56 protein-coding genes (1 of these 56 running past the window's edge) are annotated in these 57,671 nt (G+C 37.2%); 49 read left to right on the forward strand and 7 right to left on the reverse strand.

Annotation, left to right across the window (positions count from 1 at the left end; genetic code table 11):
* The first annotated feature begins 483 nt into the window (after positions 1-483).
* Positions 484-1,242 (forward strand): restriction endonuclease, encoded by a 759-nt coding sequence (locus tag OZZ83_RS00005; protein ID WP_278023337.1) that lies wholly within the window; start codon positions 484-486, stop codon positions 1,240-1,242.
* Positions 1,243-1,274: 32 nt separating this feature from the next.
* Here OZZ83_RS00005 and OZZ83_RS00010 read toward each other — a convergent pair whose 3' ends face one another.
* Entirely contained in the window at positions 1,275-1,904 is a 630-nt protein-coding gene (locus tag OZZ83_RS00010; RefSeq protein WP_325065989.1) for an ImmA/IrrE family metallo-endopeptidase, read from the reverse strand.
* Positions 1,905-2,099: 195 nt separating this feature from the next.
* Complete coding sequence (locus tag OZZ83_RS00015) at positions 2,100-2,459, reverse strand: helix-turn-helix domain-containing protein (RefSeq protein ID WP_278023336.1); 360 nt, start codon at positions 2,457-2,459, stop codon at positions 2,100-2,102.
* 1,006 nt (positions 2,460-3,465) lie between these two features.
* Here OZZ83_RS00015 and OZZ83_RS00020 point away from each other — a divergent pair.
* Together OZZ83_RS00020 and OZZ83_RS00025 are read left to right on the forward strand one after the other, a co-directional pair.
* On the forward strand, positions 3,466-3,786 hold the full coding sequence (locus tag OZZ83_RS00020; RefSeq protein WP_278023335.1) for a hypothetical protein: 321 nt from the start codon (positions 3,466-3,468) through the stop codon (positions 3,784-3,786).
* A gap of 119 nt (positions 3,787-3,905) precedes the next feature.
* Entirely contained in the window at positions 3,906-4,130 is a 225-nt protein-coding gene (locus OZZ83_RS00025) for a hypothetical protein (RefSeq protein ID WP_278023334.1), read from the forward strand.
* 171 nt (positions 4,131-4,301) lie between these two features.
* On the opposite strand, the gene OZZ83_RS00030 is transcribed toward OZZ83_RS00025, so the two are convergent.
* Positions 4,302-4,853 carry a hypothetical protein gene (locus OZZ83_RS00030; RefSeq protein WP_016624689.1) on the reverse strand — a complete coding sequence of 184 codons (552 nt, stop codon included), beginning with the start codon at positions 4,851-4,853 and terminating at the stop codon, positions 4,302-4,304.
* A gap of 72 nt (positions 4,854-4,925) precedes the next feature.
* On the opposite strand from OZZ83_RS00030, the gene OZZ83_RS00035 reads away from it, so the two are divergent.
* The 24 genes from OZZ83_RS00035 (at position 4,926) to OZZ83_RS00150 (ending at position 26,123) form a co-directional block, all read left to right on the forward strand.
* Positions 4,926-5,252 carry a hypothetical protein gene (locus tag OZZ83_RS00035; RefSeq protein ID WP_065773016.1) on the forward strand — a complete coding sequence of 109 codons (327 nt, stop codon included), beginning with the start codon at positions 4,926-4,928 and terminating at the stop codon, positions 5,250-5,252.
* A 1-nt stretch (position 5,253) separates the two neighbouring features.
* Complete coding sequence (locus tag OZZ83_RS00040; RefSeq protein WP_065773017.1) at positions 5,254-5,649, forward strand: DUF961 family protein; 396 nt, start codon at positions 5,254-5,256, stop codon at positions 5,647-5,649.
* A gap of 18 nt (positions 5,650-5,667) precedes the next feature.
* Positions 5,668-5,820 (forward strand): DUF6906 family protein, encoded by a 153-nt coding sequence (locus OZZ83_RS00045; protein WP_278023333.1) that lies wholly within the window; start codon positions 5,668-5,670, stop codon positions 5,818-5,820.
* 259 nt (positions 5,821-6,079) lie between these two features.
* Positions 6,080-6,415, forward strand: a complete 336-nt coding sequence (locus tag OZZ83_RS00050) for a nucleotidyltransferase family protein (RefSeq protein WP_278023332.1) — start codon at positions 6,080-6,082, stop codon at positions 6,413-6,415.
* A complete protein-coding gene (locus OZZ83_RS00055; RefSeq protein ID WP_278023331.1) occupies positions 6,396-6,767 on the forward strand; it encodes a HepT-like ribonuclease domain-containing protein in 372 nt (123 codons plus the stop codon). Before OZZ83_RS00050 ends, OZZ83_RS00055 begins: the two co-directional genes overlap by 20 nt.
* 26 nt (positions 6,768-6,793) lie before the next feature.
* Positions 6,794-8,305: an FtsK/SpoIIIE domain-containing protein gene (locus OZZ83_RS00060; protein ID WP_278023330.1), complete on the forward strand. Its 1,512-nt coding sequence runs from the start codon at positions 6,794-6,796 to the stop codon at positions 8,303-8,305.
* Between the two features lie 19 nt (positions 8,306-8,324).
* Positions 8,325-8,747 carry a hypothetical protein gene (locus OZZ83_RS00065; protein WP_252706684.1) on the forward strand — a complete coding sequence of 141 codons (423 nt, stop codon included), beginning with the start codon at positions 8,325-8,327 and terminating at the stop codon, positions 8,745-8,747.
* Positions 8,740-8,964: a hypothetical protein gene (locus OZZ83_RS00070; protein WP_252706683.1), complete on the forward strand. Its 225-nt coding sequence runs from the start codon at positions 8,740-8,742 to the stop codon at positions 8,962-8,964. Before OZZ83_RS00065 ends, OZZ83_RS00070 begins: the two co-directional genes overlap by 8 nt.
* Positions 8,965-9,331: 367 nt before the next feature.
* A complete protein-coding gene (locus tag OZZ83_RS00075; RefSeq protein ID WP_174127359.1) occupies positions 9,332-10,615 on the forward strand; it encodes an XRE family transcriptional regulator in 1,284 nt (427 codons plus the stop codon).
* A gap of 17 nt (positions 10,616-10,632) precedes the next feature.
* Entirely contained in the window at positions 10,633-11,238 is a 606-nt protein-coding gene (locus OZZ83_RS00080; protein WP_278023329.1) for a Phi-29-like late activator, read from the forward strand.
* Positions 11,239-11,343: 105 nt separating this feature from the next.
* The gene (locus OZZ83_RS00085; RefSeq protein ID WP_325065990.1) at positions 11,344-11,907 is read left to right on the forward strand and encodes a hypothetical protein; all 564 of its coding nucleotides are present in this window, start codon (positions 11,344-11,346) and stop codon (positions 11,905-11,907) included.
* Between the two features lie 127 nt (positions 11,908-12,034).
* Positions 12,035-12,400, forward strand: a complete 366-nt coding sequence (locus OZZ83_RS00090; RefSeq protein ID WP_278023327.1) for a hypothetical protein — start codon at positions 12,035-12,037, stop codon at positions 12,398-12,400.
* A 5-nt stretch (positions 12,401-12,405) separates the two neighbouring features.
* Complete coding sequence (locus tag OZZ83_RS00095; protein WP_002345183.1) at positions 12,406-12,963, forward strand: hypothetical protein; 558 nt, start codon at positions 12,406-12,408, stop codon at positions 12,961-12,963.
* Between the two features lie 8 nt (positions 12,964-12,971).
* Positions 12,972-13,358, forward strand: coding sequence for a hypothetical protein (locus tag OZZ83_RS00100; protein ID WP_278023326.1), 387 nt, complete (start codon positions 12,972-12,974; stop codon positions 13,356-13,358).
* Between the two features lie 196 nt (positions 13,359-13,554).
* A complete protein-coding gene (locus tag OZZ83_RS00105; protein WP_278023325.1) occupies positions 13,555-14,829 on the forward strand; it encodes a hypothetical protein in 1,275 nt (424 codons plus the stop codon).
* A gap of 123 nt (positions 14,830-14,952) precedes the next feature.
* Complete coding sequence (locus OZZ83_RS00110) at positions 14,953-18,024, forward strand: SpaA isopeptide-forming pilin-related protein (protein WP_325065991.1); 3,072 nt, start codon at positions 14,953-14,955, stop codon at positions 18,022-18,024.
* 119 nt (positions 18,025-18,143) lie between these two features.
* On the forward strand, positions 18,144-19,127 hold the full coding sequence (locus OZZ83_RS00115; protein WP_278023323.1) for a conjugal transfer protein: 984 nt from the start codon (positions 18,144-18,146) through the stop codon (positions 19,125-19,127).
* Between the two features lie 3 nt (positions 19,128-19,130).
* Positions 19,131-19,355, forward strand: a complete 225-nt coding sequence (locus tag OZZ83_RS00120; RefSeq protein ID WP_002308970.1) for a hypothetical protein — start codon at positions 19,131-19,133, stop codon at positions 19,353-19,355.
* Between the two features lie 9 nt (positions 19,356-19,364).
* Entirely contained in the window at positions 19,365-19,754 is a 390-nt protein-coding gene (locus tag OZZ83_RS00125; protein ID WP_086310784.1) for a TcpE family conjugal transfer membrane protein, read from the forward strand.
* Positions 19,755-19,773: 19 nt separating this feature from the next.
* Entirely contained in the window at positions 19,774-22,278 is a 2,505-nt protein-coding gene (locus OZZ83_RS00130) for an ATP-binding protein (protein WP_278023322.1), read from the forward strand.
* Positions 22,279-22,292: 14 nt separating this feature from the next.
* Positions 22,293-24,254 carry a hypothetical protein gene (locus OZZ83_RS00135; RefSeq protein ID WP_278023321.1) on the forward strand — a complete coding sequence of 654 codons (1,962 nt, stop codon included), beginning with the start codon at positions 22,293-22,295 and terminating at the stop codon, positions 24,252-24,254.
* Positions 24,255-24,311: 57 nt separating this feature from the next.
* Positions 24,312-25,346 carry a phage tail tip lysozyme gene (locus OZZ83_RS00140; RefSeq protein ID WP_278023320.1) on the forward strand — a complete coding sequence of 345 codons (1,035 nt, stop codon included), beginning with the start codon at positions 24,312-24,314 and terminating at the stop codon, positions 25,344-25,346.
* A 13-nt stretch (positions 25,347-25,359) separates the two neighbouring features.
* Complete coding sequence (locus tag OZZ83_RS00145; RefSeq protein WP_002308975.1) at positions 25,360-25,587, forward strand: hypothetical protein; 228 nt, start codon at positions 25,360-25,362, stop codon at positions 25,585-25,587.
* A complete protein-coding gene (locus tag OZZ83_RS00150) occupies positions 25,584-26,123 on the forward strand; it encodes an EF0163 family protein (protein WP_278023319.1) in 540 nt (179 codons plus the stop codon). Before OZZ83_RS00145 ends, OZZ83_RS00150 begins: the two co-directional genes overlap by 4 nt.
* 179 nt (positions 26,124-26,302) lie before the next feature.
* Here OZZ83_RS00150 and OZZ83_RS00155 read toward each other — a convergent pair whose 3' ends face one another.
* The gene (locus OZZ83_RS00155; RefSeq protein ID WP_256094363.1) at positions 26,303-26,434 is read right to left on the reverse strand and encodes a hypothetical protein; all 132 of its coding nucleotides are present in this window, start codon (positions 26,432-26,434) and stop codon (positions 26,303-26,305) included.
* A gap of 258 nt (positions 26,435-26,692) precedes the next feature.
* On the opposite strand from OZZ83_RS00155, the gene OZZ83_RS00160 reads away from it, so the two are divergent.
* The 9 genes from OZZ83_RS00160 to OZZ83_RS00200 all read left to right on the forward strand — a co-directional run bounded on the left by OZZ83_RS00160 (position 26,693) and on the right by OZZ83_RS00200 (position 36,622).
* A complete protein-coding gene (locus tag OZZ83_RS00160) occupies positions 26,693-28,075 on the forward strand; it encodes a tyrosine-type recombinase/integrase (RefSeq protein ID WP_278023318.1) in 1,383 nt (460 codons plus the stop codon).
* Positions 28,076-28,161: 86 nt separating this feature from the next.
* Positions 28,162-28,389, forward strand: coding sequence for a hypothetical protein (locus tag OZZ83_RS00165; protein ID WP_325065992.1), 228 nt, complete (start codon positions 28,162-28,164; stop codon positions 28,387-28,389).
* Between the two features lie 15 nt (positions 28,390-28,404).
* The gene (gene hemW, locus OZZ83_RS00170; protein WP_002292137.1) at positions 28,405-29,571 is read left to right on the forward strand and encodes a radical SAM family heme chaperone HemW; all 1,167 of its coding nucleotides are present in this window, start codon (positions 28,405-28,407) and stop codon (positions 29,569-29,571) included.
* A 233-nt stretch (positions 29,572-29,804) separates the two neighbouring features.
* The gene (hrcA, locus tag OZZ83_RS00175; RefSeq protein ID WP_002292136.1) at positions 29,805-30,848 is read left to right on the forward strand and encodes a heat-inducible transcriptional repressor HrcA; all 1,044 of its coding nucleotides are present in this window, start codon (positions 29,805-29,807) and stop codon (positions 30,846-30,848) included.
* Positions 30,849-30,941: 93 nt separating this feature from the next.
* Positions 30,942-31,505: a nucleotide exchange factor GrpE gene (gene grpE, locus OZZ83_RS00180; RefSeq protein WP_002292135.1), complete on the forward strand. Its 564-nt coding sequence runs from the start codon at positions 30,942-30,944 to the stop codon at positions 31,503-31,505.
* 50 nt (positions 31,506-31,555) lie between these two features.
* Positions 31,556-33,385: a molecular chaperone DnaK gene (gene dnaK, locus OZZ83_RS00185; protein WP_002292134.1), complete on the forward strand. Its 1,830-nt coding sequence runs from the start codon at positions 31,556-31,558 to the stop codon at positions 33,383-33,385.
* Positions 33,386-33,535: 150 nt separating this feature from the next.
* Positions 33,536-34,702, forward strand: a complete 1,167-nt coding sequence (gene dnaJ, locus OZZ83_RS00190; RefSeq protein ID WP_002292130.1) for a molecular chaperone DnaJ — start codon at positions 33,536-33,538, stop codon at positions 34,700-34,702.
* A 352-nt stretch (positions 34,703-35,054) separates the two neighbouring features.
* Positions 35,055-35,681, forward strand: a complete 627-nt coding sequence (locus OZZ83_RS00195) for an ATP-binding cassette domain-containing protein (protein ID WP_002320123.1) — start codon at positions 35,055-35,057, stop codon at positions 35,679-35,681.
* A 2-nt stretch (positions 35,682-35,683) separates the two neighbouring features.
* Positions 35,684-36,622 carry a hypothetical protein gene (locus OZZ83_RS00200; protein WP_213365748.1) on the forward strand — a complete coding sequence of 313 codons (939 nt, stop codon included), beginning with the start codon at positions 35,684-35,686 and terminating at the stop codon, positions 36,620-36,622.
* Between the two features lie 48 nt (positions 36,623-36,670).
* Here the strand turns inward: OZZ83_RS00200 and OZZ83_RS00205 are convergent, their stop codons facing one another.
* Positions 36,671-37,771: a CdaR family transcriptional regulator gene (locus OZZ83_RS00205; protein ID WP_002313672.1), complete on the reverse strand. Its 1,101-nt coding sequence runs from the start codon at positions 37,769-37,771 to the stop codon at positions 36,671-36,673.
* 358 nt (positions 37,772-38,129) lie between these two features.
* Between OZZ83_RS00205 and OZZ83_RS00210 the strand changes: the two genes are divergently transcribed.
* From OZZ83_RS00210 to OZZ83_RS00235, 6 genes are all read left to right on the forward strand, one after another.
* Positions 38,130-39,038 (forward strand): dihydrodipicolinate synthase family protein, encoded by a 909-nt coding sequence (locus tag OZZ83_RS00210; RefSeq protein ID WP_002292121.1) that lies wholly within the window; start codon positions 38,130-38,132, stop codon positions 39,036-39,038.
* Positions 39,039-39,041: 3 nt separating this feature from the next.
* Complete coding sequence (garR, locus tag OZZ83_RS00215) at positions 39,042-39,938, forward strand: 2-hydroxy-3-oxopropionate reductase (RefSeq protein WP_002308995.1); 897 nt, start codon at positions 39,042-39,044, stop codon at positions 39,936-39,938.
* A gap of 27 nt (positions 39,939-39,965) precedes the next feature.
* A complete protein-coding gene (locus tag OZZ83_RS00220) occupies positions 39,966-41,321 on the forward strand; it encodes an enolase C-terminal domain-like protein (protein WP_002313674.1) in 1,356 nt (451 codons plus the stop codon).
* 96 nt (positions 41,322-41,417) lie between these two features.
* Complete coding sequence (locus tag OZZ83_RS00225; RefSeq protein ID WP_002313675.1) at positions 41,418-42,722, forward strand: SLC13 family permease; 1,305 nt, start codon at positions 41,418-41,420, stop codon at positions 42,720-42,722.
* Between the two features lie 42 nt (positions 42,723-42,764).
* Positions 42,765-44,093 carry an enolase C-terminal domain-like protein gene (locus tag OZZ83_RS00230; RefSeq protein ID WP_002292115.1) on the forward strand — a complete coding sequence of 443 codons (1,329 nt, stop codon included), beginning with the start codon at positions 42,765-42,767 and terminating at the stop codon, positions 44,091-44,093.
* A gap of 44 nt (positions 44,094-44,137) precedes the next feature.
* Positions 44,138-45,286, forward strand: coding sequence for a glycerate kinase (locus tag OZZ83_RS00235; RefSeq protein WP_002292114.1), 1,149 nt, complete (start codon positions 44,138-44,140; stop codon positions 45,284-45,286).
* 44 nt (positions 45,287-45,330) lie between these two features.
* On the opposite strand, the gene OZZ83_RS00240 is transcribed toward OZZ83_RS00235, so the two are convergent.
* The gene (locus tag OZZ83_RS00240; RefSeq protein ID WP_002345968.1) at positions 45,331-46,068 is read right to left on the reverse strand and encodes an amino acid ABC transporter ATP-binding protein; all 738 of its coding nucleotides are present in this window, start codon (positions 46,066-46,068) and stop codon (positions 45,331-45,333) included.
* Between the two features lies 1 nt (position 46,069).
* Complete coding sequence (locus OZZ83_RS00245; protein WP_002292110.1) at positions 46,070-47,572, reverse strand: amino acid ABC transporter substrate-binding protein/permease; 1,503 nt, start codon at positions 47,570-47,572, stop codon at positions 46,070-46,072.
* Between the two features lie 258 nt (positions 47,573-47,830).
* Between OZZ83_RS00245 and uvrB the strand changes: the two genes are divergently transcribed.
* From uvrB to whiA, 7 genes are all read left to right on the forward strand, one after another.
* Positions 47,831-49,825, forward strand: a complete 1,995-nt coding sequence (uvrB, locus tag OZZ83_RS00250; protein WP_002292109.1) for an excinuclease ABC subunit UvrB — start codon at positions 47,831-47,833, stop codon at positions 49,823-49,825.
* 9 nt (positions 49,826-49,834) lie between these two features.
* Positions 49,835-52,651 carry an excinuclease ABC subunit UvrA gene (gene uvrA, locus OZZ83_RS00255; RefSeq protein ID WP_002308999.1) on the forward strand — a complete coding sequence of 939 codons (2,817 nt, stop codon included), beginning with the start codon at positions 49,835-49,837 and terminating at the stop codon, positions 52,649-52,651.
* 262 nt (positions 52,652-52,913) lie between these two features.
* Positions 52,914-54,179 (forward strand): D-aspartate ligase, encoded by a 1,266-nt coding sequence (locus OZZ83_RS00260; RefSeq protein WP_002320122.1) that lies wholly within the window; start codon positions 52,914-52,916, stop codon positions 54,177-54,179.
* Positions 54,180-54,182: 3 nt separating this feature from the next.
* A complete protein-coding gene (locus tag OZZ83_RS00265) occupies positions 54,183-54,914 on the forward strand; it encodes an aspartate racemase (protein ID WP_002345169.1) in 732 nt (243 codons plus the stop codon).
* Between the two features lie 136 nt (positions 54,915-55,050).
* Positions 55,051-55,935 (forward strand): RNase adapter RapZ, encoded by an 885-nt coding sequence (gene rapZ, locus OZZ83_RS00270; RefSeq protein ID WP_002292102.1) that lies wholly within the window; start codon positions 55,051-55,053, stop codon positions 55,933-55,935.
* Positions 55,932-56,930, forward strand: a complete 999-nt coding sequence (locus OZZ83_RS00275; protein WP_002316327.1) for a gluconeogenesis factor YvcK family protein — start codon at positions 55,932-55,934, stop codon at positions 56,928-56,930. Before rapZ ends, OZZ83_RS00275 begins: the two co-directional genes overlap by 4 nt.
* 33 nt (positions 56,931-56,963) lie before the next feature.
* Positions 56,964-57,671 carry the 5' portion of a DNA-binding protein WhiA gene (gene whiA, locus OZZ83_RS00280; protein ID WP_002292098.1) on the forward strand. It continues 228 nt past the right edge of the window, so 708 of the gene's 936 nt are visible here — the first part of the coding sequence; it begins with the start codon at positions 56,964-56,966; its stop codon lies beyond the right edge, outside the window.

A 57,671-nucleotide genomic window follows, 5' to 3' on the forward strand; every position in this document is an offset into this window, starting at 1 on the left:
TTTAACTGTTAGCTCCTGCCGAAGATCGTCACATCCGAGGAGGCTCATTGTCAAGGACAATCGGAATAGCATACGGAAAGAAGTTCTGCACCTTATAAAATTTGTCAAAAAAACTGTTGCCATTCCAAAGTAAAGATAAAATAAATATCTTGTATTTGAAAAAGGATACGGGACTCTTTACAAAAAAATATGAAGAGATATACAAAATATATAAAAACAAGTTAGAATAATATTTTATGAATCACGAAATTTATTATTAGACAAAAGCAAAAACACTTATCCTATGGTGTCTAAATTTTAGATGGTACTTAATAACTCGCAATAAAAATACTGGAAAATTCGCTTGAATATCTTTTTTATATTGTTCGAAAGTTCAATCTTCCTTTCATAAAAAATCATTTTTTTATGGTCAAACAAATTAATACTCTTGTTATTAATTTACAATAAAAAGTGATATATAACTTTGTGAAGGGAGACAATAAATTGGTTCTAAAATTTTTACAGAAGTTAAATAGAAAATCGGGGCAGTCAGAAAATGAAACAGAGGTTCAAGAAATTATTTCTGAAGTAAAAATGGGCTTGGAAAAAGCGTCACTGGCGCTAAACAGTGATGAAAAAATTGTCGTAGATTTCGTAAGCGATATGGACAGGGATTTTGGAAGTAGTATTCGAGATCGAGTGAGACAAGGGGATCATTTTGAGAGATTTTTAGCCGCGGTGTTTCGGTTGGCTGGGTATGAAGTTGAAATAACCAAGAAAAGATATATGAAGGATAAGCGTGTCTATACTGGCGATGGTGGCGTGGATTTGATTTTAACTAAGGAAAATGAGCGTATAGCGGTTCAAGCAAAATCAAAGCGTTTAAATAGCACAAGTAATGAACGATTGATCACTGATAATGATGTAAAAAATTTTGCAGGAATATCTGATAAAAACTGGACTAAAAAGATGTTTATCACTTCGTCTTTTTTTAATACTCATGCATATAAACAAATAGCAGAAAATGAAAAAGCACATAAAATCGAGTGGTATGGCAGGTATGAACTTTTAAAACTGTTAAATCAGTTGATTCCAGAGACAATGCTGAAATGTCAATTATTGAACTCTTTACCTAAAGATATAAAACCATGTCCTAAATGTAATGAAGGAATTATGATTCCGCGCAAGAACGGGGAAACTGGACAGTATTTTAATGCTTGTTCACGCTATTTTGGTCACACAGAAAGTATCAAGAAGTATTAAAATGAAACCACTTTAACTTAAAGTACCAAGTTCTACTCTAAATATCGAAGTATTTCTAGTTCATTCCTGTAGTAATATTTTTTAAATAACCTATACGCTTCATCAGATGTATATCCTCCAGTAAATTCCAAGTACTGGAGGATTCTTTTTCGTAGTGCTGCTTTACTCATGAAAAAGTAATTTGCTACTTCGTCAAAATTTCTGAACTTTTTTAATGCGTAAGGAAGAGCTTGATCATTCGACATGAGAATGCTGGCACCAACATCTGCTCTATATACTCGTGGGAGATCCTTAGTTTTATATTCACCTTCTATAATAGAATCAAAAAATGCATGAGACTCACTAAGATAGGGAACGTCCCTATAGAAGTGAATAACCTCATGCATTTTTGTAAAGTTTTTACGTTCGAGCATTAAATTTTTGTTAGTAGTAATAATAATTTCATCCTGGATTTTATTAATTGAGCCTAACATTAACTTACTTAAGTTATTTTTGAATTCATAATCTATGAAATCAACATTTTCGACTTCTTGAACATAACGCTCAATGTCATAACATTTTACGTGTTCGATCTTTTTCGAAAAGTAGTTGCTAACTTCATAAGAGAGTTCGTTTGCAAGTTCGGATGCTTCGAAATAAAGTTCTTCATAAGTGAAAGTCAATGTAATAATCTCCAAAATGTTTTTTGCATTTATTTATTAGTCTATCTTTTATGATAAGTAGTATAAATTTAACTTAGAAACGAATGTTGAAATTTACTTCTGATAGGTGAGATAAAGCTTATAAGATCAACATTTTAAAGCTTTTTCAATCAAAGTATTTTAAGAATTAAAAAGATTATTTAATTAAAATTAAATTTACTTCTTCTCTTTTTTGGCTTTGGCTCTTTGAATCAAAAAATCCATATACTCATTTATTTCTTCCTCTATCTCTTCAATAGATTCACTGTCCATGTCAGCAGTATTCAATCTAAAGTGAGAGAGAATGCTATCGCCAGTATGATTATCAATTGGCTGAATAGTACGATCCTCTGTTCTGCCTAACAAATAATCTGTAGATACTTCGAAGTAATCAGCAACTTTCTGTAATCGTTCGCTAGAAGGGGATTGTTTTACCCATCTGGATATACTTCCTTGACTAAAATCTAATTTTCTTTCTAATTCAGCTATAGTTATATTTTTTTCTCTGGCAAGCTCTTTAACTTTGTCTAATAACATGATACCAACCTTTCGGCTATCAAATAAAAAAATAATTGATTAAAACGCAAAAAAAGTTTGACTTATGAATTATAATCAATTGTAGTGTATTTGTAAGCAAGTTATTTACGGCATACAAAAAGACTAAGCAACACGTAAAAGGTCTGGCAAGACTGATGTAGTTAGTTTTTGTGTGTTGTGTATGTGTGTTTACATTATGAATTATAATCAATTTTGTGTCAATATCTTTGATTATAGTGATTGAGAATAATTCATTAAATACTTTGTAATTTAATAAACAAAAAAGCGTTCACGAGAAGAAAATAAATTTCTGTTCCGCAAACACTTAAGATAAAACCTAGACAATTTTATTTTAAGCGATTTGACGGAATAATACAAGAAGGATATTTTCCTTTACGGTTATAAGTCTTGTTGAGGTGGTGTGTGCCAGCCGCTGAATGGCGCACAAGGTGGCAATGGAATCTTTAAGTAGAGCCATGCTAACGATCAATTGAAGTAGAAGGTTTCTAACTTTTATCAAGGACTAGGTTTTCCGTTTTGACTACATGTTGTGGTAGGGCATTGAAAACATTGGAGTGATTTCCGCTTGGTGATTGAAGGGTGTCTATTTTTGAACGATCAGATCACTTCCTATAACAATGTCGCGAGGACAGGTTGGAAGTGGTTGCTGAAGTATATCAAATGAGAAGGTATACGGAAGCTTAGCAAAAGGAGGAGTGTTGTACACCGTATGTGGTAGATCTATCTAACGTGCCGTGATACGAGTTGATCGTTAGCCGTTGAAGATGATTCTATGAAACGAATGGATGAGTGGCTATTTCATAGCATAAGCGAACTTTTAGCCAATCATTAGCAGAAGCTGCACATTCTACTACCATGAAAAAAAGAATCGTATAATTATTGTAATTTGCGTACGGATAAAAAAGAATGTAACCAACATTTTAAACTATGAGCACAGCTAGAAAATTCTGGTTGTGCTTTTTTTATTTAAACAGGAGGACAAAAAATGTCGAAATTATTTACGTCCATTCAAGAAATGGAAGATTTTTGGATTCAGCTAGAACAAGAATTCTTTAACCGAGTGGATCAAGCCATTTATAAAGCTGGTATCAATAAAGAAAAACAATCAGATGAAATTCACCTGGTAAAACTTCAAGTAGGGCAATTAATGGAAAAAAGATTGAGCAGACTCAATGATAAATTCTCGGAAAAAGAAATGGATCATCAAGCAGTTCGAAGAGAGTTTGATCGAGCGGAGATGTCATTTAGAAGGCCAGTCAATGAATTTATCACGAAATGGATGAACAATGGGGATTTGTGGCGTTGACAGAGAATCTAAGAAATGAGGGATAAATCGATATGGCAGTTCTACTATCAGATTTTGAATGTGGCAGAATATTTTTTTCTTCAGATACGAAAAGAACATTGAAGAAGGTAATAAGAAAGATGAGAAATGAACAGATTGAGATTGAAGGATGGACGTTGGACGAACGACCTCTTGACACTATTTTTTGTTTTTATCATCTAGAAAGTAAACAAGCTTTTGATATTTTAGTAACTGATCAAAGTAAAATAACTCCGTATTTTTCAGGAGAAGAAGACGAAAACGGGATTAATTCGTTTCCCGCAAAGACGATTAAAGAAGCGATTGAAAAATATATTATTGAATAAATCCCTACTTAAATAATAAAGAGGAGTTGATAATTTTTGAGTGACTATTATATTATGATTGCTGCATTAATTGTTTCTTTTTGTGGAGTAATTTATGGAATCAAAGAAAATGAGCGAGATGTTTATTTTTTTTGCTTTGTATTATTTTCGCTTGAATTGACGATGATGTACCTACTTCTTAAATAAAGAATAAAATATAAGGAATAATTGTATAACCAAATATGCTATAACAAAAATATATTCCGCATATGCAACTAAGAAATTCTGAATTTTAAATCGATATAATTTGTGATGGACTCTAAAGTTTGGAGTTCGAGGTTTAAGCCCTACAGTTTTTCTTGTTCGGTTTAACTCAATATAATAATTTTTAGAAAAGTCCTGATATATTTTATTGATTTCTTTTGAAGTTAAAGGTTTTCTGTTTTGCTGTGTTAGCTTTTCTAAAGGTATCAGCAAGGAATCAGAAATATAGAACAATAAATTTTCATTATTTAATGTATTGTACAACTCAGATAAGTTTCGAATAATTTCTTTTCTATTATCTGATGTGACATTTACAAATAGATTACACTCAATATTTTTGTAAAAGGGAATAAAAATTTTTTCTATTAGGTTAGAAGAGAAGCTTTGAACAATTGAGAGTGAGTGCATCTTCTTAGAATTGTAGATTCCCCAAAATACATTGAATGTTCCAAAAATGAAACTTAAGACATTAATATCCATAATATGGCACCTCTATGCTAGTTTGAATTTTAATTAATTATAACAAAAAGAAAAGGAAAGAAGGTAAGACATTTGGCAAACCGTATTCAAGAAATCGCATTAACTGAGAAACAATTAGGGAAGAAAATCAAGGCAGTGTTTTCTGCAGAGCGTGATATGTACGTGGATGGTAATCAAGTTCGTGGGCGTATTTTCATTGCTTCAAGTGCAGAACAGCGTGATTTTGAAATCTTTGTTCCAAATTTGAGAAATTCACAGTCGTTTATAGGAAGACAAGAAGTAAGTATAACTGAACCAGTTGCCCGTGTAATTGCTAAACGGAATAACATTGGAAATAGTCGCTCACTGGATCTTGTAGTTTATGCAAAGCGGTTAGAAGTAGTGAAGGAAGGTAAATAATATGGGACTAACATTTGAAAATAACACGATTCAAAATTTTGATATCAAAGGAACTTTTGGCACGATGAATTTTCTTGAAGTGAATCAAATCTTTGAAAGAGATACGGAGAATCGAGTAACTGATATTGTGCGTGAACAACGTGTAACTGTTTATTCCGAAAAGTTGAATGACCAAATAGAAATCGCTATTGCTCCAGACTACGAAATCAAGGGGATAGAATATGATGATGAGATTGAACTGACGGGAGAAGTTACTGCATTAGCTTGGCTCAGTACGTATGAAGGCTACAACAATTCTGTCCAGTCTGAGCAAGCTTTCAAGATTAGAGCTGCAGGTATCAGGAAAGCAGGTGCTGCTAAAACTGTTTCTCCAGCGCAACCTGTAAAGGATAAATAAAGAAAGGATAATTGATGGATGAAACAAGGTAAACGACCAACGAAGAAGGAAAAGGAATTATTGAAAAGTCGTCGATTAAATCCTAGGAATTGGTTAGTCGAAAGACGCTCTCATATAGGTGTCATTTTTCTTCATCGAGAAAATGGGAAATTGAGAGAGATTTCCTATTGAAGGAGCTTCACTTAGTTGAATGTGTTTGATTGAAAAAATAAGATCTATAGAACATAAGTATAGGAGGTTTTACAAAAAGAAGCTTCATGTATACAAAATGTGGCAAAGTTTTGATTACTTCAATCGTCTTTACCTTACTTTGTATTTTGTAAAAAGTGTATATTTCGAGGAATATTCCATAAAAGTAATGGAGTAAAATTGCTTGTCCTTTTTGATTAGCATATAATGTCTTTAGAATATACTAGGAAGGGGTGGCAAAATGGTTTTAACGGTAGATGAAATCAAAGAACGAGTAAAACCAGTCGCTGAAAAATATGAAATTCCTGTAGTATATATTTTTGGTTCGTATGCGAGAGATGAAGCTACTAACGAAAGTGATATTGATTTTCTGGTTGGTACAACAGGATTGCCAGAAAAATATCGTTGGTCAGTATATAGCGATTTTTTTGATGAATTAAAAGAAGCTGTAGATCATGAGATTGATTTAGTAGAAATGGAAGCTTTTGATGAACCGCTCCAATTTGATCACAATAAGGAATTTTTTGAAAAAATGATGAAGGAGAGAGTAAAAGTATTTGAGAGACAGAAAAAATAAAGATTTGCGTACCTTGAAAAGTACGCTTGTCTATTGTGAAGATGTACAATCAGCACTCAATCGTTTTGGTAAAGACTATGAAGTTTTTGCTCACGATCGGGTGTTTTTTCATGCTATCAGCATGTCGGTAATGCAGGTAGGAGAACTAGCTAATAATCTGTCTGAAGAATTCAAGGAAAAGAATAGTACTCAGGTGGATTGGCGTAGGCTCAGATATATTCGTAATCTGTTTGCTCATGCCTATAGTAATATCAATATCAGGACCGTTTGGGATTTTGCTACGATGCTTATTCCTATTTATACTGAATTTTGCCGACAAGAGATCCAAATGTTGCAAAAAGAAAATTTTTAAAATTTAGTAATCGTAGGTAGGTGGAAATGTTCAAGAAAATCATTCGATACCGTGGACGGCGGATTCGTTATTACACAAGAAATTTATTGGCGCTGTATAGAGCGTTATTTTTTTTACCTTTTTTTGCTGGATTAAGCTACTTTATTGGCTATAAGTGGGTGTATCCGTTTGTTGAAGATAAGAATACTGATTGGCAGAAATATATTGTTCCTAGTGTGATTTTCTTAGTGTTGTCTATTTTGGCAATTATGTTCATTATCTTTTGTATCCATTTGTCCATTATGAATGGTGGCTACTTTTCAAGAGTAGAGCAGCGACAAGTTCTGACAAGAATGGTGATTGATAATGGCTATTACACGAAAAAACAGGTCAAGACTTCTAATGGTAGGACAAAGGAAAAAATCAAGCTACCAAAAATTTATTATAAAGCTAAGAAACACAGTTTCTTTATCACTTTTGAGACAGGTGGAAATAAATTCCAGGAGAAGTTTGAAACAATCGGCGGCTTTTTAGAGACAACCTTTCATGCTGATAATATTGGCAAGGTAGATGAAAAAGGCTTTGTGACTTATGAACTAGCATCCGATGTCTATGCCAAACGGATTTCTATTACGGAAATGCAAGCAGATGAAGGAAAAGTCCAATTGATGAAAGGTCTATATTGGCACTTTGATAAAGATCCACATATGTTACTCGGCGGAGGTACTGGAGGAGGAAAAACATTTACCATCCTTTCCTTGATTTATGCCCTTTGCCGAGTGGGAGAGATTGAAATCTGCGATCCTAAAAATAGTGACCTGATGGCATTAGGGAAAATACCGTTATTCGCTGGTAAGGTTCATACAGGAAAAGTCGATATTACTAATTGCTTGAAAAACACGGTAGATTTAATGGAGTCTCGTTTCTCCATGATGAATGCTCATGAAAAGTACAAAATGGGTAAAAATTATGCCTATTATGGTTTGCGTCCAAAATTTGTCATTATTGATGAATTTGCTGCATTCAAAGCAGAAATCGGTTCTGATTATAAAACGGAAGGTGAAGTCGATGATTACTTGACTCAGTTAATCCTTAAAGCACGCCAATGTGGAATTTACTTTATTGTAGCTATGCAGCGACCAGATGGTGAATTTATAAAAACGGCTTTACGTGATCAGTTCATGTTCCGTCTGTCAGTAGGAAGAATCTCAGAAGTTGGTACGTTGATGATTTTTGGTGAAGAGAACAAAAACAAAAAATTCAAGTATGTTGAAAAGATTCTCGGACAAAAAGTTTATGGACGTGGGTACCTGGCAAGAGGCGGTGAAATCGCTCGGGAATTCTATAGTCCACAAGTACCTATGTCTTTTGATTTTATCAACGAATTTATCAAAATAAATAATGAATTAGGTTTTGAGAATGTCTCTTCAGCAATCAAACAAGAAGTTTCAACTAAATTAGAAAAACACGTAGACAAAGAAGCACTAGCTGAAATTGATGAAGAATTAGATTCTAAGAAAAATCTACTAAATAAGCTGAGTGATAAATATGCTGCTTAACTTGGTTGGGAGGTGAGGAATGTATTATTCATTTGAGGATATTCATTCGAAATTGAATGCTGCCATTTCAATAAAAACATTGAAAAATTGGGCAAACAAAATTGAAAAGGTAACTGATCGAAAGTTTAAACGAGATTCTGCCAAAAATACTGCTGGAAATGTGTATAGCTACAAAGTATTTACAGAAACTGATCTAGAAGATTTTCAGCAGCTCATTTTATTGAGAGAAAAAAACATCCCTTTAGAAGAAGCTATGAAAAAAGTATTTATGTCTGAAAGTGAGAAGAAGAAACGGGAAGAGATTTTACTTTCAAAATTGGAATACGAAGAGAATAAAAGAGATATGAAAGAACTAATCATGTTGACCAAAAATCTTTTACAAGAAAATACAGAGTTTCAAGAAAGGTTGCTGAAATTGGAGGATAAAATCTTAAATGATTGAAGAAATAATAAGATTAGTGCCGATCATTGCGTTCTTTATATGGGTTGTTTTGCATGTCTTTTTTATAAAAAAATTATTTCAAATACAAAAAACGATTTTGGATAGAATTACACCAAAATCGTTTGAAGATGAAAATAAAATCTTCTATGTGGGAAGTATCAGCTGGATCGTTTTTACAATTGTTTGGTTGCTTGGGGCTATTTTATTTGGTTATTAATTGAACGATAAATAGGTGGATGGATATGAATAGGACATTAACAAATGTCAAAAAGTTTAGTTAAACGAGCAGTCGCCAGGGATTGTTGCGTCCTTCGGTCAAAGAATAGAGGGCAGCGCCTGAGCGCTCGCCCTCTATTCTTTGTAGCCGTAAGTAGTAACAAATATCCCAAGTACTGCAAGGTTTGTGTGTGGCGGGCTTGTCCCGCCACACACATTCACCCCCCTTTTATAACATGGGGGTAGAATTTCAATTACCACTATAAAGAGTCACGTTCAAGCCTTGTCCCACAAGGGATTGCGCGTTTTGATTTTTGTCACATTTTTTAAGGAATCTTGTCACATTTTTGGAAGTAGGGTTTAAAACAGTGAGAGGTGTTGATTTAAAGAGATTTAGAAAAGAATTAGGTTTAAAACAAAAAGAATTAGCAGTTAAACTAGAAATCGAACGTAGTTTGATCTCTAAAATCGAATCTGGCAAACGTCTCATTTCCAAAGAGTTAGAGGCAAAAATCATTGATGTTCTCCATTTAGATGGTGGAAAAGCTACAGTAGAAGCCAAGATCGATTTTTTAAGAATTCGATTCAAAACATTAGATGTTCAAACGATTATCGAAAAGCTGCTGCATATGGATCAAGCTTGGTTCACACATGAGTCTCGTGGATTTTATCATTATACAGAAACCTTTTCTTATGGAGCTATTCGATTATTTCGAAATCCAGAAGATATAAATATGGGAATCATGTTGGATCTGTCTGGTGAAGGTTGTCGTCAGTTGGAAGAAATTTTTGAAGAGGATAATGACCGAAGCTGGACGGAGTTTTTCCGTTCGCTCTATGAGGATGATATCTTTGGTAAAAATCTTATCGTGGATACAAAAATCACTCGGATCGATATTGCTTTGGATGAATTGATTGTTGAAGGAAAAGAAAATTTTGATCTTTACAGTCTGAAAGAAAAAATGGAGCAAGGATTGGTCCATACCAGATTCAAAAATTTTGATTTTAGTGGTGGCTTTTCGTATGAAAAAGGACAAATGGTCAATAAAGGCTTGTCTCTATATTTTGGCAGTCGACAATCTCCGCTATACTTCAACTTCTATCAAAAAGATTTTGAACTAGCACGAAAAGAAAGTCTTTCCGTAGAAGAAGCACGGAGAAAATATGAAATCAAAAATCGATATGAAATTCGGCTTTCTGATGAGAAAGCTTTTTTATTTGTCGAATATTTTTTATCCAGTGGTGAAACATTGGATTGGTTGGTCAAGGAAATAGTCAATCAATCATTAACAGTCTTTGAAATAGAAGATGGGATGCAAGTTTACTGTAAATCCTGGTATGACGTAATAGACAAAATGGAAGGTCTGAAATTGTCCGTCCAGGGAGAAAAACCATCCGTCGATAAAACGTTGCGCTGGGTCTCCAATTATCTTGCGCCTTCGCTAAAAATGCTCAAACTGATTGATCTTCGTTTAGGAACCAATGAATTGATGGAACGGATCGATTTTGCTGAATTGAAAGAAAAACACGAAGAAATGATTGAACAGGTATGTGTGAGTGCAAAAGACTTATTATTTACCAATGAAACACAAAGCAAAGTTCGTAACTACATGAAACAAGAATTTGACTTGGAAGAAGAATATCAGCTCTAAAAAAGGAGGTAAGATAGGTGGTAGAACACAAATTTATTGAAAGAATCACATGGGAAAGTTTTAGGACGAAAGAAACATTGGAAAAGGTCATTACTCGTTTATTAAACACAATGAACAAAGTGAAGGCGTTAGATGAATCGCAAGAATTGACCCTGCCATACTTGAAAAAAATAATTGAGAAAAGAGCTTCTGAAATAGATGCATGCAACAATGAAATAAAACGAATCAACTCTTTAACTTTTCTAGGGAAACAAGAAGATAATTGGCGGGATACAATTGTCTGGTCTGACTATATGAAACTAAGAAAGAAATTTCATCTGGTCGTTGAAGATTTTAAAAATTTTGTAGAGCAGTATAAATATTATACACCGCCAAACAGTGAAGGGTTGAAACAGAAAGTAATCACTATTTTGAATAAAATGGGCTATATCGTGGATGGTTACTTTGAAGGAGATTATGTCACTTGGATTGGGGTATACGCTCGTCCAGAAGATAAACCGACATATCTAGATCCGACAAATGAGAAAGAAGCATATTTACAGAATAAGCATAGAGTAGATGGATTCAAACAAGATTTTGCAGAATGGTTTGAATGGGAAATAAAAGACAATGAAATAGTCTGAAAAATAACGAATCATATATTTATAATTAAATAAAAACATAGTGAAAAATGATTAATATTCTCTGATAAAATGACAGTAATAATAAATTTTATTGGAGATGATGGGATGAGTAGTGAGGTTTGGTCTTGGTTGATTTTTTGCTTTTGTATCAGTTTAATTAATTTAGTAGCAGTAATCATGAAAGTTAAGATAAAGTTAAAGCCGGATGATGTTTGGATCTGGAGATTTTTATCCCCAGTGACTTCAATTGCTTTTTTAGTATTACTGGGAAATACAGTTTTGATTATTTTAAATTTCCATTTTCCTCAGCAAAGTGATTTAAATTTTGAACATGCAAAAATATATCAAATAATTGGTAGTATGACTATGTTATTAGGTGCCATGTTGATCATGTTAAATTTATTCTCTTTAACTTTTTTTCATGGTTGTTATTATATTTGGCAGATATGGAAAAATAAGGTTACTGATCAGGAAATTGAGTTTAGATTTTCAAATTTTAAAGTTACTGTCTATAGTCTAGGATTTTCTTGTTTAATCATATTTTTAGCCTTACCCTATTATTTATTAGATATTTTTCAAACAGTTTTGGGTATCTCTTTTTTAGTAGTTTTTATTGAAAGAACTAATTCTCTTTTTAATTCAAAAAACAAAAGAGAGAACGAACAATGAGAATAATCTTTATCAGAGTGAGAATGTTAGTTCTTGCTTTTTTCGGTGTTTATTTGAATAGCTATTAATAAGTTAAAAAAGTTTTTTCAGGATAAATGAAAATATAAAATAGAACAGGAGTGAGAAAATGCGAGACGTACGAGAAAGAATTAGTTTGATGGCTGATGAGATTTTTGAGTTGGAAATGTCTGAACACGAAGACAAGTTTTGGAATGACTTAAGTAAAAAAGGACTTACTAGTAAGCATATCGATCTTCCAACGGTTTACGAAAAGCATTATTGCTTATTTTATTCACAATTAAAAGACTTTTGGGAAGCGAAGAAAATTAGTTTCCATGAAGATGATGCAGCAATAATACATGGTTTAATGACTTTACGAGATAGCCGTCAGATTATGGTGAAAAGATTTCATCAAATTAGAGAACTTCGATATGAAGAGCTTTTGCGAGAAGTGTGGGAAGAGTATGGATGGTGTTTAACTATTGATGAGTAACGATAATGATGAACTTTGAACAACTTGGAGAACCAATCAAATTTGGCGAATATATGGATCGTTACGAAGAAATGATTCGTCATGTGTTAAGTGAATTATCTTTTGTAGATTTTGATGCAGAAAAAATAAAAGCATTATTAAGAGCAGAAATGCGTAAAGCAGAAACTTCTTTTTATATCTTTTATGATCAAAATCGTAGAGAGCCTGATTATGCTTTTCTGCAGAGGAAAATTACCGAATTTGGAGTACATCGGTTAGAATTATTTCAGCCAGAAGAAATTCTTTCCGTTGATAATTTCATTCATAAATATATTGAATTACTGAAAATTGAAAAGCTGCTGACAGGTCTTGTTTTTGAAGAACAGGATCTTTTTTTTGTCGAAAAATATGAACGTAATCGGGCAGAGAAATACTTTGAGATGCAAGATGAATATCTTCCTGGTTACGAACAGGATCGTATTTCAGTCAACAAACACATTCAGCAGCTAGCGTACAAAAAGTTGAAAAAAGAATTTTTAGAAGACTCATTGATCCAATCATTAAGAAAAACAGAAAAGAGGTGAGAGAAGCAATGCCGTTTTCGGAACCATTATCGGTAATTTTAAAACGCGATTATGGCTTTGTGATGTTGACGGCCAGTCCGATTCAAAAAGATTATGAAGTGTATGAGAAAGTTCGGGAACGTCTGAAGCGACCTGATCTGCCTTTTCGCCCCGTATTAGACGTTTGCTATGAAAGAAGAATATCGAAATATACGTATTTAATTATTGAAGGACTTTGTGTAAGAAATAATCATGGCGTTGTCCTTCGACAGGAGTATTGCTTTTATAAAGCAACTTATTTTTATGGAGATCGGGCACAAAAAATAAACATGTATTGCGAGCAATCCAATAGAAAACATGTCCTACGAGCGCTCCAACGTTTTAACTTTTTAAAAAATGAATGTATTTTAAAATAACTGTAAAGAAATAATAAGCTTGAACATGCTACTATATAGAAAACGATTTCTAAAAGAAAGTTGTCTGATGCTGTTTTTAAGAACGAGAGGAGTTCCATGTGAGTAAAAAGAATTTGAAGTTTTAGAGCTATGTTAATTTGAATGATACCAAATCTCACTGAAAATGAGGTAAATATATACTGAAAAAGGAGAAGAGATGAAGAAAAAAGTACATTGGGGTGTTGTTGGTGCCACACTTATTGTGGCTGGAGGAATGGCTGTTTTTACGATCAATGAGCAAAATTATAGTAGACAAGTAGAAGCTGTGACTAGTGAATTGAGTACACACAAAAAACAATTGCTAAGAATCGAGACGGAAATGGCTGGTCTATATGCCGATGAGCATAAACAGTTTCTATCCAGTGATGTAACTCAAGCGAAGATTGATTCATTGAAGAAGACGATTGAAAAATACAAATCAGAAGCTGAATCCCATGCTAAGAAAGTAGAGACGTTAAGAAAACAAGACCAAGAAACTTGTCAAAAAGAACTAGCAGATATTACGAAGCTAGACGAGAAAATCAACGAAGTTCAAATGATTTTTGATCAAACGCAAGTAGTAAACAGTTTATTTTCAACACCTTATATCGAAAATGCTGAGATCAATGAAGAAGCAATCATTATCGATGATTTAAATAGTGAAATGATTGAAGAACAGAAAGAAAAAATTGAACTTGAAAATCTAGAAGAAAATGAGTTTACTTCAATTGTTACCCAAGCGATGGAAGCTGCTGGAAATCAACTATCCCAAATTGAAAGAGCTCGAAAAGTAGTCGAAGAACTTTATAAGGATGACAAGCCAACAGATAAAGTAACCAGGGAAACATTGGAATCTGCGAAAAAAGAAGTGGAATTAATTAAAAACGAAAAAGCAAAAAAATCGTTTAATGAACCATTAAAAGCTATTGAAGAAAAAATAACAACAGACGAAAAAGCCGAGGCTGAGCGAGTGGCTGCAGAAGAAGCCAAACGTCAAGAAGAACAAGCAGTTGCGAATCAAGCAATGCAACAAACAGAAGTACCTGAAACCCAATCTGAAGCAACTGATTCTGTAGCTTCTCCTACAACACCGAATACACCAGTTCAAAATGTAACTGAAAATATTACAGTACAACCCACAACGCCCGTGGCACCGCCAGCGAATCCAGGAAGTGGTTCAAATACAGGAGGAGCCACAAGCACTCCTGGAGGTAACACGAGTGGTGGATCTACAGGTGGAAACTCCAGTGGATCGACGCCAGCACCCACACCAGAACCGCCGTATGCTTTGAATCCTTATAGAGGAAGTGGCACTTTTTATGCTAGTCATGGGGCAGCCACAGCAGCTGGTAGGGCAGAAGCTGCAAACCCTAGTTCTACTTTTAATGGTTATAAAATTTATACTGAAGTATGGTCTGATGGTACAGAAAAATATTATTTAGAATTTTATTAATGGGAAGACGAGCATTCGTCTTCTTTTTTTGTGAGGTGAACTATTAAATTGAGTAACTATTGTCGAAGTCCTTCTTGTTGAAGGGCTTTTTCTCGTGCAATCAACTAAAAACTGGAGGAATATATGAAAAAATATCAAATCAAGCTGAGAATCTGGCTCATGCTCGGCATTCTATTTGGCTCATTTTTGAGTCAACCCATGACAACTTTAGCTATTACTAATGATCAAAGACAATCGGAAAAAACTGAAAGTGTCCAAAATGAACAAGAAAACGAACCAGACATAGTAGAACAGTTTCTTCAAAAAAACAATTTGATTCGAGGAGAGGACGGAAAGTTGTATACCACGACTCCTTCAACCTATGTCAATGAATCGATTCATGATATTCTGTCTGGCAACCGATTGACGAAAGCAGCGAATCAAGTAGTATACGTAGATCCATCTACGAATGTGGCAAATATTGATATCCATTTATCGAATGGTAGTAGAGAATATGGGTGGTATGGAAAACGTGTGAACGGTCAAATTGCCCTTTGTATCGAACAAGGAGTGGCGGTTAATGTAGGATCGAATGGCGGGTATACAGCTGTTTTACAAAATACAGCTTTAATGGAACGTATCTCATTAATTAAGTATTATGGAATAATTTTACCTGGACACACACTTCAAAGAGAGATCATGACACAGATATTGACCTATGAGCAACAAGGAATCTATCCAACTAGTATTTCTGGAGTATTTTCAATGGCTGATTACCAAGCCTTCAAATCAAACGTGATGGCTAATGTAAATAAGTTTTATACTAAGCCGTCATTTAGTGGACAAACAGTTACGCTAAAGGTTGGAGAAAGTATCACGCTAACGGATTCAACTGGAGCTTTTAATAATTATGAAAGTACGCCGATAGTCAATACTGCTAATGTTGATGTAGTAAAAAATGGATCTAGCATTACTATAACTGCCCATAGAAATTCAAACGTAAATGGTAGTGTTAGGTATATATATGATATTTTACCAAGTTACAAAGGAGCACCACTTGTTTATGAACATCCATACACACAAAATGTATTGTTAGGATATATCAATGATCCTACATGGATAAATCTAAATATCAACGTCTTAAAAAACGGCAATGCCCGCATTCGTAAGGTCGACGAAACGACTAAACAACCGTTGGCAGGAGCCGTTTTTCGTTTTACTACGTCTGATAACCAGACGAGAGAAATTACCACTGGATCAGATGGTTATGCGACCTGGAATGACTTGCTAGTTGACACACGTGTCACCATTCAAGAAATCAAAGCGCCAAATGGCTATATCTTGAATTCAACGCCACAAACTATCACGATTCGTGCCAATGAAACAACGACGGTCACCTTGGATAATAAAGAACAACTGGCGAATCTAACGGTAATCAAAGAAGATGAAGAAACAGGGAATACACCGCAAGGCGCTGCTTCATTATTTGGTGCAGTCTATGAATTGATCGATTCCAGTGGAAAGTCAATCGGAAAATTGACGATGGAAGATGTAAATGGCGTAGCGCAAGCAGAATTGAAAGGCTTAAAATTAGGTACCTATTATCTACAAGAAATTGAACCGCCAAAAGGATATAATTTAGATCCAACCAAATATACCGTTCATTTAACGTATGCTGGACAGAATGAGACTGTGGCAATCCATCGTAAAACGGTGACTGATCGCGTGATTAAAGGACATGTCGAAGGTTATAAATTCGGTTCTCGTCCATTGATACCACAAACGATCACCGAAATCTTGAACCAAATTGGCAATAAAAATCAAGATATCAAACCACCATTAGAAGGCGTAGAGTTAACTGCCACCTCTCATACCACAGGACAAGAATATGTACAAGTGACTGGCAAAAATGGGTACTTCAAATTTGAAAATCTGCCCTATGACACGTATACCATCGAAGAAACAAAAGGCGTCGATGGTTACTTGTTGATTGAACCTTTTGAAGTCACGATTACCGAAGAAGGGTACACGCATTTCTTCTTGTTGGAAGACAAGATCATTGAATCTCGTTTGCACATTGTCAAAGTGGATGAGGAGACAGGAGAAAATATTCCGTATGCCGGCGCTCAATTCAAAATCTTCGATACTTGGGCCAATGACGGTAAAGGCGATTTTGTCTCCATGCAACGTCCGAATGACACCGAAAGCACCGATATTTTTGAAACCAACGAAAAAGGCGAAATCGTCACAACTGAAAGTCTGGATTGGGGAATCGACCGGTATGAACTCCATGAGATCAAAGCACCAGAAGGGTATGTGCCATTAGAAGAACCGCTTGTCTTCAGTGTGACGGAAGAAGATGCTGGTGCATTGATCCGACTGGAAGTACCAAATCGCTTAGCCCGACAAAATATCCAATTGATCAAAAGAGATCGTTTGAATGAACAACCATTAGCCAACGTGCCGTTTCATTTATATCAGATTGAAAAAGACGGTGTGGAAACTCTTATTGATGAATTGATGACTGATGAAGAAGGGAAAGTCGAAATCGAAGGATTGCCTTATGGAGAATATAAGTTTGTGGAAGGCGAACCGTTGGAAGGTTACTTACCATTAGAAGAATCAATCGATTTTTCAGTTACGGTTGAAAACGATGGGGAATTGATTGTGTTAGAGGCATACAATGAACGAGAACAATTGGAATTAACATCTTTATTTACGGATATGGATGGGAAGAAAGAACTTGATCCAACGGTTGATCATCGTTTGAAGGACACGGTATGGGTCAAAGGAGCAGCCATCGAGGTCGGGCATACCTACACAGTCTTCACGCAATATAAGAACACCAAAACAGGAGAAGTGGTCAGTGAAGCCACCTCGACGTATACGGCAAAAAGCAAAGAAGATGAATTCGACGTCTTTTTAGATCTCAAAGCCAATACGGTAAAAGACGGAGATCAACTGACTGCTACACACGTTTTATATTATGAAGAAGATCAACTCAATGAAGTTGCTCGAGAAGATGATCTCACCAACAAAGAACAAACCGTTAGCTTCAAAACACCTGAACAGCCAAAAGAAAACAAGTCAGAGACGCCCAAAAAACAAACGACCTTGCCGAAAACGGGAAGCGTCCACGCGATTCTTGGTGTAGTACTAGGGGGCTTGCTGGTTACATTAGTTGTATTCGTGTGGCTAAGCAGAGCCAAAAAGTAGTCTTAGCTAAATTAACGGCTATTTTTTGTCATTTATAGCATATAGATCTAGTTATTTCCTTGAAAAATCAAGTTTAACTAGGTCTATTTTTTTGCCTAAAAAAAGAAATAGGAGGACCCATGAAACTAAAAACCATCAAAAAGAAAGAGAAAAAAGAAAAGAAACCGAAAGTCAAAAAATTATCACAAAAACGAGCAAATAAAATTGTGTTTACAGGTATGAGTCTACTAATGATCGCTTCTGCAGTAGGTGTCATTCGAGCCAATGTCGTAGCTACAAATTTTGATAATCTAACAGATAAAGTAGATCAGTTAGCTAAATCTAAAAATGAAAAGTCGATACAAAAAGAAGTATTTGATTATTCAGCGCTCTCTTTTTATGCGACTAGTTTTGCAGAAGAATATCTAAATTACGACGCTTCAGCGAATGAAGAAGAGAAAAAAGAGCGACTCGATCGCTTAGAGAAGTATTTATCAGTTGATGTGGATGCAGTGGATGAGACGAGTAAGAACCAAGAGGATTTTGTTCGAAGATTCAAGAGTGCTGCAGTCGTTCAAATCAAAGAGGAATCAGAGTGCTTATTGGTTTCTTTGAATATCATTTATGAAACGGAAGACGAGGAAACAAAACAAACGGTAACGCAAGAAATGGTGTTACCGATCCAAACAGAAGATCAGTTATTTTCGATAATCGGGCGCCCTTATTTCTTAGCTACCACCTTGCCACAAGGTAAAACAACAGAACTAAAACAAGCAGAAGTGAGTTTAGACGTACCTCAGCAAGAAAAAGAGGCTATCGAAAAATTCTTGACTCTATTTTTTGAAAAATATGCAAACGGTGAGAAGCAAGAGTTGATGTTATTGATGAAAAAACCCATTCAAACTTCTGGCGTCACAGAGTTTATTTCGTTAAATGAGAGTGAAATCAAATACTTTGAAACTAAGCAAAAAGAAGTCAAGGGAATACAAGTTTCAGTCACTTTTGCCGATAAACAAACAGGAATGACCCACACAGAAGATTTTTCGTTGTGGCTTACTCAAACAGAAAATTCTTATTTTGTGCGTACGCTCAAACATTACTTTACGGAAAAGGAAGGAAATTAATTTATGAATGTGAGTAATTTAGACAATTTTATGCGAACAGGTTTTATCACGCTTTTAAGTTTTGCAGTCATTTTGCTGATCTTTAAACATTGGCGAGGAGCAGAATGGCTTAAGATTGGTTCGGTCATTTTGATTGCATTGATTTTAAATGATTTTGCTACAAATCAAGGAAGGAACATTTTCAATTTAGTGAAATGGTTCCTTGGTCTATTTGGAATTACTATGTGAGGTGGGACAATGAAACATTACGATTACTCCAGAGGACTGAAAGCCCCATACTCGATCCAGGTGATCTCGTCACCAAAAGGGAAGGCGCTGTGGGTCTTCGCTCAGCCATTGAATATGTCTTATCTATTGATGTTATTCTTTTTGCTTTTTGTCACAGGGGTCTTTTGGTATAAAGTAAGGATTCCTAATATAGCTGGAATCAACCTGAATTTATTGCTGATGCTTTCTGTTCCCCATAAAGTAGCGAGATGGTACTCCGAGGCAGAATTAGACGGTAAATCAACGAATTTGTTTTTGAAGGATTTTATCGTTTATTTAAAGAATTTTGTGGTGGATCAGCGTCCAATCATAGCTTTTGAACGAGTGGATCAACTAGAAGAATTTTCATTCAAACGATAAAAAAGAAAAGGAGAATGAGATGCAATTAGAATACCCTTTGTCAGAATATATGCATGAAAATATGCTTCTGACGCAAGAGAAAACTGCGATTGCTTATTACAGGATTCGTTCTGAAACGGTGATGTTGACGGATTTTGAAAAGAAACAAAAAACGAAGAAAAAAGTTGCCCGTGCGCTGAAACGGTTAAAAGGCAGCGGCGGCTTTGAAATCAATCTATTACCTGTAAATGCAGATATTCGAGGGAAGATGGGCGCCATGCGTTCATTGATCGATCCTGGAAATCACGCAGTAGGTGTTGATAAATTGATGAAAACAGCACAAATTTTAGAAAATGAAATGGGCATGGTCTATGAATATGCCTGGATCATTGGGGTGCCATTGGTGAAAAAAGAGATTGCTATCGATCTAAAAGAAAATATTTCCAAAGCAGTCAATCATGTAACAGAAACAATTGTGAAAGGGCTAGGATTTGATGTGGCATTGGAAAAAGAGTGGGCGAAAGATTACCAGGAACAGGAGCAAGAAATCTATCAGAATTTATCCGAACTATTGATCGAACGTTTGACAGAAGACGAACTGTATTATTATCAAGCCTACCAATTTCTGAAGAATATTCCTCATGAACGTCAAGATGTTTTAGCCAGCCAAACATTTGAGAATTTGATGGAAACAAAGATCCAACCTATTTTTTCTGGTGGCTTGCACTTTCAGTGTGATTATGGCGAAAGCTATGTCTCTTATTTGCCAGTCGGAGATATCGGTGTGTTTTTAGATGGAAATCATTTACTGGAAATCGTTCAAAAAATGCCTTTTCCAGTAGAAGTGAAAATCCAAGCTTCTTTTGCGGAAAGTAAAGGGCAATTAGCATTATCTGGTCGTTCTGCTCGTGCACGTACTCGGACGAAAAATATCATGCAAGAAGCGCATTTAGCCGGATCAAAGCAAAAACGAAAAATCGTAGAAGGACAGCTTTCTTTAGACGATCTAGATCAGAAAATCGATGATGGGGTCGATATCCTTGATTGGAAAGCTGTCCTAGTTGTTAGTGGTAACACTAAAAAACAACTGCAGGCACGTAAAAAATATTTGATCAATCGATTTGATGGATTAGGAATTCCATTATTAAAAGCGACATTCGATGATCCTTATCTTTTCCAATCTACTTTATTTGGAAATTTCCTGCGAATGAAAGACAAAAAATGGCAACATACGAGTACCATTGAATCTTTTGCAGAGTTGAATTTCTTCACTTCGCTTAAAGCTGGAACAAACTTAGGCTATTATTTTGGTCGTGTCGATACGACGTTGGAAGAAAAAGAAGACCGAAAAAGTATTTTATTAAATTCTAAGAACCTGATCTATATGAATCTCTTTTTAGCGAATAAACAAGATATTGTCGGTAAGAAAACCAATAATCCACATTGGGCGTTAACTGGTGATACCGGAAATGGAAAATCAGTAACTGCTAAAAAGCTGTTCATGGAATGTGCTACATTGAAAGATCGAGTGCTATATATCGATCCCAAAAAAGAGATGCGGCGACAATTCATGCGAACAATCAACGATCCAGCGTATCAGAAAAAATATCCTTTAGATACAGCTTTTGTCCGCTCCTTTAATTTTGTGACTTTAGATGTACGAGATAAAAAGAACCTGGGCGTCCTTGACCCAATCGTTTTATTTGATGAAACAGAAGCCATTGCGACAGCCAAAGCCATGCTGACCAATATCTACGAAGGGATTTGGAACTTAAAGCAAAAAACGGAGATCAATGAAACCATTGCAGCGATCGTAAAAGAACGCAAATTCGGCAAAAAAGTCGGCTTTTGGCAAGTTGTTGAAAAGTTAGCTTCCAGTAGTATTCCAGATGTACAAGATATGGGCAGATTTTTGATTTCGACAATTAAAGGATCGATTTTAGAGTTGGCATTTTCTCATGGAGAAGTTCCAGGTCTATCCTTTGAAAAGAAAGTGACGATTTTAGAAATTGAAGATTTGGATCTGCCAACAGATAAAAATGAACATATGGACGAAAACAAGCGCTTGTCTGTAACCTTGATGTTTGCACTGGGCACCTTTTGTTCGAAATTCGGTTCACGCAATCCAAAACAAGAAACAGTGACTTTCTTTGATGAAAGCTGGATCTTTCAATCGTCGCCAGAAGGAAAAGCAATTTTGAAATCTATGAAACGGATAGGTCGTTCCTTCAATAACTTCTTAGTGTTAATCACGCAATCGGTCAATGATCTGGATGATAAAGAAGATGGTACAGGATTTGGTACGGTGATTTGCTTTGATGAAGTGCAGAACCGAGAGGGAATCTTACAATACTTGAATTTGCCGATAAACGAACAAAATATGAAGTGGGTCTCGAATATGGTGCAAGGTCAATGCTTATTAAAAGACATGTTCAACCAAGTCAATCGAGTGGTTGTCCATGTCCTTTTTGATGAATGGTTGGAGCTTTTCAAGACAGTAGACGATTCAGATGCCTCAGTAATGGAAAATCACTTTGCTGTTTAGAAAGGAGGACTGCAATGAAGTTTTTGATCGATAGCTATGATGCTTATATGGTCGGTGGTGGATTATTAGATAAAGGGTGGCAAGTTGTTAATTGGTTCTTTGTAGGCTTGCCTTTCTTTTTTCTGAAACTATGTGTGTCCTTCTTTTTATTCTGTGAAAGTGTATTGAATCAGTCAGATTATTTTATCGCTAAACAAGCAGAAATGTTTGATATGTCTGTACAAATTTTAAGGAATTTTGGTGGCACAGGATTTGGCAGAGGCACGTTGATGGGGTTAGCAATTATGTTAAGCGCTTACTACTTGCTGTATCATTTCTTTTCCAATCGACATAATTTTTCTCAATCTTTATTGCACTATGTCGTAGTTCTTTTGTTGTTTTTTGGTTGGTTTGGACAAATTACCACTAGGCAAGGAACATATAATATGTCTAGCTTCTTTATCCAATCTGTCAACAGTATAGTAAAGACAGTTCAAAATCAGTTTATTTCTGGCACGAATTATGGTTCAGATTCAGATCAAAGCCCGATGTTTGATGCAACAGTCAAACAGACATTTTATTTTGTGAATAGTGGTTCATTGGATGGAACGATGGAAAATGGAGAGAAATTGGACGAGGCAAAACTATTACAAGTACCGAATTTGTCCAAAGAAGAAAAAGAGACTTTCAAAAAAGATAGAGAACAATATATCGATTCACTTGAAAATGAAAATCCTTATTTTGCTCAAGATGGGACAAAGACAATGGAAAAAAGCTTTGCGATTTGGGTAGGCGTTGCGAATTTGTTTATCCTAGCCTTACCAGTTTTATACATTAATATGATGTTAACTATCATTCAGATTTTAGTGAACCTATTGATTCTTGCATTTCCAATCCTTGCATTAGCCTCTTTTTTTCCTAGATGTCAAATGCTCATGTTTAAATTTTTCAAAACACTGATTGGCATTTTATTTATGCCAGTGATCTATGGTGTTTTTATTTCAGTTCTTTTTTGGGTCAATCAACTAATCGATCAAGTATTTTTACATGCTGCTCAAGGAATCAATGAAAATCTATTGAATGTCTTATCAGGCAGTATTCTTCTATTAGGAACTAGATTGATCATGGTTCTTGTAAAAATTGTTTTTATAAGTACAGTGTGGAAAAATCGTTACCGAATACTAGGATTCTTTGCTGATGGACAGATACAACAGCCGATATTCGAAAAGAAAGTAAACGAAAAGACTAAGGAAGGAGCAGAACAAATTAGTGGTGCGAGCATAGGGGCAGCGCAATTAGCTGCTGGTGCGTACACAGGAAATCCGAACATAGCCTTAAATGGGTTATCAAAAATACTACCGGATAAAGCAATGACTCTTGGAAAAGAACACTTTTTGGATGAAGAAAATCAATTTACTGGTGTCAAGCAAGGATTGGGATCCCTATTCCGTCCGTCTGATTATGATGATACAGAATTGTCTATCCCTGAAGAAGATAAAATGGAAATGGATCAAGTAGATCAGCAAGTAGAAGATGAAGTGCTAGTTGATGAAGAAGTAGATGACAAAGCATTAGAAGATGTATTAGCAGAAATCAATGAAGCAGATCCGACTTTTGATCAATCCTTAAGTGAATCAGATGCGTTGGTTTCGGATGATGTTCTTATGTCTGATTTATCTGATTCTGATTTGACGAATGACACAGAAGCGTTGTTTGAACAGGATGAGGTAGCAATGAGTGAGAATGAAATACCAATTGATCCAACGGTTTTATCTGAAAAAATGAATGTGACAGTCGATAATTTTGACGAACTGCAATTATCACAAGAGGAACAAGCCTATTTTGATCATGCATATGATCCAGAGTTGATTGCCAACTATTCGTCGGAAGTAGAACCGATTCATCAAATTGAGGAGAATTTCAAAAGTTTGGAGTCTGAAGAAACATTTTTTGATGCATGGGAAGAAGAACAACAGGAACCAATGGAAGACTGGTAATTGATCAGTCTTCTTTTTTGTAGATAAACAAAGTTTTTTTATAAAGCGAGGTGAAAAATGAAAAAAATTGCGTATATCATTTTAGGAACTTGTTTTGCCTTTTTGTTACCGTTTCTTTTATTTATAGGTATATTTTCCGCCAATCAAAATGGAAGTACGTCAGAATTTGAACCAGGTACACCTCAAGAACAAGTTGCTTTAGAAGTGGCTCAATATGTGCAACAACAAGGAGGAACAAAAGAATTTGCAGCAGCATGGATCGGTAACATGGAACATGAGAGTGGATTGATCCCTTCCCGTATCCAAAGTGATTTGGCCTTTAATCCAGTATGGGCATATAATCCTGATATTGGTGGCTATGCGATGGGATTAGCACAGTGGGATAGTAGTCGCCGTGTGAACATGTTGAACCTTGCCAGAGAGCAAAATGAAGACTGGAAGGCAGTGGCTTTTCAAATGGATTTTGCCTGGTATCATGACGGATCGGATAGTGACTTATTGAAGAATATGTCTAATGGAACAGAAATTGAAAAGCTGGCAGTCGATATATTGAAATATTGGGAACGCGCCGGAACAAAAGATGATCCAGTCGAACAAAATAAGCGAAAGACAAGTGCCGTAAATTGGTATAAACGATTATTCGAAGGTTCTTTAGGAGGAGGCTCCTCTAATATTGGTGGAGGCAAAATCGATATTTTAGAATCTGTCATGGGGCAAACGATCAATGGTGGTCAATGTTATGGGCTCACGGCTTATTATGTTCGAAAACTAGGTGGACCACAGATGATGGGTTCAGGATTTATGTATGCTCAATCGATCGGCAGCGATTATGATTGGCAAAAATACGGATGGGCGGTCATATTTGATCCTAAACCTTCAGAAATCGAAGCAGGAGACGTCATTAATTGGTATGCAGGAGAAGCTCTATCTCCAGGAATCTATGGACATACAGGAATCATTGCAAGTGTCGAAAGTGAAGGGAAATTTATTACCTATGAACAAAATGCAGAACAAGGACAAATTTGTGCCAAATACGCACGGCAATGGGGGAGAGAATTCAAACGAGTAGCCAGTGTTGTGCGGAAAAAATAAAAGGAGATCAGTTATGTTTTTTACTCACCCAGGATTAACAAGAAGGCAAGTAAAGGAAATCTGCGCCAAATTCCAGTGTTCACAAAACGAATTTGTTGCCAGAAGATTTGAAGATGGTTTTTTAGTATCATTGAGAAATAAAGAATATCGGGTAAAGTTTTCACCAGGTAGATTTTCTCAGATCGTTTTTGTGAAAGAAGTGGTTCGAGTGACATCAAATAGAAAGCAGGGAAGAAGATGAAACGAATAGTATTTCTAATAGGAACGACCTTATCCGTACTTACTTTGGTAGCCTGTAGTTCACCAGATGAACAAGTTGAAACTACTGAGAGTGTAAAAGATTCAAGTATCATGGAAGCTGTAGAAAACAGTAACTTGAAGCTTGAGAATGCAAAAGCAGAGTCTAGTCAACCAACAGAAACACAAGAAATCGTAGAAGAGGATAGAGGAGAAAATCCTATAGAAGATCATATGGAATTACTCCAAGCATATGGAGAAGCTTATGCGAATTTCAAAACAATCAATCACCGCAATGAAAAACTAAAAGACTTAATGACAGAAGAATGTATCCAAATGAACGGCATCGATGTCGAGACTGGGAACGCCTTAGGAAGCGAAGGCAAAGTCACGTCTATTTATCAAAACGATCAAGACGAATACGCTGTTTTACTAGACTGTATTCAAAACGGATCGCCCATCCGAATCCTACTGCTTGCAAAAGTCGAAGACAACAAAATAGCAGAAATGACCTATAATACGTTGAAGAGGGAGTATTAAGTTAGAAGAAGGTATAAGTAATAATTTTCAATAGATAATACAAAAAAATTATGTTATCATGATACTATAATAAAATAAAAGGAACTGCGCGAACAGTTCCTAAGTGTAGTCCGTTCAAAGCGGATGGCATTTTTTAACAAGTTTAGAGCCTGTCTACTCTGCCAAAAGTTGAGACGGCTCTATTTTTTTTGCTCTTTTTTGAACTTTAACCATGCCAAAACGGAATCACTTGCTTTTGCTACTGCAGTAATTATTACTGCAGCTGATCCAATAATGGCAATGATTTGATCCATAGAGAACAAATCAGGCATTTCCTTTCTGTAGAGTCTGACCAACAAGCAACTAAGCTCATAGGCACCACGTCCCTTCAGTTGGATTTGCCAACCGCCACAAACTTTCTACTAAATTTTAGTATACCAATAAACAAACAGCTTGAATAGATAATTCTCTATAAAAATAGATATCTAAATTACTTGGAAAATAATTGAATTTTTAAGATAAAAAGTACGTGAGAGACGGCATTTGTTTCCTTTTCTCATGTGCTTTTATTTTTACGAAAGGAGGAGGAGTTGCTGCGGTCTTCAGAATGGAAACAGTATTTGCGAAGTTCGTATACAACAATCGATAAAAAGAATTATTTGCGTACGTTCCAGGCTTATTATGATCCGGTCAAAGGAAAGACGAGAAAGAAAAGCGTCAATTGGAAAGCAAAAGGTTTCAAGAGTGAAAAACAAGCACTACGCTATCTGAAAGAACAGATTGAAAAAGAGTTCAACAAATATACAATGTTTTCTGATGTAAATCAATGTGAGACGTTTGGCGAATTGACGGCTCTTTGGCTGAAGGCGTGGTCGCCAACGGTTCGTCAAACTACTGTACATTATCAGAAAGAGATTCTTCACCGATACCTCCAACCGCATTTTTTAGACAATCTGCGACTGAAACAGCTGACTCCTTTATTTGTTGAAGGGGCTTGGGCGGATATACTGATGGTTCGCTCGAAACAAACCAAAACCCTTTTAGAAAAAGCAACGTTAGAAAAGATCCGCTCCTTACTCAAACAAATCCTTTCCTATGGGCACCGTCATGATTTAATCTTATTCGATTTGAATAAGATTGTATTAAAAATTCCCAATGATCGAAAAATTCGAGCGATTCAGCGTAGGAAAAAGAAATTTCTAGAAAAAACGGAAGTACGCATTTTATTAGCAGCAATCCATGAAAAATACGAAACTAATAAAGAAATCAACAAAATGGGCATGCTTTATTTAGACTTAGTTGAATTTATGATTCGAAATGGTCTGCGTATTGGAGAAGTAAGTGCTTTAACGATTGAGAAAGTCGACTTTTCTACGAAAAAGCTTTTAATTAACGAAGGAGTAGTGGCGGCAGGACGATCCGTAAAAGAGTATGTACGCAGTCCACCAAAAACAATTGCTTCCATTAGAGAAATTGCTTTAGATACACGCTCTGTCGAAATTATTCAAAATAGGATCAGGATCAATCAAGCACGCCAAGTAGAAATGAAACAACGAGAAGAAGGCAATTTTTATCAAACATACAAACGAACAGAAAACGCAACTTATAATAGAAGGATAGCTGCTTCGAAAAAATTCATTTTTTCTGAAACGATCTTCCAAACACAAAATGGTACGCCAGTTGTTTACCATTCGCTAAATGAATTTCTGAATGGTCGTGGCAACAATAAAAAACCTGTTCGTAGTGTCCAAGATATCTTGAAAGAAAAATACCCAGAATTCCAAAAGAAGGTCAGTACACATACATTCCGCTACACCCATATCTCTTTATTAGCAGAAGCTGGGTTACCCATAAAAGCAATCATGGATCGTGTTGGTCACTCAGACATGAAAACAACCCTAGAGATATATAATCAGGTAACCAGTTCAATGAAAGAAAAAATCATCCAAGAAGTCGATTCTTGGATTTTTTAGTGGATTTGTTTGCCAAATACGTTTAGTATGCGTATATGAGAGGTTGTAAGCAAAGCGTTGTGACCTGAGCACTTAAGGAGGAATCTGTGAAAATAGCTTTTCATATTTTTGCAGATTTTGAGTTAATGCCGAAGGTCAGCTTTGTGAACACCGTTTATCGAGAGGTTGTGAAAACCACATGTAGCTCCGATGACAATAAGCAAGCATTTTTGGAACTAGACTTCTTAGATTATAAACATGCGGCTTATTTCAAGGAGCTGGTGCTTGAACACCGTTTAAAGAAGGTCGAAAATCAGTACGACTTTTCGACGTAAGGAGAAAGAAGTTCAATGATAGAAACAATAAATCCCGCAGAAAACAAGGTTTCTGCGTACATTCATATCCCATTTTGCGAGCATATCTGCTATTACTGTGACTTTAATAAAGTTTTTTTAGAAGGGCAACCGGTAGATGAGTATGTGGAAATGCTGCTGAATGAAATGAGATTAATGCTGGAAAGTCACCCGACAGCGAATTTGGAAACACTTTATGTAGGGGGCGGAACACCGACCTCTTTATCTGCTAAACAACTTGATCGATTGTTATCAGGAGCTAGAGAGATCTTGCCTTTCCAGGATGGTAAGGAGTTTACTGTAGAAGCGAATCCTGGCGATTTGACCCGTGAAAAGCTTCAAGTGATGAAAAACTATGGCGTCAATCGTTTATCCATGGGAGTTCAGACATTTGACAATCGCTTACTGAAAAAAATTGGACGTAAACACACCGCAGAAGATGTGTATCAAACGATGAAATTTTTAAAAGCAGAAAATTTTACCAATGTAAGCATCGATTTGATTTATGCATTACCGGGACAAACACTTGAAGGGTATCGGGATACTTTGGAAAAAGCTTTGGCTTTGGATCTGCCTCACTATTCTTTGTACTCATTGATCCTAGAAAACAAAACAATGTTCATGAACTGGGTACGACAAGGAAGACTCGAACTGCCTGATCAGGAAACGGAAACTAAAATGTTTGAAGAGACCATTGAAGCAATGGAAAAGCATGGACGTCACCAATATGAAATAAGTAACTTTGGGCTTTCCGGACACGAGTCGCAGCATAACTTGATGTATTGGAACAATGACCATTATTTTGGGTTTGGAGCAGGAGCTAGCGGTTATCTTGGAAATATTCGTTATCGCAACAAAGGACCGATCCAACACTATTTACGTCCATTACGAGTCAATGAACGCCCAGTATTGGAAGAAGAAAAATTGACACGAAAAAATCAAATAGAAGAAGAAATGTTCTTGGGGCTAAGAAAAAAAACTGGGATTGCTAAAAAACACTTCTATGATCGCTATCAACAAACGATTGAATCGGTGTATGGAGATGTGTTGATGAAGTTAGAGGAAGAAGGGTTACTTGTTAATGAAGAAGAACGTATTTATTTGACACCTAGAGGGACTTTTTTGGGAAACAATGTGTTTGAGCGTTTTTTGTTTGAAAAATAGTTTAAAGAATATTTGTTTTTTATCGGAATTTAAATAAAAAAAGTTCAAAAATACAATAAAGAACTATTGAAACGTTGATATAACTGAATTTATAGCAATTGCTCATAATTAGCACTCTGGACGATAGAGTGCTAAAAAATGAAGTATTTCTCTTGACAGGAGAAGGGCTTCTTGCTATATTTATAAGTGGATTAGCACTTAGAATATATGAGTGCTAATGAGAGGTGAGGAAGATGTTAACAAAGCGACAAAACGACATTTTACGTCTGATCATCCAACACTATACGAGTAGTGGCGTGCCCGTTGGTTCCAAAACATTGATGTCTGAGGGAGTCAAGGCCAGTTCAGCAACGATTCGCAATGATATGAAGGCATTAGAAGATGAAGGGTTGCTGTTGAAGACTCACTCTTCTTCTGGGCGGATTCCATCTGCTTTAGGCTATCGTTATTATGTGGATCATTTGTTAAAACCTGCTCGCGTAGCAGAAGATGACCTGCTGCTGATACGTCAGTCTTTAGGTAGAGAATTTCATGAGATCAATGAGATCATTAAGCAATCTGCTGAGATCTTATCTGAGCTGACAAGTTATACGACTTTTTCGTTGGGACCTGAAATAAAAGACCGCCGACTAACAGGCTTTCGTATCGTACCCTTGAATAATCGACAGATCATTGCGATTGTCGTGACAGATATGGGAAATGTAGAAAGCCAAGTGTTCACTCTTCCCGAATACATGGGAAGTCAGGAACTAGAAAAAATGGTGCAAATTGTAAACGACCGTCTAGTCGGGGATCCTCTGATGACGGTATACCATAAACTACGTACAGAGATTCCGATGATTCTTCATAAATATTTCCAGACCACAGAAGGAATGTCCCAGTTGTTTGACACCGTTCTTGGTCATGTGTTTGAAGAAAAAGTTTATGTCAGTGGACAAATGAATCTCTTGGATTATGAGCCCCGTCAAGATCTTGATCAGTTTAAATCGATGTTTTCTTTTATGAAAGACTCCGATGGACTTACACAAATGATCACTCCGATGGATAGTAATATTCGTATCAAGATCGGTGCTGAATTAGGTAATGATTTATTGCAGAATATGAGCATGATTCAAGCAAGTTACGAGATAGATGGTCATGGAAGAGGTACAATAGCCTTGTTGGGGCCGACTAGTATGCCTTATTCTCGGATGTTTGGTCTAGTGGATGTTTATCGAAGAGAACTAGCAGCTAAGCTTGCTGATTACTATCGATCACTTGACTTGTCAAACTCGTAATGTGAATAACGAAGCTATTTGCAGCTGATCGTTCTCTCTTTCTTAGTAAGAGCAATCAAACAGCTGACTGAATAATGAAAGGAAGACTGTATCGTGAAAGAAAATCAAGAAGAACTAGATAAAGAAATGACAGATGCTCAGCCAGAACCGGAAATCGATGTCGAAGCTGCAGAAGATTCAGGCATTTCAGAAGTTGAAGCGGAAGAATTCGAATCAGCAAAATTAAAAGCTGAATTAGAAGAAATGGAAGATAAATATTTGCGGGCTCGTGCGGAAATCGCAAATATGGCAAATCGAGGAAAAAATGAACGTGAGCAATTACAAAAATACCGTTCACAAGATTTAGCCAAAAAATTGCTTCCATCAATTGACAATCTGGAACGTGCATTAGCCACAGAAGTGTCAGATGATCAAGGAGCAAGCTTGAAAAAAGGCGTGGAAATGGTCTTGGAAAGTTTACGTAACGCACTGGAAGAAGAAGGAATCGAGAAAATCCCTGCTAAAGGAGAATCCTTTGATCCTAATCTTCATCAAGCAGTACAAACTGTTCCAGCGACTGAAGATACACCAGCCGATACGATTGTAGAAGTACTACAAGAAGGCTATAAATTACATGATCGCGTGTTAAGACCAACTATGGTCATTGTTGCACAATAATTGTGCGGATATAAAACTTACACTTTCAATTAAAGAAGGAGACGTTAATTATGAGTAAAATTATCGGTATTGACTTAGGTACGACTAACTCTGCAGTAGCAGTACTAGAAGGAAACGAAGCAAAAATCATCGCTAACCCAGAAGGAAACCGTACAACACCTTCTGTTGTATCATTCAAAAATGGAGAAATCCAAGTAGGGGAAGTGGCAAAACGTCAAGCTGTAACAAACCCAAATACGATTTCATCAATCAAACGCCATATCGGTGAAGCTGGTTACAAAGTAGATGTAGAAGGCAAATCATACACACCTCAAGAAATCTCAGCAATGATTCTTCAATATATTAAAGGATTTGCAGAAGATTACTTAGGTGAAAAAGTCGAAAAAGCAGTTATTACTGTACCAGCTTACTTTAACGATGCACAACGTCAAGCAACAAAAGATGCTGGTAAAATCGCTGGTTTAGAAGTAGAACGTATCGTTAATGAACCAACTGCAGCTGCTCTTGCTTATGGTTTGGATAAAACAGATCGTGACGAAAAAATCTTAGTATTCGACCTTGGTGGTGGTACTTTTGACGTATCAATCCTTGAATTAGGAGACGGTGTCTTTGATGTATTGTCAACAGCTGGTGACAACCATCTAGGTGGGGATGACTTTGATAACAAAATCATCGACTACATGGTAGCAGAATTCAAAAAAGAAAACAGCATTGACTTATCTCAAGACAAAATGGCGTTACAACGCTTGAAAGATGCCGCTGAAAAAGCGAAAAAAGATTTATCTGGCGTATCAAGCACACAAATCAGTTTGCCATTTATCACAGCCGGTGAATCTGGACCATTGCACTTGGAAATGACATTGACACGTGCAAAATTTGATGAATTAACAGCTGACTTAGTAGAACGTACGAAAGTACCAGTACGTCAAGCACTAAAAGATGCAGGTTTATCACAATCAGAAATCGACGAAGTTATTTTGGTCGGTGGATCTACTCGTATCCCTGCAGTTGTAGAAGCAGTACGTAAAGAAACAGGAAAAGAACCAAACAAATCAGTTAACCCTGATGAAGTAGTTGCGATGGGTGCTGCTATACAAGGCGGCGTGATCACTGGTGATGTAAAAGATGTTGTTTTACTTGACGTTACGCCATTGTCATTAGGTATCGAAACAATGGGCGGTGTATTCACTAAATTGATTGACCGCAATACAACGATCCCAACAAGTAAATCACAAGTGTTCTCAACTGCAGCAGATAATCAACCAGCAGTAGACATCCATGTATTACAAGGTGAACGCCCAATGGCTGCTGACAACAAAACACTAGGAAGATTCCAATTGACAGATATTCCAGCAGCTCCTCGTGGTATCCCACAAATCGAAGTAACATTCGATATTGATAAAAACGGGATTGTAAATGTATCTGCGAAAGATTTAGGTACACAAAAAGAACAAAAAATCACGATTAAATCTTCTTCAGGTCTAACAGACGAAGAAATCGAACGTATGGTAAAAGATGCAGAAGCAAACGCTGAAGCAGATAAAGCTCGTAAAGAGGAAGTTGACCTACGTAATGATGTAGACGCATTGCTATTCTCTGTGGACAAAACATTGAAAGAATTAGAAGGCAAAGTAGACGAAGAAGAAGTGAAAAAAGCAGAAACAGCTCGCGATGAATTGAAAGCCGCTGTTGAAGCAAACAACATTGAAGAAATGAAAACTAAACGCGATGCATTGAACGAAATCGTTCAAAACTTGACTGTTAAACTATATGAACAAGCGGCACAACAACAAGCTCAAGAAAACCCAGAAGCAGCTCAAGGCGGAGCAGATGATGTCGTTGATGCTGATTTTGAAGAAGTCGATGGCGACGATAAATAATCAGTTCACTGAATTTCGAGAGAAGGCCAAAGTTGCTACTTTGGCTTTTTCTTTTGAAAAATAGTTTGAAGTATCGGTTTTTGTTTCAAACAAAATATGATATGATAACAAGCGACGTGAAAATGATGAGAACCAATAGGAGGAAAGCCTATGGCAACAAAACGTGATTATTATGAAGTCTTAGGGCTCTCAAAAGGAGCATCAGAAGATGAAATAAAGAAAGCTTATCGTAAGCTTTCAAAAAAATACCATCCTGATATCAATAAAGAACCTGATGCAGAAGAAAAATTTAAAGAAGTATCAGAAGCTTATGAAATTTTAAGTGATCCGCAAAAACGCGCTGCATATGACCAATACGGGCATGCAGGTACAGATCCAAATTACGGTGCTGGTGGAGCTGGTGGCGGATTTGGTGGATTCGGCGGCTTCTCTGGCGGCGGCTTCGGTGGTTTTGAAGATATCTTCGACTCGTTCTTTGGAGGGGGAGGTCGTTCAGTCGATCCCAATGCGCCTCGTCAAGGTGCTGATTTGCAATATACGATCGACTTATCTTTTGAAGAAGCAATTTTTGGCGTAGAGAAAGAAATCAAGTACAATCGGGAAGAAATCTGTCATACTTGTGGCGGAAATGGGGCAAAACCAGGTACGCAACCAACTACTTGTCATAAATGCCATGGTGCAGGTACGATCAATGTAGAACGCCAAACACCGCTTGGACGAGTGATGAGCCGTCAAACTTGTGATGTTTGTCATGGTACAGGAAAAGAAATCAAAGAACCTTGTCCAACCTGTCATGGCTCAGGTCATGAGAAGAAAGCTCACTCAGTCAAAGTGAATGTACCAGCTGGGGTAGAAGAAGGACAACAAATGCGTTTAGCTGGTCAAGGAGAAGCCGGAGAAAACGGCGGACCATTTGGTGATTTGTATGTGGTCTTCCGTGTAGAAGAAAGTGATATCTTTGACCGTGAAGGCTCTGAAATCTACTATGAATTGCCTTTAAGTTTTGTACAAGCAGCTTTGGGGGATGAAGTCCAAGTACCAACTGTCCATGGAGATGTGAAACTGAAGATTCCTGCTGGTACACAGACAGGTACGAACTTCCGTTTACGTGGAAAAGGCGCTCCAAAGTTACGTGGTGGTGCAACAGGCGACCAACATGTCAAAGTAAAACTGATCACGCCGAAAAATCTAAATGAACAACAAAGAGAAGCGTTACGTGCATTCGCTGAAGCTGGCGGCATCAAAGTAGAAGAACAACAAGAAGATGGTTTCTTCGATAAATTCAAAGATGCTTTTGGTGGGAAAAAGCGGAAGTAGCTTTTCTAGTAAAAAACACAAGTGTCAAAAAGACTTACCAAAATTTTCTATTTCTAGAAAAAATGGTAAGTCTTTTATTTTTTTATGTATTAACACTTAGTAATGCTAGTTTTCAATAGCGTTTATTAGGGGAAAAAGGAATCTAAGAAATGAAATAAGGGGATGGCTATCACTTTCTATATTGATAAAAAGTTGATAATGAGCCATTACTATATTTTGGTAAAATATAAATAAATAAAAAACTCGATTGATTGAATTAGTTCATTTTGATTGAAGAAATTAAAAAAGTATATGGTTGGAGTACATGGTAATGGTGGTTCTACATGGTACTAATCTATTCAGGAGTTTGTCTATGAAACTTATTGATTTTTCTAAACGATTTGGGCAAAAAATCTTATTTGATCATCTGTCATTCACATTTGATCAAAATAAAATCTATTATCTTTATGGGGATAATGGCATTGGCAAAACGACTTTATTTCGCTGCATTGTCGGTATTGATAGCTACTCGGGAACGATTGAAAAAACAGGTAGTTGTTTTTGTGTTTTTGACTCTACCCCTTTTTACTTGAATCTAACTGGATTAGATAATCTGATTTTACTGACAAAAAATCGGCAAATAAAAGAACTAATCTCTAAACAAAAAATCGATTTTTTACCCCTTTCATTTTTATCGTATGTGAAAGTCAAGAACTATTCTCTGGGAGAAAAAAAGATACTTTCGCTGCTATTGCTATTGTTGCTTGCGCCCCGAGTTGTTTTATTAGATGAAGTGTTGAATGGATTAGATCAAAAGAATCGGAAAGTGCTGCTTTATTGCTTGGTTCAGCTGAAAAAAGAAGCTACAGTCATCTTAAGTGGTCATGAAGAATATTACTTGGAAATGGCTGATGAGTTATTAAATGTAAAAAACGGAAAAATAGAACCTATCACATCCGAGGATCTACGCAGCTTTTTTATTTCAACAAAAAGGAGGTAAAAATGCTTTTTGAATTTTATTATCAAAGACGTTTGAAAATATTTTACCTTTTTCTTTCAATAATATTGTTGCTTTCTACTTTGATGTTCGTTTCTCAAGTAATGCTCATTCAAAGTCATCTTCGTCATTTCCAATATTATGTAGAGGAAGCCTTGGCAAGGGGTGAAACGATCCAAGAAATACTTGAACAACCTTTTTCTATCAGTATGAACGAAAATACTGAAATAGTTGACAATCCGTTGAAATATCATTACGTTGCTTATCATTCCAGTTTTGCTGCTTTAAATGTCCAAAACGGGGTCAACCAATTATTGTCTTCTTCGTTTTTTGTTCTCTTTCCTTTTTTTTCGGGGGTATACGGGATAGTAATAGCAAATGCAGATATCAAATACCATACAATGAAAATCAGGCGCTGTTTGGATTCTCAATGGCAAATCAATCGTCATAAGATAGGAGCGGGGTTTCTTAGTTTAATTATTTTTATACTTGCTTCCCTCATTTTATTTTTGATGTTGCAGTCTTTTTCAAGATTTTTTGTTCAGGCTGACAAATCGACACAAATCGATGAAGCGTTAATTAGGCAAATATCTTATCTTGAGAAAGCGCCGCTTCAATTGAGTGTCCTATTGGGGTTTGCATTTCTTTCCTTTTTAGTTTGTTATTATTTTACAACAGTCGTAAAGAATTCTTTCGTCAGCCTATGTCTCTTAGGAAGTTATTTTCTTTTTTTGCCACCACTAGGAAAATATGATCTCAAGAATATTTTGTTATATCTATATCCTAAAATATTTAACACAAACGCTTCAACTTTTAGGATCAATTCGGGGACGCGGGTTGAGTTTGGTATAGAATATATTGTGATTATCGGTATAGGCATCATTATTTATATATGGACGATGGAAAAATTACAACGAATGTGGAGCAGTCCTACTGAGAAATAAGTAGAAACCAGACGGACAACCTTATGTTCATCTGGTTTTTTGTAATCGTCATATTTGTATCAACAAAAAAGCTAGCTTTAGAATAAGATAATCATCATAGTTTCTAGGGTTATAACCAGTGAGAGAATGGAGTTTATTCAGTCGATATTGCAAGGTGTTTTTATGAATAAATAATTCTTCTGCACATTTTTTGATACTTCCGTTATTTTTACTGAAGCATGTCAAAGTTTTCTTGAATAAATGTACTTCTTCTTCTGTCAAGCTTTTCAAAATACGGTTTACATATAATGATCGTTGACCTGATGGGATTGCTGGTAAAAGGATCCCGAGGTCTAAATCTTCAAAAAAGCGGATCTCGTTCACAGATTGATGGAAAGTTATCCATTCACAAGCATGCTGGGCATGAAGGAAAGATTGCGGTGTCTCCTGCTCTGTATAACAAAGCGACCCAATTCCGAAGTTCAGTTGTAACTGATACGATTTGTCAAAATTTGTCTGGACTTTGTCAAGTAACGATATCAATAAGGCTCTGGAAATGCGATTGACTAGGATAATGATTTGTTGCCTATGTACAGTGAACAAAGCCTGACTGTAGTAAGAAAAGACCCTTTCAAGTAACTCTAATAAAGGGGTGATCTGCTCTTGATACAATTCCTGATTGTCAGGAAGTTGCCCCACAACTACATAATATGGAGAAGAAAAATCAAGCTCGATCAAGTGAGGAGAGTCAAAATGACTGAAAGGAAACAATAGCGATTCGATCGTCAGACGATGTCTCTCCCTTAATTGAAAAGTAAAATCTTTCAGATATGCCTCTTTTATGAGTATTTCTGTCATTTTTTTTAAAATTTCAGCATACTTTTTCACTTCCTTTCCACCGGTCAGTCCAATTATACCGATGATATGTTGTTCAAAATACACCGGGGCGTTGATTCCACGCTTCGTTCCTTTGAATTGGCCGTCTTCGCTGATAAAAACTTCTTTTTTCGTATCCAAAACGATTTTTGCCCCTTCATGGAGGGTCCTGATCCGTTCCTCATCGGTGCTTGCAATGATTATGCCCTCTGTATCGATAAAGTTGATTTCTTGTTTTAGTACATCTTTGAGATTTTTGACAATATTCCGTGCTAATTGTTTAGAGATGTTCATCTAGTTCTCCTTGTAAGAAAATACAGTAAAACAGCAAAAGGTAACGTTTACATAAAAATATAAAGGAAATTCAATAATAAATCAACAAGACTTCTAATATAACATTTATTTTTAAAAAAAATGATTATTATCCTGTAGAAATCATCGATAATTGTGATGGATAACGAATAATCTTATCAAAAGATGAATTATTTCTGTTACCTGTACCATACCCTAAATCATTGTGAAAATATATACTTTTTATTATGAAAACGTTCTTATAATTATTGCGATATTGATTTGTAGCATGAATATTGAAGAAACGATTGTGAAAAAAATCACTTTTATGTTGTGATGAACATCCCTAGGAGGAGAATGCATGGATATTGAAAAAGTCAAAGGGATTATCGTCCCAATTGTTACACCGGTAAATCAAGAGAATCAGATAAAAACTGCACCATTAGAACGAATGGTTGAACATGTGATTCAAGGAGGCGTCAATGGTATTTTAGCATTTGGAAGTAACGGAGAGTTTTTTGCGATTGATAAAGAGGAACAAAAGAAAGGTCTCCAAACAATCGTTAAATCAGCCAATAAACGTGTACCAGTTTATATGGGTATTGGATCGATCACGACGAAGGAAGGAGTGTTGATGGCAAAAACAGCAGAGGAAAACGGTGCTGATGGTTTATCGATCTTGCCACCGATGTTCATTTCTCCTACAGATGACGAATTGTATCAACACATAATCACGATTGCAAAGGCTGTGCCTCATCTACCTGTTTTGCTATATAACAATCCTGGAAAAGTTGGATATAGTCTAAGTGTTTCTTTGGTCGTTCGTCTTTCCCAGTATCCGAATATTGTTGGAATTAAGGATAGTAGTGGGAATGTACATTTGACAGCAGAATATATTCGACGTACTGAGAATGAGGAGTTCAAAGTAATGGCTGGAAGAGACACCTTGATTTTAGGATCTCTTGTCTATGGGGCGGTCGGCGCAGTTGCATCTACAGCGAATGTTGTCCCTGAATTAGTCGTCTCTATTTATGAACATTATTGCACTGGCGACTTGTCTTCCGCGCGAAACGCGCAATTTGAATTGACAGAATTTAGGAATATGTTTGACCGTGCATCATTTCCAATAGCTACAAAAGATGCTTGTAATTTGATTGGACTAGATGTTGGAGCAAGTATTTTACCGAACACGACGTCTTCCGATCAATTAAAGAAAGAAATGTCTGAAGTACTTGAAAAAATCATAAATAAACGAGATATGGAGGAATAAGAAATGAAAATCGGATTTGTAGGACTAGGAATCATGGGTAAACCAATGGCAAAAAATCTAATAAAAGATGGTTATGAGGTTATCTGTTATGATTTCAATCAATCGAATATGGATGAAGTTGCAGCAGCTGGAGCTTCAACAGCAAAAAATAGTCAGGAGTTAGCAAATCAATCAGATATCGTAATTACTATGTTACCGAATTCTCCGAATGTGGAAGCCGCATTGTTTTCAGAAGAAGGGATAGCCGCTGGAATCAGTGAAGGCAAGATCGTAATCGATATGAGTTCGATTAATCCTGTTTCTAGTCAGCGATTTGCAGAAAAGCTTGCAGGACTTGGAGTAGAGTTCTTAGATGCGCCGGTATCTGGAGGAGAACCAAAAGCAATTGACGGAACAATCGCTGTTATGGTCGGTGGGAAAAAGAAAGTTTTTGATCAATGCTATGAGTTGCTCCTATCAATGGCAAGTTCAGTCACTTATATAGGTGAGGTAGGTGCGGGAAACATTGCTAAACTAGCTAATCAAATAATCGTCGCAATCAATATCGCCGCTGTCGGTGAAGCTTTATCCTTTGCTACTAAAGCAGGTGCTGATCCCGAGTTGGTCTATCAAGGGATTCGTGGTGGATTAGCAGGGAGTACGGTTATGGATGCTAAATCACCGATGATTTTGAACCGAGATTTTGATCCAGGATTCAGAATAGAGTTGCACATCAAAGATCTACAGAATGCGTTAGATACCTCACATATGATAAATGCCGGAATTCCTTTGACAGCTCAATTGATGGAAATCATGCAAGTACTAAAAAATGACGGTTTGGAGAAAAAAGATCATTCAGCTATTGCGTGTTACTACGAAAAAATAAATAACTTGACAATCGAAAGTAAAGATACAGTTTGATTTTCGTAAAGAGAGAGGAACTAGTGTATGAGAACGATTGATACGATACCCAAAATAATGAAAATGGCTGTCTATCCAGTAGCAGGTTATGACAGTATGACTCTGACTCTCAGTGGAGCCCACGCCCCTTACTTTACAAGGAATATCGTTGTTTTAGAAGATGAGACTGGTCAAAGAGGAGTGGGAGAGATTCATGGCGGAGAAGATATTACAAAGATGCTAGAAAGTTATATTCCTTTGGTAGAAGGTCAGAAAATTGCTGATTACCGACAAGTGATTACAACTATTCGTAAAAAAGGTTGGTTGGCAAAAGGAAATGATGGACAGGGTCTGCAAGGTTTAGATTTGAAAAATATGAAATTTGTTGTTCAAGCAGAAGCAGCAGTTGAATGCGCTATGCTTGATCTATTAGGAAAGCATCTAAATATGCCGATGTGTACATTGCTTGGAGATGGAAGACAGCGAGCCGAAGTTGAAGTCCTTGGCTATCTATTTTATATCGCAGATTGCGAGAAGACTGATTTGCCATATTTAGTGGAATCTTCATGTAAAGATAAATGGGACGAACTTCGTCGAAAAGAAACATTGACACCTGAAGAAATTGTTGCTCAAGCAAAAGCGGTGAAAGAAAGATATGGGTTCAATAATTTCAAGTTGAAAGGCGGAGTTTTTTCGGGGGAAGCAGAGATGAAAGCGATAGAAGCACTGCACGACGCTTTCCCCGATGCACGAATCAATATCGATCCAAATGGTGCATGGTCTTTAGAAGAAGCAATTGATCTGTGTAAAGACAAATTATCAATGATTTCCTATGTCGAAGATCCATGTGGTCCTGAACAAGGATTTTCTAGTCGTGAGATCATGTCAGAATTCAAGACAGCTACAAGGCATCAAGTGGCAACGAACATGATTGCGACGAATTGGCGACAATTCTATCATGCCTTAGAAACAAAAGCTGTAGATATCGTGTTGGCTGATCCTCATTTTTGGACGTTGAATGGAAGTATTCGTATGGCTCAAATATTAGCTGATTTCGGATTGACTTGGGGATCGCATTCTAATAATCATTTTGATATTTCCTTAGCTGTATTTGCGCAATGTGCAGCAGCGGCTCCTGGAAAAATCACTCCTATTGATACACACTGGATTTGGCAAGATGGACAGGCGTTATGCAAAGATCCTTTAGTTATTCGTGATGGAAAAATCAAAGTGACAGATAAGCCTGGATTAGGCATCGAAATAGATATGGAAAAACTTGAATCAGCGCATCACCTATATCAAAAAATTGAAAAGAAATATAGGGATCGTGATGACTCGTTAGCAATGCAATATTTAATTAAAGGTTGGATGTTTGATTCAAGTAGACCTTGTTTGGTGCGCTAAACATGTAATAAAAGATAATTGATGAAACTAGCTGACTTTTCTCCTATTCTTGCCAGCTGGATCAATTATGAAAAAATGGTTGAAGGAGATTACGGCATGAGTTATTTAGCAATTTTAGGCTTCGCAATGATGGGAGTCATCACTTTTCTGCTAATGAAAGATAAACTGAATATTTTGGTTTGTTTTGCGATTTTGCCCCTTGTTTTTTCATTTCTAAGCGGTGCTGATTTATCCAAGACAACAGAACATATTATATCTGGACTAGATCTCACTAGAAGTATCTTTTTAATGATTATGTTCTCGTTACCGTATTTTGCATTAATGACAGATGCTGGATTATTTGAGATTTTGATCTATAAAGTGCTGAAGAAAATGAAGATTGGTGGACCAATCCTGTGTAGTTTTACTGTACCGTTGGCTATCCTTGCAACATTAGACGGGAGTGTCATGTCTACTTATTTGATTGTTATCCCATTACTATTACCGTTGTTTAAAAAATTAAAGATTGATCCGATGATTCTGGTTTTTTTGACTTCACTTGGTACGATGTTAGGAACGATTAAACCTTGGAATGCACGGGTGCTCCGGGCTGCTGCATTGTTGCCAAATGTCGATAGTCCGGCGATGCATGTCTTTTTAAAACTAATTCCTTTGATGATATTGATGACGATTTTGACCATGATATTCGCTTATTTTTTAGGAAAGAAAAGCCAAAAAAGAAATGGATTCATTAAAAAGAATATAGAAGCAGGTACATTAGTGGGAGAAGAACCAGAGCTTTCCGAAATGTCAAGACCTAAACTTTTTTGGTTCAATCTCTGCTTGACAATAGCTGTGGTCACGCTACTTATCGTTACTTCTTTTCCAGAATTTTATATTTTTGCCGTTGGTTTAATCCTTGCACTAGTGATCAATTATCCAGATCGCAAGATGCAAAACAAGCTGGTCAGCAAATATGCTGCGGCTACCTATCCCATAGCACCGATCGTCTTTATGTCAGGAGTCGTAGTTGGTGTATTGGAAGGAACGGGGATGATGGAACAAATGGTCATGACTTTAGTTGAGATCGTGCCTTCTTCTATGGGACCCTATCTTCATATCATTATCGCACTGTTGAGTACACCTTTGATGTTCATTTTCACTAATGATACTTGGTATTTTGCCTTAGTTCCCATTATAACAGCAGTAGGAGAACAATATGGAGTTGCTGCAGATATTATCGTGTTAGCGTTATTTTTCAATGTTGGTGCATTTGCTTCTATCGTGGCACAGCCTCAAATCATCATGGCCTGCGACCTTGGAGGAGAAACAATTAGAGAGTATATTCGCTTTTCTTTCTTCAAATTGTGGGGAATCAGCATCTTTTGGACGTTGGTAGGATTTGCTATAGGAATTTTTTAATAAGCTAGGCAATTAGAAATTAAAACAAAAAGGAGAAAAAAGATGATTCCGAAAATAATTGATACAAAAGTTATACCAATCGCAGGTTATGACAGTATGCTACTGAATCTAAGCGGTGCTCATGGCCCCTATTTTACGAGAAATCTATTTTTGATGACAGCAGACAATGGAGAAATCGGTGTAGGAGAAGTGCCGGGAGGGAAAAATATCCAAAAGGTTTTAGAAGACGCAAAGCAACTGCTTATTGGTAAAACAATCGGTGAATATAAAAATGTGTTGAAGAAAGTCCATCATAATTTCAATCATTTGGATAGTAGTGGTCGAGGATTGCAGACTTATGATTTGCGCACAACGATTCACGCAGTAACAGCTATTGAATCAGCTTTTCTTGATCTATTAGGCAAGTTCTTTCAAGTTCCAGTTGCTGCGCTTTTAGGAAATGGACAGCAAAGAGATGAGATAGACGTTCTAGGATATCTGTTTTATATTGCAGATTCTAGACAAACGACGTTGCCTTATTTGCTAGGTGACGATGAGTCTGATGAATGGGGTCGACTGAGAAGAGAAGAAGCATTGACTTCTGATTCGATCGTCTCTTTAGCGAAAGCTGCACATGAAAGATACGGTTTTAAGGATTTCAAATTAAAAGGAGGCGTCTTAGAAGGTGAGGAAGAGATAAAGACGATCTGTGCTTTGAAAAAAGCTTTTCCAAACTCTAGGATCACGCTAGATCCAAATGGCGCATGGTCTTTGCAAGAAGCAATTGATTTATGCAAGGGAATGAATGGTATCTTATCTTATGCGGAAGATCCTTGTGGGGCTGAGAATGGATTATCGGGAAGAGAAGCATTAGCGGAATTCAGAAAAGCAACTGGATTACCAACAGCCACAAATATGGTAGCTACAGACTGGCGACAAATGCAACATTCTGTAGCTTTGCAAAGCGTATCTATCCCATTAGCAGATCCCCATTTCTGGACAATGGATGGTTCGGTCAGAGTAGCGCAAATGTGTCATGATTTTGGATTGACTTGGGGCTCTCATTCCAATAATCACTTTGATATCTCACTTGCGATGTTTACGCATGTAGCAGCGGCGGCACCTGGTGAGATCACAGCCATCGACACTCATTGGATCTGGCAAGATGGACAGGAATTATCAAAAAGACCATTCGTTATTAGAGATGGGAAAATCAAGTTGACAGAAGAAATCATTGGTTTAGGTGTAGAACTAGATATGGAGAAAGTAGAAAAGGCACATCAGCTCTATTTAGACAACGAATTAGATTCAAGAGATGATGCAGTAGGAATGCAATTCTTAATTCCAGGATGGACGTTTGATCACAAAAAGCCATGTTTAGTACGTCCATAGCTTAAAGTAGTCATGTTGATTATGGTAGAAAAAGCAGGTGTAGCATGAAGAAAAAAATCATCATTGCGTCAGACTCCTATAAAGGAAGTGCTTCGACTTTTGAAGTAGAAGCATCTATTGAAGAAGGAATCAAACGAGTGGAGAAACAAGCAGATGTACTCAAGATCCCGATTGCAGATGGTGGAGAAGGTACTGTTGATGCAATCATTGAGGGGTGCGGTGGAGAATATCGATACATCACAGTGACTGGACCGTATCAGCAAATGGTTCAAGCAAAATTTGGGTTGATTGATACCGAGCGTGCCGTGATCGAAATGGCTCAAGCTTCCGGTTTGATGCTTGTTGGAACCAATCAGATGAATCCGATGGAAGCAACATCTTATGGAACAGGCGAGCTCATCAATGAAGTACTAGCCCATGGTGTAAAAGAAATTTATATCGGTATTGGTGGAAGTGCAACGAACGACGGCGGAGTGGGTATGGCCCAAGCTTTGGGAGTGTCTTTTAAAGATGCCGATGGAAAAGAGATAGCGCTTGGCGCGAAAGAAATCGCAATGATTGATTCCATTGATATATCTAATATTAATCCAAGGTTGAAAGAGACTGTTTTTTACATTTTATCTGATGTTTCCAACCCTCTATGTGGGCAAAACGGCGCTTCTTTTATTTATGGGAAACAAAAAGGAGCTTCTGGAGCGCAAGTGTTAAAATTAGATGAAGCACTCTGTCATTATGGTCAAAAGATCCAAGAAACGTTAGGGATAACCGTTCTAGAAATGGAAGGTGCAGGTGCGGCAGGTGGTTTAGGAGCAGGTCTGTTGGCGTTCTGCGATGCAGAAATGTGTCAAGGAATCTCGAAAATCCTTGAACTTTTAAAGCTTGAAGAATACATGAAAAAGGCAGATGTTGTCATTACAGGTGAAGGGAGAATGGACGGTCAATCTTTGAATGGAAAAGCACCAGTTGGGATTGCTATTCTAGCCAAAAAATATGATATTCCTGTTATAGCTATCGTCGGTAGTGCCTCGGCTAATCTTTCGACCATTTATGAAACTGGTATCGACTATGTACTTGATATCATCAATGAACCGATGGAACTTTCTTATGCGATGGAACAGGTAGAGCGATTGCTTGTTTGTGCAGGAGAACAAGCGATGCGACTGATACAGTTAGGTGAGAAAATAAGAAGATAAAAACACACGGTCCCTTCATGGCGACCGTGCATTTTTGGTTTTTATTAAATATTTAATACTTTATTCAAGAAATCTTTTGTCCGTTCATTTTGCGGATTTTCAAAGATTTGTTGAGGCGTTCCATCTTCTAAAAAGTTACCGTTGTCAATGAACATGACGCGATTGGCTACTTCTTTAGCGAACCCCATTTCGTGCGTAACGATAACCATCGTCATACCTTGTTCTGCCAATTTTTTCATGACGTTCAAGACATCACCGACCATTTCAGGGTCGAGTGCAGAAGTAGGCTCATCAAAAAGCATGATGTCAGGATTCATCGCTAGAGCACGAGCGATAGCTACACGCTGTTTTTGTCCACCGGAAAGCATTTCAGGATACATATCTTTTTTATCTTCTAGACCAACTGTCTGTAGCAATTTGATTGCTTTTTTCTCTGCTTCTTCTCTGGATTCTTTCTTCAGATCCATCGGTGCTAAAATGATGTTTTCCAAAATAGAAAGATGAGGGAATAGGTTAAAGTGCTGGAATACCATTCCGATATGTTGTCTCACCAAGTTGATATCTGTGCTTTTATCCATCAAGTGGGCGCCGTCAATAATGATCTCACCGTCAGAAGGTTCTTCTAAACGATTCAAGCAACGTAAGAATGTACTTTTTCCTGAACCTGAAGGGCCGATGATACAGACGACATCTCCTTCGTTGATGGATACGTTGATGTCGTTTAATACTGTGTTATCGCCGTATTTTTTGACTAGATGCTCAACTAAGATTTTTTCTGCCATCTTACTTCACCTTCTTTTCTAAAACTTTCGCTAATTTTGTCAATGCTGTAATCAAAATCAAGTACATGATCGCGATGATCAAATAAACATACGTACTTTGTGTCGTACGTGCAACGATGATTTTACCAGTTTGTAGCAATTCGACTACACCAATTGCGGAAATGATCGTTGTATCTTTCAATGAGATAACGAACTGATTCACGAATGATGGAATCATGATGCGTATCGCTTGTGGTAAAATGATTTTTTGCATCGTCCGATTATAAGAAAGACCCAAACTTCTAGAAGCTTCCATTTGTCCGACAGGAACGGCATTGATTCCGCCTCGAACAATCTCTGCGATATAAGCACTTGCGTTAAGAGTCAAGGTGATAACACCAGCGATGAAGTCGGGGATCGTAAATCCAACGATACCAGGCAATCCAAAGAAAATAAAGAATGCAAGAACCATCATCGGAATCCCACGGATGATATCGACATAAATGCTAGCAACCGTGCGAAGCGCGCGTATTGGTGCTACACTGAATAATCCAAAAATCACACCGATTACTATAGCCAAAGCGAAGGAGATCAAAGTCAAGAGAATCGTTCGCCAAAGTCCTTTTAACAATGCTTGATAGTTGTTTTGGATAAGTCCAAGAAATGTCGATTCATCAGCTGCGGAAGAATCACTAGAAGATTCTGAACCATCTGCTACATATTCTTTGATGATCTTATCGTACTCGCCTGTTCTTTTTAATTCTTTCAATCCTTCATTGAACATATTAAGAAGTTCAGGGTTTTGCCCTTTTTTGACGGCAAATGCATACTTTCCGCCAGATTCTTTTTCGATTGGTGTTTCCAATTCTTGTCCTTGTTTGATCGCATAACCAATTACTGGATAATCATCCATCATGGCATCAATTGCGCCAACTTTCAACCCGTCATACAATTGATCTGCAGCATCAAAATATTTGATAGAATAGCCGTATTCAGATTCATGATCGCTTAAAAATTCTGCACTTTCGGTTCCAACTTTTGCTCCGACTGTTTTTCCTTTCAAATCTTCATAAGACTTGATCGAAGTGTCGCCTTTTTTGACAGCTAATTGAATTCCGCTGTCAAAGTAAGAATCAGAAAAATCGTAGCTTTTCTTTCTTTCGTCCGTTACCGTCATTCCGGCAATCATCCCGTCTGCTTGTCCTGATTCTAAAGCTTGCAAAGCAGCGGAGAATCCACGATAGTCCATTCGGATGTTGAATCCTTGCAGTTTGGCGATGCTTTCCATCAATTTTACATCGATGCCCTCGTACTCGCCGTTTGCGTTTTGAAATTCAAATGGAGCAAAAGCAGAGTCGCTAGCAATTACGTATACGTCTTTTTTGGGCTCTATTTTTTGCATTGTCTCGCTTGTGCTTGACTCTGCCGTTGTAGTGTTGTCAGCTTGTGCAACATGACCAAATGCAAGTGTCACAAGTCCTGTCATTAAGAAAACAAATGAGTGAAATAAATGCTTTCTTTTCATAATCAACCTCCTAAATTTCCAATATTTTATTATTATAGGCGAAAAGTGCTGAATCAGACAAGACTGTAGGCTCGAAAAAATGAAAAAAATGCGAGTTTCTAACATTGTATGTTATAAAAAATAACATGAAGAATGAGAGAAAAAAGTGGCGAAAGTATGTTCGGTGTGGTATAATTTTTTAGTAAGGAATGCCTTTGCTTTCCTTTTCTTTTTATTGGTCGTAAAATGAAAAGGAATGAATGAAAAGGAGGACAAAGAATGATTGAAAGAGATACCTCCCGACGCTTTGAGCTTGTCTCGAAATACCAACCGGCTGGTGATCAGCCTGAAGCGATTAACCAATTAGTGGATGGCGTAGTCGGCGGGAAAAAAGCACAAATTTTATTAGGTGCGACTGGAACAGGGAAAACATATACGATTTCCAATCTTATTGAGAAAGTGAATAAACCAACACTGATTATTGCCCATAACAAAACATTGGCTGGTCAGCTGTACGGGGAATTCAAGGAATTTTTCCCTAACAATGCTGTTGAATATTTTGTTTCTTATTATGATTATTATCAGCCTGAAGCTTATGTGCCTTCAAGCGATACGTATATCGAAAAAGATTCAAGTGTAAATGATGAGATCGATAAATTACGACATTCGGCTACTAGTTCATTATTAGAAAGAAATGATGTGATCGTCATTGCATCCGTTTCATGTATTTTTGGATTAGGTTCGCCTTTTGAGTATCAAAAACAAGTCGTTTCGATTCGACAAGGAGCAGAATTAGATCGCAACCAGTTGATTCGTGACTTAGTCAGTATCCAGTTCGAAAGAAATGATATAGATTTTCAGCGCGGTCGTTTTCGAGTGCGTGGTGATGTCGTGGAGATTTTCCCGGCTTCAAGAGATGAACGTGCCTTAAGAGTGGAGTTTTTTGGAGATGAAGTCGAACGTATCCGAGAAGTCAATGCGCTGACAGGTGAAGTTTTAGGAGAAACGGAACATGTAGCAATCTTCCCGGCAACTCACTTTGTGACGAATGACGAACATATGGAGCATGCCGTAGCGAATATCAAAGCAGAATTAGAGCAGCGTTTAGCTGTTTTACGAAATGAAAACAAACTTCTAGAAGCTCAACGTTTAGAACAGCGAACCAATTATGATATTGAAATGATGTTAGAAATGGGCTACACTTCAGGAATCGAAAATTATTCTCGGCATATGGACGGACGTAAAGAAGGCGAACCGCCTTATACGCTATTGGATTTCTTTCCTGAAGATTTTTTGATCGTGGCTGACGAATCGCACGTGACCATGCCTCAAATCAGAGGAATGTATAATGGCGACCGAGCGAGAAAACAGATGCTAGTAGATTACGGTTTCCGTTTGCCATCTGCTTTAGACAATCGACCGCTTCGTCTAGAAGAATTTGAAAAACATGTCAATCAGATCATTTATGTCTCTGCGACACCAGGACCATATGAATATGAACAAACTGATACCGTTATCCAACAAATCATCCGTCCGACAGGGCTGCTTGATCCAGTAATCGAAGTCCGTCCAATCATGGGACAAATCGATGATCTAGTAGGCGAAATAAATGAACGGGTCGAAAAAGATCAACGGGTATTTGTAACGACACTGACGAAAAAAATGGCAGAAGACCTCACAGATTATTTCAAAGAATTAGGAATCAAAGTCAAATATCTGCATAGTGATATCAAAACGTTGGAACGAACAGAGATCATTCGAGATCTACGATTAGGCGAATTTGATGTGTTAGTCGGAATCAATTTGCTTCGTGAGGGATTAGATGTACCTGAAGTTTCTCTTGTTGCTATCTTGGATGCAGATAAAGAAGGCTTTTTACGTAGCGAACGTTCCTTAGTCCAAACGATTGGGCGAGCTGCTCGTAATGAAGAAGGGAAAGTAATCATGTACGCAGACAAGGTGACGGATTCTATGCGTTTAGCGATGGATGAAACGTCAAGACGTCGTACGATTCAGCAGAAGTACAATGAAGAACATGGGATCGTTCCAAAAACGATCATTAAAGAAATCCGAGATTTGATTTCTATTACGAAAGAATCGGAAGATGATACAAAAGAAGCGGTACAAGTCTCGTACGAAGAAATGACGAAGGAAGAAAAAGATACGTTATTGATGAAATTAGAAAAAGAAATGAAAGATGCGGCAAAAGCTTTGGATTTTGAAACAGCCGCTAATGTACGAGATATGATTTTAGAATTAAAAGCTTCGAAGTAGGAGGACAACATGGCTAACGATAAAATTACGATTCATGGTGCACGTGCCCATAACTTGAAAAATATAGATGTCACGATTCCACGAGACAAATTCGTGGTCGTTACAGGTTTGTCCGGTTCTGGAAAGAGTTCCTTAGCATTTGATACACTGTATGCAGAAGGACAGCGGAGATACGTAGAAAGTCTTTCAGCGTATGCCCGCCAATTTTTAGGTCAAATGGATAAACCAGATGTAGACAGCATCGACGGATTGAGTCCGGCGATTTCTATTGATCAGAAAACAACAAGTAAAAACCCTCGTTCGACAGTAGGTACTGTGACAGAAATCAATGACTATTTACGCTTGTTGTTTGCTCGTGTAGGACATCCGATTTGTCCCAACGATCATATCGAGATTACCAGTCAATCAGTAGATCAAATGGCCGATCAAGTAATGGCTTTACCTGAGCGCACAAAGATTCAAGTAATGGCACCAATCGTGGTAAAGAAAAAAGGTCAACACAAAAAAATATTCGAACGAATCCAAAAAGAGGGATACGTACGCGTTCGAGTCGATGGCGAAATCTATGATTTAAGTGAAGTACCTGAGCTGGAGAAAAACAAAAAACACGATATCGCAATCGTCATCGACCGGATCATTGTGAAAGAAGGAATTCGTTCTCGTCTATTTGATTCTTTAGAGGCAGCCTTGCGACTGGCAGACGGCTATGCTTTGGTTGACGTGATTGGCGAAGAAGAAATGTTGTTTAGCGAACACTATGCTTGTCCTTATTGCGGATTTACTGTTGGTGAACTAGAACCAAGACTGTTCTCCTTCAATGCGCCTTTTGGAGCTTGTCCAGACTGTGACGGTTTAGGCGTCAAATTAGAAGTCGATCAAGATTTAGTCATTCCAGATAGAACGAAGACGCTTAGTCAAGGTGCAATCGTTCCATGGAATCCAATCAGCTCTCAATATTATCCTCAAATGTTAGCGCAGGCTTGCGAAAGTTTCGGTATCGATTTGGATACACCATTCGAAGAATTACCGGAAGAACATCAGGAAATCATCTTAAATGGAACAGATGAACTTTTCCATTTCCATTATGAAAATGATTTTGGTGGCGTTCGCGATGTAGAAACAACTTTCGAAGGAGTATTGAAAAATATCGAACGTCGTTATCATGATACGAACAGTGATTTCACGCGTGAGCAAATGCGTCTTTATATGACCGAATTGACTTGTCAGACGTGTAAAGGTTATCGTTTGAATCCTCAAGCATTATCTGTTCAAATCAATGGAACGAATATTGGGCAAACAAATGAATTGTCTATCCAAAAAGCAGTAGACTTCTTCTTAAACCTTACATTATCTGAACAAGAAAAAGTGATTGCCAAACCGATTTTAAAAGAAGTAAATGACAGACTTTCATTCTTAGAAAATGTCGGATTAGACTATCTAACCTTGAGTCGTGCTTCGGGAACGTTATCTGGAGGAGAAGCACAGCGAATCAGATTGGCTACGCAAATTGGATCGAATCTTTCTGGAGTTCTGTATATTTTAGATGAACCATCGATCGGATTACATCAACGCGATAATGATCGACTGATTGGCTCATTGAAGAAAATGCGTGATCTTGGCAATACACTCGTTGTGGTCGAACATGATGAAGATACGATGTGGGCAGCAGATTATCTGATTGACGTCGGACCTGGAGCAGGGGAACAAGGCGGACAAATCGTTGCTGCAGGTACTCCTGAAGAAGTAGCTAATGATGAAAATTCTTTGACAGGGAAATATCTTTCAGGGAAAAAATCGATCCCGGTGCCAAAAGAACGCCGTAAAGGTAATGGGAAAGCAATCAAGATTACTGGTGCTTCAGAAAACAATCTGAAAAATATCAGTGTCGAATTTCCTTTAGGAGAATTTGTAGCAGTAACAGGTGTGTCTGGTTCTGGAAAGAGTACATTGGTCAATAGTATCTTAAAGAAATCATTAGCGCAGAAATTAAATAAGAATTCTGCCAAGCCAGGTAAATTCAAGACAATTTCCGGCTACGAAAGTATCGAAAAGATCATCGACATCGATCAAAGCCCAATCGGACGGACGCCGAGAAGTAATCCAGCGACTTATACGAGTGTCTTTGATGATATCCGTGGGTTATTTGCTCAAACAAACGAGGCAAAAATGCGGGGATATAAGAAAGGTCGTTTTAGTTTCAACGTAAAAGGCGGTCGTTGTGAAGCGTGTCGCGGGGATGGGATTATTAAGATCGAAATGCACTTTTTGCCTGATGTCTATGTTCCTTGTGAAGTATGTCATGGCAAACGATATAACTCTGAAACATTAGAAGTGCATTACAAAGGAAAAAGCATTGCAGATGTTTTGGAAATGACGGTAGAAGATGCTGTAGAATTCTTCAAGCATATTCCAAAGATTCATCGCAAACTGCAAACGATCGTTGATGTTGGCTTAGGGTATGTGACGATGGGACAACCAGCAACGACATTGTCCGGTGGCGAGGCGCAACGGATGAAACTTGCCAGTGAATTACACAAAATCTCTAATGGAAAGAATTTCTATATATTAGATGAACCAACGACTGGTCTTCATAGCGACGATATCGCCCGTTTGTTGCAAGTGTTACAAAGGTTAGTAGACGCTGGTAATACAGTTTTAGTGATCGAACACAATCTAGATGTAATCAAAACAGCCGATCATATCATTGATTTAGGACCAGAAGGCGGAGAAGGCGGAGGAACGATCCTTGCGACTGGAACTCCAGAAGAAATCATTGATGTAAAAGAAAGCTATACAGGTCACTATTTGAAAAAAATAATGGTATAAAGAAGATAGATCGCTGAGATAGTTAAAAAAACATAAAAAAATGAATTTTTGCTTGTTTTCTTAATACTAGTGTTCTAGAATCATTACATGGTAGTTCTTTCTACACTGATTGGTATAGATAAAAACTTCCTATAAGTTCAATCCGTTCAAAAAAGAATTGAGCAATCGGAGGAGTTTCCTTTGATTGCTTTTTTCTTTATGGTATGATATTCCTTGTGTAGTTAGAAAAGAAAAACAAGAGATTATGAGTAAGTGAGAGATAATGATGAACAGTATTGAAAATGAAGAATTTATCCCTATATTATTAGGAAGCGACATGAACGTTTATGGTATGGCACGTTCTTTTAACGAAGCATACGGCAAAGTCTGCCAAGCATATGCTTCTGATCAATTAGCCCCTACCCGCTACAGTAAAATCGTCAATGTAGAAGTCATTCCAGGATTTGATAAAGACCCTGTATTTATCGAGACGATGCTTCGTTTGGCAAAAGAAAGATATTCTGATAAGAGTAAAAAATATCTTTTGATCGCTTGTGGTGATGGGTATGCAGAATTGATCTCTCAACATAAGCAAGAGCTGTCAGAATATTTTATCTGTCCGTATATTGATTATTCTTTATTTGAAAGACTGATCAATAAAGTAAGCTTTTATGAAGTTTGTGAAGAATATGATCTTCCGTATCCTAAAACATTGATCGTCAGAGAAGAAATGTTAGTAAATGGACGCTTAGAACAGGAATTGCCTTTTGAATTCCCGGTTGCTTTGAAACCCGCAAACAGTGTGGAGTACCTTTCTGTTCAATTTGAAGGAAGAAAAAAAGCGTTTATTCTAGAAACGAGAGAAGAGTTTGATTTGATTTTAGGTCGGATCTATGAAGCCGGTTATACTAGTGAAATGATCGTACAAGATTTTATCCCGGGTGATGATAGTAATATGCGTGTGCTAAATGCGTATGTAGATGAAGATCATCAAGTTCGGATGATGTGTCTTGGTCATCCACTTTTAGAAGATCCTACACCAGCATCGATTGGAAATTACGTTGTGATCATGCCAGATTATAACGAAAAAATCTATCAAACCATTAAAGCATTTTTGGAAAAAATCGAATATACCGGCTTTGCCAATTTCGATATGAAGTATGATCCTAGAGATGGAGAATATAAATTATTTGAAATCAATTTGAGACAAGGACGTAGCAGTTTCTTTGTGACATTGAACGGCTTGAATCTGGCTCGTTTCGTCACAGAAGATCGAGTGTTCAACAAACCCTTTGTTGAAACGACCTATGGAACGAATCAATCAGATAAAGCAAGATTATGGATGGGTGTGCCCAAAAAAATCTTTTTAGAATATGCTCGGGAAAATGAAGACAAAAAACTAGCTGAGCAAATGATCAAAGAAAATCGTTACGGCACTACTGTATTTTATGAAAAAGATCGGTCAATCAAGCGCTGGATGTTGATGAAATATATGTTCCATAACTATATTCCAAGATTCAAAAAGTATTTTCATGTGAAAGAAGGCTAGTTCATGGAGAATTTTTTCAGTATTTTAGGCGGAATGGGCACGATGGCGACAGAAAGTTTTGTTCGCTTAATCAACCACCGAACGAAAGCTACAAAAGATCAAGAATATTTGAATTATGTCTTATTCAATCATGCAACAGTTCCTGATCGTACAGCTTATATTTTAGATCGATCAGAAGAAAATCCAATGCCGTTTCTGCTGGACGATATTGAGAAACAAAATTTATTGCGACCAAACTTCATTGTGTTGACTTGTAACACAGCACATTACTTTTTTGAAGAATTACAAGCGGCAACGGATATTCCTATCCTGCATATGCCAAGAGAAGCAGCAAATGAACTTGTCCGTCAGCATACGACAGGGAAAGTAGCGATTCTAGGAACAGAAGGAAGTATGAAAGCTGGAATCTATGAACGCGAAGTCAAAAATCTTGGATTCGAAACAGTGATTCCTGATACTGCGCTTCAAGAAAAAATCAATTATTTAATCTATCATGAAATCAAAGAGTCAGATCACTTGAATCAAGAACTCTACTATGAGATTTTGGAGGAAGCGGTAGAGCGATTAAACTGTGAAAAAGTTATCCTAGGTTGCACGGAATTATCTTTGATGCATGAATTTGCTGAAGATAATCATTACCCAGTGATCGATGCTCAATCTATTTTAGCGGATCGGACGATCGAACGTGCATTAGCTGAAAGAAACGAAGCATTAGATACAGTATCTGAAAAGTAGAAAAATCTTGGATTTGGGGCAAATATCCTAAAAGATATTTGGTCCAAATCTTTTTGTAAAAGAGAAAGAAAGCTGGTAATGATACGCCCGGAATGATATAATTTTATTATGTACAATGTGAGAGGGGTTCGTAAATATGACAGATAATTTGCAATTAGTCATCATAACAGGTATGAGCGGTGCAGGAAAAACAGTAGCTATCCAAAGTTTTGAGGATATGGGCTATTTTTGTATCGATAATATGCCGCCTCGATTGATTCCAAAATTCTGGGAATTAATCAAAGAATCAGGTAAAGTCACAAAAATGGCTTTAGGAGTAGATTTACGTTCTCGTTCCTTCTTTGAAGAAATTCAAAACATGCTGATTGAAATCGAAAATACGAACTTCATCGACACTTCTATCTTGTTTTTAGATGCTTCGGACGAAGAACTAGTTGCTCGTTACAAAGAAACAAGACGAGCGCATCCGATGGCAATGGACGGTTTGATCACTGAAGGAATCCGTAAAGAGCGGGCAATATTAGACGACTTGAAAGCACAAGCTTCCGTGATCATTGACACCACGACATTGACACCACGACAATTACGCGAAAAAATCAACGAGTCTTTCAAGTCAAAGGGAGACCAAGGATTTCGAATCGAATTTGTATCATTTGGCTTTAAATATGGGTTGCCGATTGACTCTGATATCGTGATGGATGTACGTTTTTTGCCAAATCCTCATTATATTCCAGAACTAAGACCACTAACTGGTAAAGACCAGCCAGTCTATGATTATGTGATGTCCTTTGATGAAACACAATCTTTCTATCATAAATTTTTGGATCTTCTGGAAACCGTATTGCCTGGATATATCAAAGAAGGAAAAAGCAGCTTGACAGTTGCAATCGGCTGTACAGGCGGCCAACACCGTTCTGTGGCGTTGACTGAACGTTTGGCAAATGCTTTAGGAAAAACATATAAAGTCAATGTGACACATCGGGACAAGGATAAAAGGAAAGAGACGGTGAACCGGTCGTGAAAATGAAAACCTACCGGATAAGAAAACCAAAGATCGTAGTGGTCGGCGGTGGCACGGGTCTGCCGGTTATCCTAAAAAGTTTACGAAATCAGGGAGCAGATATCACGGCGGTAGTAACTGTTGCGGATGATGGTGGAAGCAGCGGCGCAATCAGAGAATCGATCGCTATGGCTCCTCCTGGTGACTTGAGAAATGTCTTAGTAGCGTTATCAGATATGCCGCAATTCTATGAAGATATTTTCCAATATCGTTTTAAAAAAGAAGATCAGTTCTTAGCCAATCATACGATCGGTAACCTGATTATTGCTGCAGTTTCCGAAATGCGAGGAAGCACATATGAAGCGATTCAATTATTAGCGAAAATGATGCATGTAGATGGACACGTCTATCCTTCTTCAGAAACGCCTTTGACCTTGCATGCCGTCTTTAAAGACGGAACGACTGCAGTAGGAGAATCTAAAATCGCGATTGATCGCAAAACGATCGATCATGTCTATGTTTGCAACACGAATGATAAAAGTGAAGCTAAAGCGGCACGAAAAGTCGTTTCAGCAATTATGGATGCCGACATGGTCGTTTTGGGTCCCGGCAGTTTATTCACTAGCATCCTTCCCAATTTAGTGATACCAGAAATTGGCGAAGCTATGATTAATACAACTGCTGAAACCGTGTATATCTGTAATATCATGACCCAAAAAGGGGAAACTGAACACTTCACCGATGCCGATCATATACGTGTCTTACACAAGCATTTGAAGCAGCCTTTTATCGACACGGTACTAGTCAATACGGAAAAAGTACCAGAAGATTATATGGACCCGGAAATCTATGATGAGTACTTAGTACAAGTCGCACATGATTTCCATGGATTGAGAAATGAAGGCTGTCGAGTGATTTCTACCGACTTTTTAGAATTGAAAGACGGTGGTGTCTTCCATGATGGAGACAAAGTGGTAGAAGAATTATTCCGATTAGTTTTCGGTTCAAAATATTAAGCAATTTATTGTTGGAGAAAGGAGGAGAATAGGATGTCATTTGCTGCAGATGTGAAGAAAGAACTAACTGGTTTGGAAGTTCATCGAGAACATGCGAAAGCAGAATTAGCTGCTTTGTTGCGAATGAACGGCTCTTTAGGTATTGTGAACCAGCAGTTTATTTTGAACGTCCAAACAGAAAATGCTGCAATTGCCAGACGTATCTATTCTCTTTTGAAAGATCATTATCAGGTACGAAGTGAGCTACTCGTTCGTAAAAAAATGAAATTAAAAAAGAACAATGTCTATATCGTCCGCTTGAAGCAAGGCACAAAAGATGTGTTGATGGATCTTGATATTATGGATGGTATGATGTTCAATGGACACGTTTCGGACGAGATTATGGGGAATTCGCAAAAAATGCGTTCGTATTTACGTGGGGCTTTTATGGCCTCGGGTTCAGTCAATAATCCAGAAACAAGCCGTTACCATTTAGAGATATTTTCCATTTATGAACAGCATAACCAAGACATTTGCGATATGTTGAATTATTACGGACTGCATGCTCGAACGCTTGAACGACGCAATGGCTATATTTCCTATTTAAAAGGCGCAGAAAAGATTGCTGATTTCTTGACACTGATTGGTGCAACTAATTCGATGCTTCGATTTGAAGACGTGCGGATCGTACGGGATATGAGAAATTCGGTCAATCGCCTAGTTAATTGTGAGACAGCAAATTTGAATAAGACGATTGATGCG

Source organism: Enterococcus sp. E5-162, assembly GCF_035725965.1.
Lineage (GTDB): Bacteria > Bacillota > Bacilli > Lactobacillales > Enterococcaceae > Enterococcus_B > Enterococcus_B lactis.

What these genes read in the sequence shown, in the direction of transcription:
- OZZ83_RS00200 (WP_213365748.1), top strand. Translation starts at nt 35,684, where the DNA reads ATGCTTTTTGAATTTTATTATCAAAGACGTTTGAAAATATTTTACCTT.
- uvrB (WP_002292109.1), top strand. Translation starts at nt 47,831, where the DNA reads ATGATTGAAAGAGATACCTCCCGACGCTTTGAGCTTGTCTCGAAATAC.
- OZZ83_RS00115 (WP_278023323.1), top strand. Translation starts at nt 18,144, where the DNA reads ATGAAACTAAAAACCATCAAAAAGAAAGAGAAAAAAGAAAAGAAACCG.
- OZZ83_RS00235 (WP_002292114.1), top strand. Translation starts at nt 44,138, where the DNA reads ATGAAGAAAAAAATCATCATTGCGTCAGACTCCTATAAAGGAAGTGCT.
- OZZ83_RS00230 (WP_002292115.1), top strand. Translation starts at nt 42,765, where the DNA reads ATGATTCCGAAAATAATTGATACAAAAGTTATACCAATCGCAGGTTAT.
- OZZ83_RS00105 (WP_278023325.1), top strand. Translation starts at nt 13,555, where the DNA reads ATGAAGAAAAAAGTACATTGGGGTGTTGTTGGTGCCACACTTATTGTG.
- OZZ83_RS00155 (WP_256094363.1), bottom strand. Translation starts at nt 26,434, where the DNA reads ATGCCTGATTTGTTCTCTATGGATCAAATCATTGCCATTATTGGATCA.
- OZZ83_RS00060 (WP_278023330.1), top strand. Translation starts at nt 6,794, where the DNA reads ATGTTCAAGAAAATCATTCGATACCGTGGACGGCGGATTCGTTATTAC.
- OZZ83_RS00070 (WP_252706683.1), top strand. Translation starts at nt 8,740, where the DNA reads ATGATTGAAGAAATAATAAGATTAGTGCCGATCATTGCGTTCTTTATA.
- OZZ83_RS00140 (WP_278023320.1), top strand. Translation starts at nt 24,312, where the DNA reads ATGAAAAAAATTGCGTATATCATTTTAGGAACTTGTTTTGCCTTTTTG.
- OZZ83_RS00240 (WP_002345968.1), bottom strand. Translation starts at nt 46,068, where the DNA reads ATGGCAGAAAAAATCTTAGTTGAGCATCTAGTCAAAAAATACGGCGAT.
- uvrA (WP_002308999.1), top strand. Translation starts at nt 49,835, where the DNA reads ATGGCTAACGATAAAATTACGATTCATGGTGCACGTGCCCATAACTTG.
- OZZ83_RS00245 (WP_002292110.1), bottom strand. Translation starts at nt 47,572, where the DNA reads ATGAAAAGAAAGCATTTATTTCACTCATTTGTTTTCTTAATGACAGGA.
- OZZ83_RS00050 (WP_278023332.1), top strand. Translation starts at nt 6,080, where the DNA reads ATGGTTTTAACGGTAGATGAAATCAAAGAACGAGTAAAACCAGTCGCT.
- dnaK (WP_002292134.1), top strand. Translation starts at nt 31,556, where the DNA reads ATGAGTAAAATTATCGGTATTGACTTAGGTACGACTAACTCTGCAGTA.
- OZZ83_RS00095 (WP_002345183.1), top strand. Translation starts at nt 12,406, where the DNA reads ATGATGAACTTTGAACAACTTGGAGAACCAATCAAATTTGGCGAATAT.
- OZZ83_RS00220 (WP_002313674.1), top strand. Translation starts at nt 39,966, where the DNA reads ATGAGAACGATTGATACGATACCCAAAATAATGAAAATGGCTGTCTAT.
- hemW (WP_002292137.1), top strand. Translation starts at nt 28,405, where the DNA reads ATGATAGAAACAATAAATCCCGCAGAAAACAAGGTTTCTGCGTACATT.
- garR (WP_002308995.1), top strand. Translation starts at nt 39,042, where the DNA reads ATGAAAATCGGATTTGTAGGACTAGGAATCATGGGTAAACCAATGGCA.
- OZZ83_RS00210 (WP_002292121.1), top strand. Translation starts at nt 38,130, where the DNA reads ATGGATATTGAAAAAGTCAAAGGGATTATCGTCCCAATTGTTACACCG.
- OZZ83_RS00100 (WP_278023326.1), top strand. Translation starts at nt 12,972, where the DNA reads ATGCCGTTTTCGGAACCATTATCGGTAATTTTAAAACGCGATTATGGC.
- OZZ83_RS00110 (WP_325065991.1), top strand. Translation starts at nt 14,953, where the DNA reads ATGAAAAAATATCAAATCAAGCTGAGAATCTGGCTCATGCTCGGCATT.
- OZZ83_RS00195 (WP_002320123.1), top strand. Translation starts at nt 35,055, where the DNA reads ATGAAACTTATTGATTTTTCTAAACGATTTGGGCAAAAAATCTTATTT.
- rapZ (WP_002292102.1), top strand. Translation starts at nt 55,051, where the DNA reads ATGACAGATAATTTGCAATTAGTCATCATAACAGGTATGAGCGGTGCA.
- OZZ83_RS00045 (WP_278023333.1), top strand. Translation starts at nt 5,668, where the DNA reads ATGAAACAAGGTAAACGACCAACGAAGAAGGAAAAGGAATTATTGAAA.
- OZZ83_RS00150 (WP_278023319.1), top strand. Translation starts at nt 25,584, where the DNA reads ATGAAACGAATAGTATTTCTAATAGGAACGACCTTATCCGTACTTACT.
- OZZ83_RS00090 (WP_278023327.1), top strand. Translation starts at nt 12,035, where the DNA reads ATGCGAGACGTACGAGAAAGAATTAGTTTGATGGCTGATGAGATTTTT.
- OZZ83_RS00135 (WP_278023321.1), top strand. Translation starts at nt 22,293, where the DNA reads ATGAAGTTTTTGATCGATAGCTATGATGCTTATATGGTCGGTGGTGGA.
- OZZ83_RS00125 (WP_086310784.1), top strand. Translation starts at nt 19,365, where the DNA reads ATGAAACATTACGATTACTCCAGAGGACTGAAAGCCCCATACTCGATC.
- hrcA (WP_002292136.1), top strand. Translation starts at nt 29,805, where the DNA reads ATGTTAACAAAGCGACAAAACGACATTTTACGTCTGATCATCCAACAC.
- OZZ83_RS00120 (WP_002308970.1), top strand. Translation starts at nt 19,131, where the DNA reads ATGAATGTGAGTAATTTAGACAATTTTATGCGAACAGGTTTTATCACG.
- OZZ83_RS00020 (WP_278023335.1), top strand. Translation starts at nt 3,466, where the DNA reads ATGTCGAAATTATTTACGTCCATTCAAGAAATGGAAGATTTTTGGATT.
- OZZ83_RS00265 (WP_002345169.1), top strand. Translation starts at nt 54,183, where the DNA reads ATGGAGAATTTTTTCAGTATTTTAGGCGGAATGGGCACGATGGCGACA.
- OZZ83_RS00225 (WP_002313675.1), top strand. Translation starts at nt 41,418, where the DNA reads ATGAGTTATTTAGCAATTTTAGGCTTCGCAATGATGGGAGTCATCACT.
- OZZ83_RS00145 (WP_002308975.1), top strand. Translation starts at nt 25,360, where the DNA reads ATGTTTTTTACTCACCCAGGATTAACAAGAAGGCAAGTAAAGGAAATC.
- OZZ83_RS00015 (WP_278023336.1), bottom strand. Translation starts at nt 2,459, where the DNA reads ATGTTATTAGACAAAGTTAAAGAGCTTGCCAGAGAAAAAAATATAACT.
- OZZ83_RS00130 (WP_278023322.1), top strand. Translation starts at nt 19,774, where the DNA reads ATGCAATTAGAATACCCTTTGTCAGAATATATGCATGAAAATATGCTT.
- OZZ83_RS00205 (WP_002313672.1), bottom strand. Translation starts at nt 37,771, where the DNA reads ATGAACATCTCTAAACAATTAGCACGGAATATTGTCAAAAATCTCAAA.
- OZZ83_RS00025 (WP_278023334.1), top strand. Translation starts at nt 3,906, where the DNA reads ATGAGAAATGAACAGATTGAGATTGAAGGATGGACGTTGGACGAACGA.
- OZZ83_RS00260 (WP_002320122.1), top strand. Translation starts at nt 52,914, where the DNA reads ATGATGAACAGTATTGAAAATGAAGAATTTATCCCTATATTATTAGGA.
- OZZ83_RS00065 (WP_252706684.1), top strand. Translation starts at nt 8,325, where the DNA reads ATGTATTATTCATTTGAGGATATTCATTCGAAATTGAATGCTGCCATT.
- OZZ83_RS00085 (WP_325065990.1), top strand. Translation starts at nt 11,344, where the DNA reads ATGAGTAGTGAGGTTTGGTCTTGGTTGATTTTTTGCTTTTGTATCAGT.
- OZZ83_RS00030 (WP_016624689.1), bottom strand. Translation starts at nt 4,853, where the DNA reads ATGGATATTAATGTCTTAAGTTTCATTTTTGGAACATTCAATGTATTT.
- OZZ83_RS00040 (WP_065773017.1), top strand. Translation starts at nt 5,254, where the DNA reads ATGGGACTAACATTTGAAAATAACACGATTCAAAATTTTGATATCAAA.
- dnaJ (WP_002292130.1), top strand. Translation starts at nt 33,536, where the DNA reads ATGGCAACAAAACGTGATTATTATGAAGTCTTAGGGCTCTCAAAAGGA.